At 44.1% G+C, this 44233-nt stretch carries 41 protein-coding genes; 12 read left to right on the top strand and 29 right to left on the bottom strand.

Annotation, left to right across the window (positions count from 1 at the left end):
• Window positions 1-383 precede the first annotated feature (383 nt).
• The 9 genes from ASU00_RS02585 to ASU00_RS02545 form a co-directional block, all read right to left on the bottom strand.
• Window positions 384-1991 carry a CTP synthase gene (locus ASU00_RS02585; RefSeq protein ID WP_057911888.1) on the bottom strand — a complete coding sequence of 536 codons (1608 nt, stop codon included), beginning with the start codon at window positions 1989-1991 and terminating at the stop codon, window positions 384-386.
• A gap of 392 nt (window positions 1992-2383) precedes the next feature.
• Window positions 2384-2977, bottom strand: a complete 594-nt coding sequence (rpoE, locus tag ASU00_RS02580; protein ID WP_330219508.1) for a DNA-directed RNA polymerase subunit delta — start codon at window positions 2975-2977, stop codon at window positions 2384-2386.
• Window positions 2978-3429: 452 nt separating this feature from the next.
• Window positions 3430-6696, bottom strand: a complete 3267-nt coding sequence (icmF, locus tag ASU00_RS02575) for a fused isobutyryl-CoA mutase/GTPase IcmF (protein WP_057911886.1) — start codon at window positions 6694-6696, stop codon at window positions 3430-3432.
• A gap of 11 nt (window positions 6697-6707) precedes the next feature.
• Complete coding sequence (locus ASU00_RS02570; RefSeq protein WP_057911885.1) at window positions 6708-7358, bottom strand: TetR/AcrR family transcriptional regulator; 651 nt, start codon at window positions 7356-7358, stop codon at window positions 6708-6710.
• A 112-nt stretch (window positions 7359-7470) separates the two neighbouring features.
• Window positions 7471-8610 (bottom strand): acyl-CoA dehydrogenase, encoded by a 1140-nt coding sequence (locus ASU00_RS02565; protein ID WP_057911884.1) that lies wholly within the window; start codon window positions 8608-8610, stop codon window positions 7471-7473.
• Window positions 8611-8639: 29 nt separating this feature from the next.
• Window positions 8640-9770, bottom strand: coding sequence for an acyl-CoA dehydrogenase (locus tag ASU00_RS02560; RefSeq protein ID WP_057911883.1), 1131 nt, complete (start codon window positions 9768-9770; stop codon window positions 8640-8642).
• Window positions 9771-9807: 37 nt separating this feature from the next.
• Entirely contained in the window at window positions 9808-10659 is an 852-nt protein-coding gene (locus ASU00_RS02555) for a 3-hydroxybutyryl-CoA dehydrogenase (RefSeq protein ID WP_057911882.1), read from the bottom strand.
• Between the two features lie 30 nt (window positions 10660-10689).
• Window positions 10690-11880, bottom strand: coding sequence for an acetyl-CoA C-acetyltransferase (locus ASU00_RS02550; RefSeq protein WP_057911881.1), 1191 nt, complete (start codon window positions 11878-11880; stop codon window positions 10690-10692).
• A 176-nt stretch (window positions 11881-12056) separates the two neighbouring features.
• Complete coding sequence (locus ASU00_RS02545) at window positions 12057-14186, bottom strand: (Fe-S)-binding protein (protein WP_057912238.1); 2130 nt, start codon at window positions 14184-14186, stop codon at window positions 12057-12059.
• A 299-nt stretch (window positions 14187-14485) separates the two neighbouring features.
• Between ASU00_RS02545 and cls the strand changes: the two genes are divergently transcribed.
• Complete coding sequence (cls, locus tag ASU00_RS02540) at window positions 14486-15688, top strand: cardiolipin synthase (protein WP_236712571.1); 1203 nt, start codon at window positions 14486-14488, stop codon at window positions 15686-15688.
• A 23-nt stretch (window positions 15689-15711) separates the two neighbouring features.
• Window positions 15712-16665: a UV DNA damage repair endonuclease UvsE gene (gene uvsE, locus ASU00_RS02535; RefSeq protein WP_057911879.1), complete on the top strand. Its 954-nt coding sequence runs from the start codon at window positions 15712-15714 to the stop codon at window positions 16663-16665.
• Between the two features lie 51 nt (window positions 16666-16716).
• Here the strand turns inward: uvsE and argS are convergent, their stop codons facing one another.
• The 4 genes from argS to speE all read right to left on the bottom strand — a co-directional run bounded on the left by argS (window position 16717) and on the right by speE (window position 21557).
• Window positions 16717-18387, bottom strand: a complete 1671-nt coding sequence (gene argS / locus ASU00_RS02530; RefSeq protein WP_057911878.1) for an arginine--tRNA ligase — start codon at window positions 18385-18387, stop codon at window positions 16717-16719.
• Window positions 18388-18390: 3 nt separating this feature from the next.
• Window positions 18391-18831: a YwiB family protein gene (locus tag ASU00_RS02525; RefSeq protein WP_057911877.1), complete on the bottom strand. Its 441-nt coding sequence runs from the start codon at window positions 18829-18831 to the stop codon at window positions 18391-18393.
• 1006 nt (window positions 18832-19837) lie between these two features.
• Complete coding sequence (gene speB, locus ASU00_RS02515) at window positions 19838-20716, bottom strand: agmatinase (protein WP_057911875.1); 879 nt, start codon at window positions 20714-20716, stop codon at window positions 19838-19840.
• A gap of 13 nt (window positions 20717-20729) precedes the next feature.
• Entirely contained in the window at window positions 20730-21557 is an 828-nt protein-coding gene (speE, locus tag ASU00_RS02510) for a spermidine synthase (protein ID WP_057911874.1), read from the bottom strand.
• Window positions 21558-21764: 207 nt separating this feature from the next.
• Between speE and ASU00_RS02505 the strand changes: the two genes are divergently transcribed.
• Window positions 21765-23834 (top strand): transglycosylase domain-containing protein, encoded by a 2070-nt coding sequence (locus ASU00_RS02505; RefSeq protein WP_057911873.1) that lies wholly within the window; start codon window positions 21765-21767, stop codon window positions 23832-23834.
• A gap of 137 nt (window positions 23835-23971) precedes the next feature.
• On the opposite strand, the gene ASU00_RS02500 is transcribed toward ASU00_RS02505, so the two are convergent.
• Window positions 23972-24481 (bottom strand): YwhD family protein, encoded by a 510-nt coding sequence (locus ASU00_RS02500; RefSeq protein ID WP_057911872.1) that lies wholly within the window; start codon window positions 24479-24481, stop codon window positions 23972-23974.
• 38 nt (window positions 24482-24519) lie between these two features.
• Window positions 24520-25185 carry a site-2 protease family protein gene (locus ASU00_RS02495; RefSeq protein ID WP_057911871.1) on the bottom strand — a complete coding sequence of 222 codons (666 nt, stop codon included), beginning with the start codon at window positions 25183-25185 and terminating at the stop codon, window positions 24520-24522.
• A gap of 136 nt (window positions 25186-25321) precedes the next feature.
• Between ASU00_RS02495 and ASU00_RS02490 the strand changes: the two genes are divergently transcribed.
• Window positions 25322-25507 carry a 2-hydroxymuconate tautomerase gene (locus ASU00_RS02490; protein WP_057911870.1) on the top strand — a complete coding sequence of 62 codons (186 nt, stop codon included), beginning with the start codon at window positions 25322-25324 and terminating at the stop codon, window positions 25505-25507.
• A gap of 812 nt (window positions 25508-26319) precedes the next feature.
• Here ASU00_RS02490 and ASU00_RS02485 read toward each other — a convergent pair.
• The 3 genes from ASU00_RS02485 to ASU00_RS02475 form a co-directional block, all read right to left on the bottom strand.
• On the bottom strand, window positions 26320-26838 hold the full coding sequence (locus ASU00_RS02485) for a YwgA family protein (protein ID WP_057911869.1): 519 nt from the start codon (window positions 26836-26838) through the stop codon (window positions 26320-26322).
• Window positions 26839-26871: 33 nt separating this feature from the next.
• Window positions 26872-28179 carry an HD domain-containing protein gene (locus ASU00_RS02480; RefSeq protein WP_057911868.1) on the bottom strand — a complete coding sequence of 436 codons (1308 nt, stop codon included), beginning with the start codon at window positions 28177-28179 and terminating at the stop codon, window positions 26872-26874.
• Window positions 28180-28401: 222 nt separating this feature from the next.
• Window positions 28402-28623 (bottom strand): YuzB family protein, encoded by a 222-nt coding sequence (locus ASU00_RS02475; protein ID WP_048683566.1) that lies wholly within the window; start codon window positions 28621-28623, stop codon window positions 28402-28404.
• Between the two features lie 290 nt (window positions 28624-28913).
• On the opposite strand from ASU00_RS02475, the gene ASU00_RS02470 reads away from it, so the two are divergent.
• Entirely contained in the window at window positions 28914-29660 is a 747-nt protein-coding gene (locus ASU00_RS02470) for an RsfA family transcriptional regulator (protein WP_057911867.1), read from the top strand.
• Window positions 29661-29826: 166 nt separating this feature from the next.
• Here the strand turns inward: ASU00_RS02470 and ASU00_RS02465 are convergent, their stop codons facing one another.
• Both ASU00_RS02465 and pta read right to left on the bottom strand, forming a co-directional pair.
• Window positions 29827-30675: a lipoate--protein ligase family protein gene (locus ASU00_RS02465; RefSeq protein ID WP_057911866.1), complete on the bottom strand. Its 849-nt coding sequence runs from the start codon at window positions 30673-30675 to the stop codon at window positions 29827-29829.
• 34 nt (window positions 30676-30709) lie between these two features.
• A complete protein-coding gene (gene pta, locus ASU00_RS02460) occupies window positions 30710-31696 on the bottom strand; it encodes a phosphate acetyltransferase (RefSeq protein ID WP_057912237.1) in 987 nt (328 codons plus the stop codon).
• 232 nt (window positions 31697-31928) lie between these two features.
• Between pta and hemQ the strand changes: the two genes are divergently transcribed.
• Both hemQ and gerQ read left to right on the top strand, forming a co-directional pair.
• The gene (gene hemQ / locus ASU00_RS02455) at window positions 31929-32678 is read left to right on the top strand and encodes a hydrogen peroxide-dependent heme synthase (RefSeq protein ID WP_057911865.1); all 750 of its coding nucleotides are present in this window, start codon (window positions 31929-31931) and stop codon (window positions 32676-32678) included.
• A 366-nt stretch (window positions 32679-33044) separates the two neighbouring features.
• The gene (gerQ, locus tag ASU00_RS25975) at window positions 33045-33581 is read left to right on the top strand and encodes a spore coat protein GerQ (RefSeq protein ID WP_057911864.1); all 537 of its coding nucleotides are present in this window, start codon (window positions 33045-33047) and stop codon (window positions 33579-33581) included.
• Between the two features lie 82 nt (window positions 33582-33663).
• On the opposite strand, the gene ASU00_RS02445 is transcribed toward gerQ, so the two are convergent.
• The 3 genes from ASU00_RS02445 to ASU00_RS02430 all read right to left on the bottom strand — a co-directional run bounded on the left by ASU00_RS02445 (window position 33664) and on the right by ASU00_RS02430 (window position 35263).
• Window positions 33664-34032 carry a DUF423 domain-containing protein gene (locus tag ASU00_RS02445; RefSeq protein ID WP_057911863.1) on the bottom strand — a complete coding sequence of 123 codons (369 nt, stop codon included), beginning with the start codon at window positions 34030-34032 and terminating at the stop codon, window positions 33664-33666.
• A 26-nt stretch (window positions 34033-34058) separates the two neighbouring features.
• Window positions 34059-34316, bottom strand: a complete 258-nt coding sequence (locus ASU00_RS02440; protein WP_152983671.1) for a YwdI family protein — start codon at window positions 34314-34316, stop codon at window positions 34059-34061.
• 260 nt (window positions 34317-34576) lie between these two features.
• Window positions 34577-35263: a uracil-DNA glycosylase gene (locus ASU00_RS02430; protein WP_057911861.1), complete on the bottom strand. Its 687-nt coding sequence runs from the start codon at window positions 35261-35263 to the stop codon at window positions 34577-34579.
• Between the two features lie 148 nt (window positions 35264-35411).
• On the opposite strand from ASU00_RS02430, the gene ASU00_RS02425 reads away from it, so the two are divergent.
• Both ASU00_RS02425 and ASU00_RS02420 read left to right on the top strand, forming a co-directional pair.
• Window positions 35412-36845, top strand: a complete 1434-nt coding sequence (locus ASU00_RS02425; protein WP_057911860.1) for a phospholipase D family protein — start codon at window positions 35412-35414, stop codon at window positions 36843-36845.
• Between the two features lie 136 nt (window positions 36846-36981).
• Window positions 36982-37302: a YflT domain-containing protein gene (locus tag ASU00_RS02420; protein ID WP_057911859.1), complete on the top strand. Its 321-nt coding sequence runs from the start codon at window positions 36982-36984 to the stop codon at window positions 37300-37302.
• Between the two features lie 56 nt (window positions 37303-37358).
• Here ASU00_RS02420 and ASU00_RS02415 read toward each other — a convergent pair whose 3' ends face one another.
• From ASU00_RS02415 to mobA, 4 genes are read right to left on the bottom strand one after another with little or no spacing between them, the layout of a single operon-like run.
• Window positions 37359-38378 (bottom strand): MoeB/ThiF family adenylyltransferase, encoded by a 1020-nt coding sequence (locus ASU00_RS02415; protein WP_057911858.1) that lies wholly within the window; start codon window positions 38376-38378, stop codon window positions 37359-37361.
• Between the two features lie 23 nt (window positions 38379-38401).
• A complete protein-coding gene (gene moaD / locus ASU00_RS02410) occupies window positions 38402-38635 on the bottom strand; it encodes a molybdopterin converting factor subunit 1 (protein WP_057911857.1) in 234 nt (77 codons plus the stop codon).
• Window positions 38628-39092: a molybdenum cofactor biosynthesis protein MoaE gene (locus ASU00_RS02405; protein ID WP_057911856.1), complete on the bottom strand. Its 465-nt coding sequence runs from the start codon at window positions 39090-39092 to the stop codon at window positions 38628-38630. Before ASU00_RS02405 ends, moaD begins: the two co-directional genes overlap by 8 nt.
• Window positions 39082-39717, bottom strand: a complete 636-nt coding sequence (gene mobA / locus ASU00_RS02400; protein WP_057911855.1) for a molybdenum cofactor guanylyltransferase — start codon at window positions 39715-39717, stop codon at window positions 39082-39084. The genes ASU00_RS02405 and mobA overlap by 11 nt, the downstream gene beginning before the upstream one ends.
• Before the next feature lie 331 nt (window positions 39718-40048).
• Here mobA and pdxK point away from each other — a divergent pair, with 331 nt between their 5' ends.
• The 3 genes from pdxK to bshB2 all read left to right on the top strand — a co-directional run bounded on the left by pdxK (window position 40049) and on the right by bshB2 (window position 42089).
• Complete coding sequence (gene pdxK / locus ASU00_RS02395; protein WP_201786263.1) at window positions 40049-40876, top strand: pyridoxine/pyridoxal/pyridoxamine kinase; 828 nt, start codon at window positions 40049-40051, stop codon at window positions 40874-40876.
• Window positions 40877-41000: 124 nt separating this feature from the next.
• A complete protein-coding gene (locus ASU00_RS02390) occupies window positions 41001-41348 on the top strand; it encodes a YojF family protein (protein WP_057911854.1) in 348 nt (115 codons plus the stop codon).
• A gap of 75 nt (window positions 41349-41423) precedes the next feature.
• Window positions 41424-42089: a bacillithiol biosynthesis deacetylase BshB2 gene (gene bshB2, locus ASU00_RS02385; protein ID WP_057911853.1), complete on the top strand. Its 666-nt coding sequence runs from the start codon at window positions 41424-41426 to the stop codon at window positions 42087-42089.
• Window positions 42090-42237: 148 nt separating this feature from the next.
• Here bshB2 and ASU00_RS02380 read toward each other — a convergent pair whose 3' ends face one another.
• Together ASU00_RS02380 and ASU00_RS02375 are read right to left on the bottom strand one after the other, a co-directional pair.
• The gene (locus tag ASU00_RS02380; RefSeq protein ID WP_057911852.1) at window positions 42238-43443 is read right to left on the bottom strand and encodes an MFS transporter; all 1206 of its coding nucleotides are present in this window, start codon (window positions 43441-43443) and stop codon (window positions 42238-42240) included.
• A 16-nt stretch (window positions 43444-43459) separates the two neighbouring features.
• Complete coding sequence (locus ASU00_RS02375; protein WP_057911851.1) at window positions 43460-43882, bottom strand: MarR family winged helix-turn-helix transcriptional regulator; 423 nt, start codon at window positions 43880-43882, stop codon at window positions 43460-43462.
• Window positions 43883-44233 lie beyond the last annotated feature (351 nt).

Below are 44233 nucleotides of genomic sequence, written 5' to 3'. Positions count from 1 at the left end.
GAATTTCGTGCTTTTATTCGTGAATTTGGAGCATTTATTCGTGAGTTTTGTGCTTTTATTCGTGAATTTCTTGCTTTTATTCGTGAATTTGGCGCATTTACTCGCCAATTTAGGCTTGCTACCAATTTGAGGAGGTTGCTCATGTTTTTGTACCGTTTCTGACAATCTGAATTGTTTTCCATGTTCGTTTTCACACAGAGTGGAGTGGAACGGAGGGGGCAAGACTACTGCTTAGAAATGCGTGTCTACATGAGGGACCGCGTGCAGTGAAAAGGAACAATCACTGCAAGATCATCAAAACCTAAAAAAACTGCAGTCAAACTCCATTATTCATCGAGTTTGACTACAGTCTGACACAGCCTTAGAGCTGTTTTTTTTGTTTATTAAAGTTTTTTGCTGCGCTTTAAAGACATCCCAACAAAGTCACGGAATAGTGGCTGTGGACGGTTAGGGCGTGATGTGAACTCCGGATGGAATTGAGAAGCCACAAACCAAGGATGATCCTTCAATTCAACGATCTCCACTAGACGGCCATCAGGGCTTGTTCCAGAGAAGATGAATCCAGCCTCTTCCATCGCTTGGCGGTAATGATTATTGAATTCATAACGGTGGCGGTGACGTTCATACACAACCTCATCATTATATGCTTCGAATGCTTTAGTTCCTTCGATAAGCTTACAAGGATAAAGGCCAAGACGCAGTGTTCCACCCAAATCTTCTACATCCTTTTGCTCAGGAAGAAGATCGATGATTGGATCTGGAGTATCCGCTTGAATTTCAGCAGAATGGGCTTCAGGTAATCCCAATACGTTACGTGCATATTCAATGGATGCCAACTGCATGCCTAGACAGATTCCGAAGAATGGTGTCTTTGTCGTACGGGCAAATTCAGTCGCTATGATTTTCCCTTCAATACCACGATCTCCAAAACCACCAGGAACAAGGATTCCGTCTGCACCTTGAAGAAGTTCGGCAACATTTTCTTTCGTTACGTCTTCCGAATTGACCCAGTCGATTTCAACATCGGCGTCAAATGCATAACCTGCGTGCTTGAGTGCTTCCACTACAGAAAGGTAAGCATCCTGCAGTTCCACATATTTTCCGACAAGAGCAATTTTCGTTTTCTTCGATAAAGAAGTAACCTTTTTGACAAGTTCCTTCCAATCTTCCATATCCGCTTCGCCACAGTCAAGTTTCAAGTGATCACAAACGATTTGGTCCATATTTTGTGCTTGAAGCGCAAGAGGGATAGAGTATAGTGTATCCGCATCAAGACATTCGATGACTGAATTTTTATCGATATCACAGAATAAGGCAATTTTATCCTTCATATCTTGTGAGATCGGGCTTTCTGTACGAGCAACGATGATATTCGGCTGAATGCCAAGACTGCGTAATTCCTTCACGCTATGCTGAGTCGGTTTCGTTTTCATTTCACCAGCCGCTTTAATATAAGGAACAAGTGTACAGTGGATATACATAACATTATTAATTCCGATATCACTTTTAATTTGGCGAATCGCTTCAAGGAACGGAAGGGATTCTATGTCCCCTACAGTACCGCCAATTTCCGTAATGACGATATCGGCATTGGTTTCATTGCCTGAACGGAAAACCCGCTCCTTAATTTCATTCGTGATGTGGGGGATAACTTGAACCGTTCCACCCAAATAGTCGCCGCGGCGTTCTTTTCTAAGGACGGTCGAATAGATTTTACCTGTAGTCACATTGCTGTGTTTACCAAGGTTAATATCAATGAACCGCTCATAGTGCCCAAGATCCAAATCCGTCTCGGCGCCATCATCCGTTACAAACACTTCACCATGTTGATATGGACTCATCGTACCTGGATCCAAGTTGATATACGGGTCAAACTTTTGGATCGTAACATTCAATCCCCTATTTTTCAAAAGCCTACCTAAAGAAGCGGCCGTTATCCCTTTTCCTAAGGAAGAAACTACTCCACCTGTCACAAAAATATATTTTGTCATCTCATATCCTCCTAATAGAATGTTTTCTTCCAATCCTGTTACTTGATATACAGGTAAACAAGATCTTGCATCAATACGCCGCCATACACGCGGTAAATAAGTCCAAAGACGTAAAGGTCTTTAGTGAGAGTCATGCTCTTTAAGCATGAACAAGGTTAAACTTCCGCAAATGACAGTAAAACATAAATAGGTTCTCTTTAGTTTTTACAATTCTAAGAGAAATCATTTTTAAAAATAAAAAAATGATGTCATTTACTCATTCCATCATTAAAAACAAAAACGCTCCTCTTACATTGAAAGTAAGGGAGCGATATAATTTAATCATTGTGTCCTTTTTTAAGGAGCCCAAAAATGATTCTACAAATTTCGCCTCAAAAAGTCAAGGGCGATTATTATTTTTCTTTCTCTTCATCTTCATCCAGTTCTTCTTCTTCATCTTCGTCTTCATCATCTTCAAGGACAAATGCTTCGTCTTCAATAATTTCTTCTTCCAAATCGTCATCCTCTTCCACGTCATCGTCCAGAAGCACTTCATCGATAACCGGAGAACCTAGGATATCATCATCATCGTCATCCTCATCTTCATCAAGATCATCGACATCTTCATCGAAATCAAGATCTTCATCATCAAGCTCATCGAAATCATCGATAACGACAGCAGCCTTTTTCGCTTTCTTTTTCTTTTTCGGTTTAACGACATGGACGACTTCTTCTTCAATTTGGTCAACCGGGTACCATGTTTTCAATCCCCAACGGTTGTCCCCTAGTGAAGTGAAACGGCCATCAACATTTAAGTCCGTATAGAATTGGGCGATTTTTTTTGCCACTTCCGCTTTGGATAAATGATGCAATGAAGCTAATTCACTGACTAGGTCTTTGAATGGAATCGGTTCATTTCTTTCCACTAACAAATCATATGCCATCTCTATTAAGGACATTTCCAATAATTGCTCTTTTGAGTATTGTTTTAAACTCAAATTCCGCACTTCCCTTCTCTATTCAAACACTGGATTCCGTGTTTTTTCACATAAAAAAATAATCTAAAACAGTATTTCGATAAAATAACGACAATTCCTGCTAGACATATACTCCATTATAAACAATCTAAATGGGTTTATGCTAGTTCTATCTGATACTTTCACAGATTTACCTTAACGCCTATGTTTCGGAGAGTGCTTGACCATTTACTTTCTTTCTTCGATTTTTGACGATAAAAAGCCGTAAAAAAAGCAATGGGATGGCACCCCATTGATGCTAATATAGCTAAAATAAAAGAATGATGGCAAAAAAGGAAGCAAGTATGGATCCGAGCATTCAACTCAAATGGTGCTGATTCATCATTTTTGCCCCTTTTCCAAATAATTATAAGGGGAAATTCACATTTTTCCAATATTTTAACAAAAGGGACCCCTTCAATTCGGAGTCCCTTTTGCCTTCCCTACATATTTCTGCGATATTGCCCGCCTACATCATATAGCGCCCGGGTAATCTGGCCAAGGCTAGCCACTCTCACACAATTCATGAGCTCGGAGAAGATATTGTCCCCATTCATGGCCGCTGCTTTCAACCTCGTTAGCGCTTCGTCGGCGAACTCCTTATTTGTTTCCTGAAATGCTTGCAGGTTTTTGATCTGTCCTTCCTTTTCTTCCTTTGTTGCACGGGCAATTTCCATGCTGTTCACGGCATCCTCGGAAGGTGGATTAGGGTTCAAATACGTATTGACCCCAATGATCGGCAATTCCCCTGTATGCTTCTTCATTTCATAATGCATCGATTCATCCTGGATTTTGCCGCGCTGATACTGCGTCTCCATCGCGCCAAGAACGCCGCCTCGATCATTGATGCGATCGAACTCCTGAAGGACGGCCTCCTCAACCATATCCGTCAATTCCTCGACAATGAAGGCACCTTGCATTGGGTTTTCATTTTTTGAAAGCCCATGCTCTTTCGTGATGATCATTTGAATCGCCATTGCACGTCGTACCGATTCTTCGGTAGGCGTCGTGATGGCTTCATCGTAAGCATTCGTATGCAAGGAGTTACAGTTGTCCTGTAAGGCCATCAATGCCTGAAGTGTCGTCCTGATATCATTAAAATCAATTTCTTGCGCATGAAGCGAGCGACCTGAAGTCTGAATATGATATTTTAGCTTCTGGCTGCGATCATTCGCTCCATATTTATCGCGCATGACTGTCGCCCAAATCCTTCTTGCCACCCTGCCAATAACCGTATATTCCGGGTCAAGTCCATTTGAGAAGAAGAACGATAAATTCGGGGCAAAATCATCAATATTCATTCCGCGACTCAAGTAATATTCGATGTAAGTAAATCCATTCGCCAAAGTGAATGCCAGTTGTGAAATCGGATTCGCTCCCGCTTCGGCAATGTGATAACCGGATATGGATACAGAATAATAATTCCTGACTTTATGATCGATGAAATAGGCTTGGATATCGCCCATTAACCTTAAAGCAAACTCCGTAGAAAAGATGCATGTATTCTGACCTTGGTCCTCTTTCAGGATGTCCGCTTGAACTGTGCCGCGTACCGTTTGCAAAGTGAACGCCTGCACTTCTTGCGCTTCCATATCGTTAAGGGGGCGGCCAAGCTCTTCCACTTTTCGCTGAATCTGCTGATCGATTGCCGTGTTCATGAACATGGCCAAAATGATTGGTGCCGGTCCATTGATGGTCATCGATACAGATGTCGATGGGTGGCAAAGATCAAAACCTGCATATAATTTTTTCATGTCATCGAGCGTACAAATGCTAACGCCGCTTTCCCCTACCTTGCCATAAATATCCGGTCGATGATCAGGATCCTCGCCATATAATGTCACGGAATCGAAAGCCGTACTTAGCCGTTTAGCATGATCATCCTTAGATAAATAATGAAAACGGCGGTTGGTCCGGTCTGGTGAGCCCTCACCGGCAAATTGCCGTTTTGGATCTTCCCCTTCACGTTTAAACGGAAAGACTCCAGCTGTATACGGGAAAAAGCCCGGCACATTTTCACGGGATATCCATCCTAAAATCTCGCCATAATCGACATATTTAGGCAAAGAGACTCTCGGAATCATTAAACCTGATAAGCTTTTCGTTTTAAGCTTCGTAACAATTTCTTTATCCCTGATCGATGTGACAAACTGCTCCCCCTCATATTTTTCTTTTAAATCTCCCCATCCTGAGAGCGATTTTTTAGATTCGGGGGATAACTTGGAATCCGTTTCCTTTTTCAAAGCTTCTAAAGGCGCCAAGATTTCTTTGTTGTTATCCGTTTCCTTTACCGCCTCAATGGCACCTTCAAGCTGGAAAAGCCTGCGGGCGATGCGCACTTGCTCCGCCGAGCGTTTATGATACGTCCTGACCGTATCACTTATTTCCCGCAAATAATAACGGCGGTCATTTGGAATGATGACATTTTGCTTGTAAACATCCGCTTCCTTCGAAAAGGATGTGCTCCATTCCGTCCCTGCTTTTTCATGAAGTTTTTCAATCAGGGCAGCGAATACTGCATTCGTGCCCGGGTCATTGAATTGGGAGGCGATCGTGCCATAAACCGGCATTTCCGATGGATCTTGTTCAAAAAGCATCCGGCTTCTCTGATATTGTTTTTGAACTTGGTTCTTTGCATCCTCAGAGCCTTTGCGCTCATATTTGTTAATGACGATCAAGTCTGCGTAATCGATCATATCGATTTTTTCAAGCTGGGAGGGTGCACCGAATTCACTTGTCATCACATACATGGAAACATCACAAATCTCGGCAACCTCTGCATCACCCTGGCCAATCCCGCTCGTTTCAACGATGATTAAATCGAAGCCGGCTGCCTTCACGACTGATATGGCATCTTTGATCGCCAAGGACAACTCACTTTTTGAATGGCGCGTGGCCAGGCTCCGCATATATACACGCTCTGAAAAAATCGCGTTCATCCTGATCCTGTCGCCCAGCAAGGCACCACCTGTCTTTTGTTTTGTCGGATCGACGGATAGTATGGCCACTTTCTTATCCTTGATTTCGTTAAGGAAACGCCGGATCAATTCATCGGTCAGTGAACTTTTACCCGCGCCGCCCGTCCCTGTGATCCCAAGAACAGGAACCTTCCTTTCAGATGTCTTGATTTGCTCAAAAAGGCTTTCAACCGCTGCGGCCGATTCATCTGAAGCTTCCAGCCTTCCTTCAGCAAAAGTGATATATTGGGCAATCGCATTCGTCCCGCCTGCAATCAATTCATCGAAGCGTTCCTGCAAAGACGGTTTGACTGTGGAGAAGTCACATTCTTCCATCAATACATTTATCATCCCTTGGAGACCATATTCCCGCCCTTCATCAGGGGAGAAGATGCGGGCAATCCCATAATCATGCAGCTCCTTGATTTCCCTCGGAATGATGACACCCCCACCTCCGGCAAAAATCCGAATATGCTCGGCCCCCCTTTCCTTCAACAGGTCAAACATATATTTAAAATATTCTACATGTCCTCCTTGGTATGATGACATGGCAATGCCTTGAACATCTTCCTGGATGGCTGCATTCACGATCTCCTCAACAGAGCGATTATGTCCTAAATGAATGACCTCCGCCCCGCTCGACTGCAGAATCCTCCTCATGATGTTGATCGATGCATCATGACCATCGAATAAACTCGAAGCAGTCACGAATCTGATATGGTTTTTCGGTTTATATACAACAACTGTATCCATATAGCTCCTCCTTATTGAAACGACCTGATATCGGCACTTTTATGAAATGAGATGCTTTGGATCAATAATTGCGTCTGAACATCGATGTACTCTTGAAGCGTATACTCTTTATGCAAAGCCCACCTTCTGAAGCTCCACATCTGTCCCTGGACGAAAATGTTATGCGAAACGAGGCTGATTTGTTTTTCCGTCAGCAACAGTTCCCCGTTCTCAACACATTTCTTTATAACCTTTTCGAACATGCCCACCATTCGAATTTCTTTGTTCAGCACGTAAGGCAGGGCATCTTTCGTCAATGCCTTCACCTCTTGATACATCACCAGCACCTCGTCCTGCATGTCATCCATCACTCTATAAAAATAGGCAATCGTCATCTTCAAACTTTCAAGTGTTCCCTCACTCTGATCGATTTCTTTTTGAAGCTTTTCCTGAACTTCATCGTATATAAAGTCACAAACGAGATATAATATATCTTCCTTGGTTCGGATATACTCGTATAACGTACCAATGCTAAAGCCCGCCGCTTTGGCAATTTCCCTGGTGGTCGTCCGATGAAATCCCTTTTCCTTAAAAAGATTCACCGCCCCCTTAATCATTTGGGTTCGCCTTTTTTCAACCAGCCGCTCATCCTTTACCGACGCAACAACTTCTCTTTTTTCCATTTTCAAACCCCTTTTAGAAAGCGCATCATTTACTCAATAAAGACATTTCCCAAAAGTTGAAAAGGGCATTCCGCCAAGACGGTGCCTCAAGCGGAAAACCTCATTTTCAACCTTATTTCGTAACCATCCTTGAAATGACCAGCTTTTGAATTTCCTGTGTACCTTCGTAAATCTGGGTTATTTTCGCATCGCGCATATACCGTTCTACAGGATAATCCTTTGTATATCCATAACCCCCAAAAACCTGTACGGCTTCCGTCGTTACTTTCATTGCTGTATCACCAGCGAAAAGCTTCGACATGGCCGACTCTTTTCCATACGGAAGACCAACCGATTCCAGCCAGGCCGCCTGATAGGTTAGTAGTCTTGACGCTTCAACCCCGGTCGCCATATCCGCCAGTTTAAAACCGATTCCTTGCTGTGCAGAAATGGGCTTGCCGAACTGGACGCGCTCTTTTGCATAATTGACCGCGGCATCCAATGCACCCTGGGCAATGCCTACAGCTTGGGCCGCTATTCCGTTACGGCCGCCATCCAGCGTCATCATCGCGATTTTAAAGCCCTCCCCTTCCTTGCCAAGCAGGTTTGCCTTTGGCACCCGGCATTCATCAAAGATGATTTCCGTTGTCGGGGATGAACGGATTCCGAGCTTCTTCTCTTTTTTACCAACACTGAAGCCCGGGAAGTCACTTTCAATGATGAAGGCACTCGTTCCTTTTTGCTTCGATTCGGGATCTGTCAAAGCAAAGACCACGTAGGTATCCGCAATCCCGCCGTTCGTTATGAAAATTTTCGACCCGCTAATGATATATTCATCACCAACAAGCTTGGCAGTCGTTCTCATACCGCCTGCATCGGAGCCCGAGCTAGGCTCAGTCAGGCCATATGCGCCGATTTTTTCACCCTGTGCCATCGGTCGAAGGTATTTTTGCTTTTGCTCCTCAGATCCGAATTTATAGATTGGCCAGCCTGCAAGAGATGTATGGGCTGATAGCGTAACCCCAGTAGACGCACAAACACGGGAAAGTTCTTCGATCGCAATGCAATACGCCAAGTAATCGCTTCCAATTCCACCGTATTCCTCTGGCCACGGAATTCCCGTCAAACCGAGTTCGGCCATTTTATCGAAAATCTCGCGGTCGAATCGTTCTTCTTCATCCCGCTCGGCAGCTGTCGGTGCCACTTCATTCTGGGCAAAATCGCGAACCATTTTTCTGATCATTTCATGTTCTTCCGTTAATTTAAACTGCATGTGATCTTCTCCTGTCTTTTTCGATGTATTTAGAGATTCTTATTGATGACCATCCTTTGTATTTCACTGGTGCCTTCATAAATTTCCGTTACCTTTGCGTCCCTGAAATAGCGTTCGACCGGATATTCCGTCGTGTATCCATAGCCTCCGAATACTTGGACTGCTTCTATCGCCACCTCGACAGCCGTCCTCGAAGCGAATAGCTTAGCCATCGCTGCCTCCTTACCGCATTTCAATCCCTCTGAGCGTAAAAACGCCGCCTGATAGACAAGTAACCTTGAAGCTTCTATGCCTGTTGCCATGTCCGCCAGCTTGAAGCCAATTCCCTGCTGCGAGGATATCGGTTTGTTAAACTGCACTCTGTCCTTTGCATATTGGACGGCATGTTCCATGGCACCTTCAGCAATTCCGAGCGCTTGGGACGCGATTCCTATCCTCCCGGCATCCAGGTTGGCCATCGCGATCTTGAAGCCTTCACCTTCTTTGCCTAGCAGATTGCACTCAGGCACTTTCAGATTTTCGAAGGTTACCTGTACGGTGCTCGAGCCATGAAGTCCCATTTTACGTTCTTCTTTACCGATGATTAATCCCGGGGTCCCCTTTTCTACAATGAAAGCAGAGATTCCCTTGCTGCCCGCCTGTGGGTCCGTGGAGGCAAATACAATAAACACATCCGCTTCCCCGCCATTTGTAATGAATACTTTAGAGCCATTCAATCGATATAGATTGCCTTCCTTTACAGCCTTGGATTTCAAGCTCGCAGCATCGGATCCGGAGCTTTGCTCGGTTAAGCAAAAGGCGCCTAAATATCGTCCTGCGGCTAACTTAGGCACATACTTTCGCTTCTGCTCCTCGTTTCCAAAATAAACGATTGGATTTGTTCCAACAGAAGTATGAACAGATAGTATGACACCGAGGGTGGGACTTACTTTGGAAATCTCGTTGATGGCGATGATATACGACATGAAGTCCATTCCAGCACCACCGTATTGTTCCGGGATGGGAATCCCCATCAAGCCAAGCTCTCCCATTTTATGCAGGATCGCTCTTGGAAACATGCCTTTTTCCATCGCTTCGATATGAGGGGCAATTTCATTCTCCGCAAAATCACGTACCATCTTCCGCATCATTTCCTGTTCTTCTGTAAACTTGAAATCCATTCCTTCATTCCTCCCTAGCTGCAGATGCTTTCAATGTTTAGGTATATTCGTAAAAGCCACGTCCTGATTTCTTGCCTAGCCACCCGGCTTTTACATATTTTCTTAACAGCGGACACGGACGGTATTTATCGTCGCCCATCCCTTGGTGAAGGGTTTCCATAATGTATAAGCATGTGTCGAGTCCAATGAAATCAGCGAGCGTAAGCGGCCCCATCGGATGGTTCATCCCAAGCTTCATCACATCATCGATCGCTTCTTTAGTCGCAACGCCCTCATATAGCGTATAAATCGCCTCATTGATCATCGGCATCAGAATCCGGTTCGCTACAAATCCAGGAAAATCATTCACTTCCACCGGTATCTTGTTCAAGGTTTCGGCCATCTTTTCGACTTCTTTGTAAACTTCATCCGCTGTGGCAAGGCCACGGATGATCTCGACCAGCTTCATGACGGGAACCGGATTCATGAAGTGCATGCCAATTACCATTTCCGGCCTTTTCGTGCTTGCGGCTATTTCGGTAATCGGAAGCGAAGATGTATTGGTTGCAAGGATGGCATGGTGTGGCGCGATTTGGTCCAACTCGGCAAATAGCTTCGTTTTTATTTCCATATTCTCCACCGCTGCTTCAATAACCAAATCCACCTCGGCTGCATTGTGCAAATCAGTCGACGACGTTAACCGGGAAAGGGCTGCATCTTTATCCTCAGACTTCATTTTCCCTTTCTCAACCTGCCGCGAAAGATTCTTGGAAATTGTCCGTAAGCCTTTTTCTACATATTCGTCTTTTAAATCGTGTAAAAGAACTTCATAACCGCTCATTGCACAGACCTGGGCAATGCCAGATCCCATCTGTCCCGCACCGATGACCATCACTTTTTGAATGCCCATGAAAATCCCCCTCATTTATCTATGAATCTATTATCCTTGCTTTGGCACTTCAATTAAAATGGCATCTCCCTGGCCGCCGCCACTACAGATCGCTGCGATGCCCAATCCACCTCCGCGGCGTTTCAGTTCATGCATGAGCGTGATGATGATGCGGGCTCCGCTTGCCCCGATCGGGTGTCCCAAGGCAACTGCACCGCCATTGACATTCACTTTTTCCGGCTTGATGTTGGCAATCTTGCCGCTGGCCAATGCCACCGCTGCAAATGCTTCATTCACTTCGAATAAATCAATCTCTTCTACCGATTTGCCTGACTTCTTCAGGATTTCATTTATGACCAAACCGGGCGTTTTCGGGAAGTCCTTCGCTTCCACGGCAACTTCAGCATGAGCTAAAATATAGGCAAGCGGTGTTTTCCCTTCTTTCTCGGCACGTTCCTCACTCATCAATACGAGAGCACCGGCCCCATCATTGACTCCTGGTGCATTTCCTGCCGTTATCGTTCCCTCGTTATTAAAAGCCGGGCCTAATTTGGCCAGCTTCGCCGCAGATGTATCTTTTCTTGGTCCTTCATCATGCTGAATTGTAATCGGGTCCCCTTTTCTGACCGGAACCTGTACGGCAACGATTTCTTCCGCAAGTATGCCTGCATCGATTGCTTTAAGCGCTTTTTGATGGCTTTCGTAAGCCCAGCTATCTTGTTCCTCGCGAGTAAGTTCAAGATCCTCGGCCGTACTGTTCCCGTAAGTGCCCATATGTACCCCTGTGAAACTGCAGCTAAGTCCATCGGATATCATCGTATCCTTCATCTGGGCATCGCCCATCCTTAGGCCCCACCGTGCCTTCGGAAGAATATAAGGTGCATTGCTCATCGACTCCATTCCGCCAGCAACAATGATTTCCTCCTCACCTAAACGAATGATCTGATCGGCCAATGTAACGCTGCGAAGTCCTGATGCGCACACTTTATTGATCGTTTCCGTTTTCACTTCCCAAGGAATTCCGGCATGTCGGGCTGCCTGACGTGAAGGGATTTGCCCTTGGCCTGCCTGAAGCACATTCCCCATGATGACCTCATCCACCTGGCCGCCCTCGATTCCCGCCCGTTCAAGAGCTTCCTTGATAGCCATTCCACCAAGCTGTGATGCCGTAAAACTGCTAAGACCGCCGCCAAATTTCCCAAAAGGTGTTCTCACACCACTGATTATCACTGTTTTTCCCATCATCATTTCCTCCTTTAAGGTATATTGATTGAACGCTCGCTCAATATGGGGCCGAACGTTTTGTAAGCGCTTAATATTATCTTACATAATTTTGACAATAATTAAAATATTTAAATATAAAAATTGCCTGCTTCCCTTAAGCTCAGCGTATAAGAAGCAGGCAATTTCATTATAAATTAAGATGCCATCGTTTTATTTTCACCAATGACCGCTTTTTCGAGAAGTTCAGCTACATCGTACGTTTTAACGTTTTCCTCGACTTCTTTTGCTTTCGTCCCATCAGATAGCATCGTCAGGCAATAAGGACATCCCGAACTAATGACTGTTGGGCTGACGGCAAGTGCTTGTTCGGTACGCGCCACGTTAATGCGGTTTCCTGTTTCCTCTTCCATCCACATCAAACCGCCTCCGGCACCACAGCACATGCCCTTTTCACGGTTGCGCTCCATCTCAACCAGTTTCACGCCAGCAATCGATTGCAAGATTTCACGCGGCGGGCTATATACCTCATTGTACCTTCCCAAGTAGCAGGAATCATGGAATGTAATCGTTTCATTAACCGGATACTGAGGCACCAGCCGGCCTTCGCTAACAAGCTTTGCCAGAAGTTCAGTATGGTGGTAAACTTCAGCTTCCAAGCCAAAATCAGGATATTCATTTTTAAAGATATTATATGCATGCGGATCGATCGTTACGATTTTCTTGATTTCATTCTTCTGGAACTCTTCGATGTTTTTCATTGCAAGCTCCTGAAAAACAAACTCATTCCCCAATCGACGAGGAGTATCTCCTGAGTTTTTCTCTTTATTTCCCAGAATTGCGAATTTGACGCCGGCTTCATTCATTAACTTGGCAAAGGAAAGGGCGATCTTCTGGCTTCTGTTATCGTAAGATCCCATTGATCCTACCCAGAATAAATATTCGAATTCTTCGTCTGCCTTTTGTAATTCCTTCACGGTAGGAACGCTGACATCCTCCCTCACGTTTCTCCAATCTTCCCTCTCTTTACGGTTCAGCCCCCAAGGGTTACCTTGTCGCTCGATATTGGTCATTGCCCGTTGAGCATCAGCATCAAGCCTGCCTTCAGTCAACACTAGGTAGCGTCGCATATCAATGATCTTGTCGACATGTTCATTCATTACCGGGCATTGATCTTCACAATTACGGCAAGTGGTGCATGCCCATAGTTCTTCTTCCGTAATGACCTCGCCAATCAGGCTCGGGCTGTAGCTTTCAGTTGCTGCAGCCGATTCCTGTCCTCCCTGCCCACCACTGGCCAGAGCGATCTTATTTCCATTCGTATTGCCGAACACAAAGGAGGGTACCCATGGCTGCTTCGTTGTAACGGCAGCTCCCGTATTGGTTAAGTGGTCACGCATCTTGATGATGATATCCATCGGTGACAGCATTTTACCGGTCCCGGTTGCCGGACACATATTCGTACAGCGCCCGCATTCCACACAGGCATAAAGGTCGACCATTTGGTACTGCGTCAAGTCCTCGATATACTTGGCACCATAATATTGGTTCCCTTCTTTGTCCAGGATCTCTTCTTCCAAATCAACGGGCTTCAATTTACCCGGATTGTCCAGGCGATGCAAGAATACATTGATCGGACCGGCAATCAAGTGAGCATGCTTCGATTGCGGGATGTAAACAAGGAACGATAAGATAATCAAAAGGTGCATCCACCAAGCTACATAAAACACGGCGGTCGCCGCGGCTGTTCCCATCCAGCCGAAGAGGAAGGCTATGCTTGATGCGACTGGCTCTGACCAGGTTGCAGCATGTTCATGCCAAATCATCCCCATTCCATTCCCAAGCAGCACGGTAATCATGATGCCGGTAATGAAAATAACAACCAATCCCGCTTTGAAATCCCTTTTCAAGCGGACAAGCTTTTCGACATAACGGCGGTAACCAGCCCAAAGGATTGCTACAAGAACAGTCAGCGTCACGATTTCCTGGAAAAAGGTAAAGGCAGGATAAAGAGGTCCTAACGGCAAATGCCATCCTGGCTTTAAACCTTTTATAAAAAAGTCGAGTGCACCAAATTGCACTAAGATGAAACCATAAAATAACATCGCATGGATGATTCCGCTCTTTTTATCTTTAAAGAGCTTCTTCTGTCCAAACACATAAACCCCTATATTCACTAGACGATCTTTCACACGGTTGTCGAATTCCACTTTTTTGCCAAGTTTTATATATGCTAAACGAGTTTTTATCAAATAGATAAATAAACCGGCGGCGTAAGCGGTTACAAGTAGAAACGCAATCAAGTTGATCCACAGTAAGCCATTCATTTCCATGCAGTCCTTCCCCCTCTTAAGTAAAATTGTAAAATGCCAGGTAGCTCTTTTAATAAAATAGAAAATTTGGCATTTTTCTGAAATTTGATTATCTCCATTATATAATGAATGAGCATTCAGTCAACTTTTTTCTTTATAAAAATATGTGATTTCCAACACCTTTTTAAATAGTTCGACAATTCTTCATGTTTTACCTTCTATATCGTAAAAATACTGTCCCCTTCTCTCCATTCTATGGTTACTTACAGGTAATTTGAGTCAAACTAAACTGAAATCATATAGGGGGGATTTTTTTGAAGATAATCACGACGCTTGCTTCCATTTTTTTATTGATCTTCACTTGGTGCTTAATTGATTTTAAGCTGGGGCATAAGCGTTATATGAAGCAGGCAACCAACGTGAAATATCCGCCTCGAAACAGCGACATGACCGTGTTCACCTCAGGTAAAATCCTGTTTGACGATTTAATGGAAGAAATCAATCAAGCACAGGATTCTGTCCATATCCTTTTTTATATTGTAAAAAACGATCAATTCAGCAGGGACTTTTTGAAGCTGCTGCAAACGAAAGCGGAAACGGGTGTGGAGGTACGCCTTTTAGTCGATTGGGTTGGAGGAAAAAAAATATCCCGAACAGCCATTGGGCAGCTAAAGGAAAGCGGCGTTCATTTTTCTTTCAGCTATAAACCGAAACTCCCCTTCCTTTTCTATACGATCCAAAAAAGGAATCATCGAAAAATCACGGTGATTGATGGGAAAATTGGCTATCTTGGCGGCTTTAATATCGGCAAGGAATATATAAATCAAGGAGACAAATTGAATCCTTGGCGAGATTACCATTTGAAGATGACCGGTGAAGGAGTAAAGGACCTGCAGGAAGTCTTCCTCTTGGACTGGCAGCACGATACAGACGAGGATCTTAGGGGGACGCCTGCATATTTTCCTACCCTGACGCCAGGGACTCAGATGCATCAGGTTGTTCTCACGAATGGAAGTGATCTTGAACAGACATTGGTAGGCATGATTCAGCAAGCTAAAGAAAAAATCATCATCGGGACGCCATACTTCATTCCAAGCAATCCCCTGTTCCGCGAGTTAAGGGAAGCTCTTTCCAGGAATGTTTCCGTAACGGTGATCGTTCCCGAAAATTCGGATCATCCACTTGTGAAAGAGGCTTCATTTCCCTATTTCCGGGTATTGATAAAAGAAGGAGCTGCCATCATGCAATTTCAGAAAGGGTTCTACCATTCTAAAGTGATACTGATTGATGATACAATTTGTGATATCGGTACGGCAAACTTCGATAAACGCAGTTGTTTTTTAAATGGGGAAATCAATTGTTTGATTTATGATCGGGCATTTATTGAGGATGCAGAAAAGGAATTAGCGGTGGACGTTGCTGAATCGAAGCTGCTGAACGGGGATAAGCTTTCTTCCATGAACGCTGTTCGTACAGCGAAAGAATCGCTGGCTTCCATCCTTTCTCCTTTTCTATAACATCGATTAAGGAGAAAATACAAATGAAAATAAGATTCGGCTTTGTATCCAACGCGACCTGTTTATGGGAGGCCTCCCCAGCGAAGACACTTACTTACAAGCGATATAGCGAATTGGGACAGGAAGTGGGGATGGATCGGCTTTTGACTGTGACGAGGCAGAACATTGAAAATACCTTAAGGGTGCTTCAATACAACACGGCCCACCAAATAGAAATCTATCGGATGTCCAGTTCCATCGTTCCTTTATCTACGCATCCAGACGTGGAATGGGATTTCGTCACTCCATTCAAAAAGGAATGGAAGCAGCTTGGCGAATGGGTTACCGCACATAAAATGCGGGTGAGCTTTCATCCCAACCAGTTTACGCTGTTTACCAGCCCCAAACCTGGGATTACACAAAATGCCGTAAAAGATATGGAGTTCCACTATAACATGTTTGATGCAATGGGGATTGCGGACTCTTCTTTCATCAATATCCATGTCGGCGGGGCCTATGGTGATAAAGAGTCAGCTTTAGTAAGGGTCCATGACAACCTAAAGCTACTCCCGGAGCACGTCAAGGCAAGAATGACTTTTGAGAATGACGATAAAACCTATACAACATCAGAAACCCTCCGTGTATGTAAACGGGAAGGCATTCCACTTGTCTTCGATTACCACCACCATCTTGCCAACCTCTCAGATGAGCCTCTTAACGAGCTGCTCACCGAGGTCATCACTACATGGAGCCATGCAGGAGCGGTTCCAAAGATCCATATTTCTTCCCCCAAATCACCCGGTGCATTTCGCTCGCATGCTGATTATATCGATTTGGAATTCATCATGCCCCTATTCAAAGCACTTAGGGACATTGGACAGGACGTCGATTTCATGATTGAAGCCAAGATGAAGGATCGGGCGATGCTGCAGCTGATTGAAGATATATCCAAGGTCCGTGGAGTAAAAAGGGTGAGCGGTGGTTCCATTCAATGCTGATAGGCTGAAAAAAAAAGCGACTGTTTCTTTAGAAACAGTCGCTTTAGCCGATTACATTTTTTCCGGGGCAGAAACGCCGATTATTTCCAAAGCGTTCCTTAAAGTGATTTGGACGGATTTAACCAGTCCAAGGCGTGCCTGACTTCTTTCCATCTTCTCCACATCCAGAACCTTATCTGCATTGTAGAAGCTATGGAATGTAGAAGCTAGGTCGTAAATATAGTTCGTCATGCGGTGAGGCATCCGTTTTTCGGCTGCTTCGGCAATCGCCTGCGGGAACTCGCCTAATTTCTTCAACAGCTCGACTTCTTTTTCAGTGGAAAGGGCAGAGAAATCAGTGATTCCTTCAAAGCTGACCCCTTGCTCCACACCTTGGCGCAAAATACTCGATATCCTGGCATGTGCATACTGTGCATAGTAAACCGGGTTATCATTGGATTGCGATACGGCAAGGTCCAAATCGAAGTCCATGTGCGTATCCGCGCTTCTCATCGCAAAGAAATAACGAGTCGCATCAAGGCCCACTTCATCAATAAGATCACGCATCGTGACCGCTTTGCCCGTCCGCTTGCTCATTTTCATCTTCTCGCCATCTTTGAACAGATGTACCAGCTGGATGATTTCCACCTCAAGCTGCTCGCGTTTGTAACCTAATGCTTCGATTGCCGCTTTCATACGAGGGATATAACCGTGGTGGTCAGCACCCCAGATGTTGATCAATGTTTCGAAGCCGCGCTCCAATTTATTGCGATGGTACGCAATATCCGGTGTCAAATAGGTGTATGAACCGTCTTGTTTAATGAGTACGCGGTCTTTATCATCACCCAATTCGGTTGAACGGAACCAAGTTGCCCCATCTTGCTCGTAGATATGTCCCCGTTCCCTTAAAACGTTCAGAGCTTCATCGATTTTGCCATCTTGATAAAGGGAAGTTTCGGAGTACCATACATCGAATCCGACACGGAATTTGCCCAAGTCCGTTTTCAGTTTTTCCATTTCACATTTCAAGCCGTATTCACGGAAGAAATCAAAACGCTCTTTTTCATCAGCATTTACATATTTATCGCCATATTCTTCGGCAAGCTTTTTACCAAAGCCTTTAATATCTTCACCGTGATAACCGCCCTCCGGCATTTCCTTTTCAAGACCTAGCGCTTGGAAATAGCGTGCTTCGATGGAAATGGCCAAATTATTGATTTGGTTACCAGCATCATTGATATAATATTCACGTGAAACATCATAGCCTGCTTTGGATAGGACATTGCATAACGTATCCCCTACCGCTGCACCGCGGGCATGACCAAGGTGAAGGTCGCCTGTCGGGTTTGCGGAAACGAATTCCACTTGGATTTTTTCACCTTTTCCAAAATCGCTTTCCCCATATGTTTCGTCGGCTTTCAAAATGGTAGGAATCAATTCCGTCAAATAGGAATTATTCATGTAGAAATTTATGAAGCCTGGTCCTGCAATTTCAATTTTTTCGATCGATGCTTTTGAGTTATCAAAGTTTTCGATAATTGCTTCAGCAATCATTTTTGGCGCTTTCTTTGCAATCTTCGTTAATTGCATCGCCATATTCGTCGAGTAATCTCCGTGCGTCTTATCTCTTGGCAGTTCCAAAACAACATTTGGAATCTGCTCCTCCGTTGCTAAGCCGGCCTTGATGACCGCAGCCTTAATCTCTTCTTTCAGTTTTTCCTGTACCTCATTAACTATGTTCATGTGTTATGCTTCCTCCTTGTAGGCGATCGTCATTTCATATTGACCGGGTTCGCTTCCCTGCATATGTAACGTATAATTAAGGACAAGTTTACCTTGTTTGGCCTGCTCATCCCATTGATGATCGATTTTTCTCGTGGTTGTCCGTAATCCTAACCTGCCATATATACTTTCATAATGTCCATTTGTCGCTTCCTGTAAGCGAAAGAGCTGCCTCATTTTAACGGCACCATTTCTGAGCAGGATCGTTTCATCCATTTTATGCTTAATCGTCGTTTGCGTTTGACCCACTTCATTTTCCTCTTTATATTGCAAATACAAATCGGAACCCTTGTACATTTTTGTACCAAATGTGACCACTTCATACGTTTCCGTTTCAGGGCCATGCTTGATTTTTGTCTGCAACGTCACTTTAATGGCTTGCTTATCTATATCATGAAGAGTCAACTCTACACTTCCTTCATCACGTCGTCCTTAACTTCATAAGTATAAATATTCTTCAAGCAAGTTTCAACTTGCATCGGAAAATAAAGTGCAAATCCAGAAAGGGATAGAAGGAAATAGCCTAGAAAGTGTTTTTCGGTGAAAGTTTTCTTTTGGGTTTGGAAATGCACCCTATGGAATAGACACTTTTTTTAAAACTAGGGAGAAAATTAGTAAGAATTTGACCGACAGTTCCTTTCTGCTTCATCCGAACAAACTATCTCTAATTTCCAACAGTTTTGGTATTTTCAAATTCAATCGCTTCATTGCACTGCGGGCACTCGCATTTCCCGCAGGAGTCTCGCACGGTCCGTTACATTACACTTTGGGTGAATACGAAGACGGCATCCTTATTGCCCTCAGTTTTGGAGGAATTGTACTTTGGACGTTTAGTTGCACGCCACTCTGCGTAGCAAAGCCCAAACTCGCGAGTAAATGCGCTAATTTCACGAATAAAAGCACGAAATTCACGAATAAAACTGCCAAACTCACGAATAAAGTGGCTAAATTCGCGAGTAAAGCTCCGAAATGGTGAAAGAAAGCAGTGATTATACGGGGAACCCGGGCCAAAAACGTGAGTAACGCAAGAAATACACCAGAAACGGGCCCCAAATGCGTGTGAAAAGGGTAAATTATACGGAACCCCGCTTTAAATTCAATGCAAAGCACAAACTGACGAGTAACTGTACCTTAGACCGTTTCAATTCACTGCAGGCGATCGCGCTTATCCAGAGGGCGGTCCGGGAGTCTACTCGGCTTTTGCCTGCGGGGTCGCATTTCCCCGCAGAAGTCTCGCACCCTCCGTTCCACTCTGAAAGAATACGAAAAAATTGAAGCCCTATTGCCTCAGTTTTGGAATACCTCCAACACTTTGGACAATTGGCAATCTATTTATAAACAAAAGCACCCTACAGAATAGACTTATTTCAACGTGTCCATTCTATAGGGTACTTTTATTAAAGTTCGATTCTTAGCCTTTTTGAACCCAACCTAAAATCATTTCGCGTATCAGCTTGCTCGCCGTGTTCGCTGTTTGCTCTGATGGATCATAGATTGGTGCTACTTCCACTAAATCACAGCCGACGACATTTATCTCAGACCGTGCTATCTCATGAATCGAAGCTAAAAGCTCTTTGGAAGTGATGCCTCCACAATCTACAGTGCCTGTTCCCGGCGCATGTGCAGGGTCAAGGACATCGATGTCGATCGTTACATAAACAGGACGCCCTGCCAGCTGTGGCAGTACTTCTTTCAGTGGCTCCAGAACTTCGAATTTAGAGATGTGCATACCATTTTCCTTTGCCCATTGAAACTCTTCCTTCAAACCGGAGCGAATGCCGAATGAGTATACATTCTTCGGACCGATAAGCTCTGCGGATTTACGAATGATCGATGCATGGGAAAGCGGTTCTCCCTCATAATCCTCCCGTAAATCAGTGTGGGCATCCATATGAATGATGGCCATGTCGGGATACTTTTTGTACATGGCTTTTATGACAGGCCATGTGACGAGGTGCTCCCCGCCCATACCTAATGGGAATTTACCGGCATCCAACACACCGTCGACAAATTCTTCTATCATATCGATGCTTCGCTGCGGGTTGCCGAATGGCAAGGGAATATCGCCAGCATCATAAAATTTCACTTCTTCCAATTCACGATCCAAGTACGGGCTGTACTCCTCCAGACCGATCGAAACTTCACGGATCCTGGTCGGCCCAAAGCGGGAACCCGGACGGAAGCTTACCGTCCAGTCCATTGGCATGCCGTAAAGCACGGCTTCCGACTCCTCGAAATCGGGATGGCTTTTAATGAATACATTGCCTGAATAGGCTTCATCGAATCTCATGTTCCACGCCTCCTTATTTCACTAGATCTTGAACGAATTTAGGCAGAACGAACGCTGCTTGATGAAGTTCTTTCGTATAATATTTCGTGTCGATCTCATGGAAGCGTTCTTCCGCTACTTCCAATGGATTATATTTTTTCGATCCGATCGTAAACGCCCAAAGGCCGCTCGGATACGTTGGGATGTTCGCTAAATAAAGGCTAGTGATCGGGAATATTTCTTTCACATCACGTTGTACATCACGAATTAAGTCCGCTTTAAACCAAGGATTGTCTGATTGTGCCACAAAGATCCCATCTTCTTTCAAAGCTTTGGAAATCCCGGCATAAAAACCTTTTGTGAATAAATTGACAGCAGGTCCGACAGGTTCAGTTGAGTCAACCATGATCACGTCATATTCATTTTCACTTTTGGCGATGTGCATGAAGCCATCCCCAACTTGTACGTCTACACGCGGATCTTCAAGCATGCCTGCAATCTCCGGCAAAAACTTCTTGGAGTATTCGATAACTTTTCCATCGATATCCACCAATGTAGCTTTTTTTACGCTTGGGTGCTTAAGGATTTCACGGATAACTCCTCCGTCCCCTCCGCCTACAACCAAAACGTTTTCTGGATTAGGATGAGTGAATAAAGGAACATGGGCTACCATTTCATGGTAAACGAATTCATCGCGCTGTGAAGTCATGACCATGTCATCCAACAATAGCATATTGCCCCACTCTTCCGTTTCAATCATATCAAGCTTTTGAAACTCAGTTTGCTCCGTATGTAAAGTACGATTCACTTTCATCGTAATACCAAAGTTCTCTGTTTGTTTTTCAGTAAACCAAATGCTCATTTATTAACGCTCCTTTTCCATTTCATATTGTCAGTCACCTAATAGGTTCCCCAAATTCGGTATAGTCATTAGCTAGAAAAATTATAGACGAATCTAGCAGAATTGCAAGATAAATTTCCAAAATGACTTTCTTATGTTTAAAAATCTCTTTTTTTTCCATAATAGTAATAGATACTAGATTCTTTTCTGATAAGAGAGGTGAATGCAATGGAATTGATTCCAAGCGAACGATTTAAAAGGACGACTAAATATGTACGGGCCATCATTATCCTTGCCACAATCGGGCTCATCATACTCTTTGTATTGCTTCTCTCTTTGCTGATTTATGCAAAAATATTAGGGCCGCCGCCATTGGCCGTACCACAGTCCACGCTCTATTATAGCGATGATGGAAATGTGATCGGTGAAACGGATAATGGCCAGAAGCGGTATTGGGCCGGGATGGATGCGATTTCACCTCAGCTCATTAAAGCAACCGTGGCTGTTGAGGACCGCCAATTTTACACTCACAATGGATTTGATATAAAGCGGATTGGCGGGGCCATTCTTGCAGATATCCAGGCCATGTCCAAGGTCCAGGGCGCAAGCACGATAACCCAGCAGTATGCACGGAACCTGTTTCTCGGTCATGACAAAACATGGTCGCGGAAGCTCAATGAGGCCTTTTATACAATACGCTTAGAAATGAACTACTCCAAAAAAGAAATTCTGGAAGGTTATTTAAATACGATTTACTATGGCCATGGCGCATACGGCGCCCAGGCTGCAAGCCAGTATTACTTTGGCAAGAATGCCTTGGATCTTACACTCGCTGAGGCTAGCATGCTGGCCGGGATACCTAAAGGGCCATCCAACTATTCTCCATTGGATAACCTTGAAAAGGCAAAATCGAGACAGAGGGTTGTCCTGCAGGCCATGAAAAATAAAAGCTACATTTCAGGAAAAAATGTCACCGAAGCTTCGCAAGTCCCGCTTACATTAAAAGGAGAGCATGGAACGGTCACCAAGAAAACCGCTCCCTATTTCCAGGATGCGGTCAAGCAGGCATTGAAATCACAGCTTCACTTAGATGACAGGACGATTGAGCTCGGCGGCCTAAAGGTATATACCACACTCGACGAATCACAGCAGGACGCAGCCGAAGAGGTTGTTTCCACTACCATTCCGGAGTCTTCAGCTATTCAAGCCTCGATCGTGGCAATGGATCCGGATACAGGCGAAGTCCGGGCATTGGTCGGTGGTCGCGATTATGAGGAGTCGCCATTCAACAGGGCTACACAGGCCGTCCGTCAGCCAGGCTCGACCATGAAGCCATTGCTCTATTATGCAGCGCTGGAAAATGGTTTCACACCGTCGACCACTTTAAAAAGCGAGACGACCACATTTTCTTTCGATGATGGCCACTCCTCCTATACACCGCATAATTACAATCATCAATATGCGGAAGGTGAAATCACGATGGCCCAGGCCATTGCTCTTTCAGATAATATCTTCGCCGTAAAAACACATTTATTCCTTGGGGAACAGTCTTTGGTCGATACGGCGCACCGCTTTGGCATAACGGCGAAAATGGCTGTCGTGCCATCGCTCGCACTCGGTACCTCAGGCGTACGTGCAATTGAAATGGTCAATGCATACGGCATTCTGGCTAACGGCGGCAAGAAGGTTGAACCCGTGTTTATCAAAAAGGTGGAAAATCAAAAAGGTGAAGTGATTTTTGATGAAAAGGAGAAACCGGAACAGATTCTGGATAAGGACAAGGCGTTCGTCATGACCGATATGCTTACCGGGGTTTTCGATGAAACCTTAAATGGCTATACGAAGGTTACCGGAAGCACCATCAGCTCACAGCTGACCCGCCCATATGCCGGCAAATCAGGTTCCACCCCGACGGATAGCTGGATGATCGGTTACACACCGGAGCTTGTAGCAGGAGTCTGGATTGGCTATGACCAAGGTAAAAAAATCGAGAATCCGGCAGAAAAAAGCTATGCAAAGAAAATCTGGGCGTCTTATATGGAAAAGGGCCTGCAGGGAACAAAGGCCAAACCGTTTAAGGAAACAAAAAACGTAATCGCTGTCAACGTGAATCCCGCCAGCGGTAAATTGGCAACAAAGGATTGCCCTGTCTCAAGATTGACTTATTATGTGAAAGGCACAGAACCCATCGAATACTGCGCCGAGCACTTTAAAGGCGATAAACCTACACAAGTCCCGGATGAAGCAGAGCAAAAAAAGACCCCATGGTACAAAAAGGTCCTGAAGCCGTGGAGATAACGAAAAAACCCGAAACCGCAAGCGGCTTCGGGTTTTTTCTGTCCTAGTTCCACAGTGTCTAAACTGCTGTCTATAAGTTTACTGATTTTATCGCTTTACGACAAGTGCATTTTTCACTAAACTTCATAATTCAACATTTAAACCGTCAATGACTCCTTAAGCTTCGCTGAAGAACGATCCCACATTCCCGCATCATGGTTTTTCAGGAAGTCTGCAAGGATACGTTTTGATTTAACATCCATATCCTCGACGATGATATAACGTTTAAGCGATTTATCCATCCGGTTAACGTGCTCCGGAAGGGATTTGTAGCCACGTCTGATTGAACGGTCAACCATCATTTCGCAAGCAGTCACACCTGCATATTGAGGACCGTTTTGAGTGGCCTCAATCGTCACCCAAACAAGCCAGTAAGGCTTTGCATTCGGGACCTCTTCTTTCGTCTTTAAAAATTTGATCCCTTTTTCCACGACACTTCGCGCATGCATCGCACCGATATCCACCTCGGCTTCACCTGCATCGACATCAATGATGACCGGTGAAATATTATCGAGTGTCAAAACCCCGGCCCCATATCCGCCATGACCCTCAGTAGGATCATTTTTGATGATATTGAAGCCTACCTTCTTCTTTGGTTGTTCTTCCATGTTTATATCCCCCTTCATGTTTTGTCATTTCTTTTTTGTTAAAAAAATAATAGTGAAAAAAATTGACTCAAGCTGCTTCCTACAAATTTAATACCCGTATCCAATATCGGTCTAATTGTATAGTTGCTGAGCGGCGTGATGATCAAAATCAAAAAAATCAGCGACCCATACTGCTCATACTGGGTCATTTTTGCCCGCAAATCTGCTGAAACAAGATCCTGTATGATCCGAAAACCATCGAGCGGCGGCAGCGGGATGAGATTGAATACAAACAAAAGGACATTCAAATTTATGAGCACATTCAAGAAGGGCTGGACGAAAAAAGGTAAATCTGGTCCAACTCCTGCTGCAAGCAGCCCGTAAAAAATCAAATAACCCAAAATGGCAACGATCAGGTTACTGAACGGACCCGCAAAAGAGACGAGCACTCCCGCCAACTTTGGATTTTTAAAATGAAAACGATTGACCGGGACAGGTCTTGCCCAACCGAATCCGGCGATCAATATCAACAAAGTCCCGATCGGATCCAAGTGGGAAACCGGATTCAACGTTACTCTTCCTTCATTCTTTGCCGTCGGGTCACCGAACTTATAGGCCACATAAGCATGTGAAAATTCATGTACCGTAAATGCGATCAACAATGACACAATGACATATGGAAGTTCTTCCAAATCATAAGCCAAAAACCGTTCTAATTGATCCAATAGCTTCTCCCCCAATATATATTACCGTTAGTATACATCAAAAGACCAAGAAGTGAAAAAAACTCTGACTTCCTCGTCTTGCAATTCTTTTTCCGTTGTGAAACACTACAAGATAAGAACGAAAGGGGGGATCATGATGCCATTTGTAACAGTCAAAATGCTTGAAGGCCGTACAGACGAACAAAAAAAAGCTTTAGTCGAAAAGGTGACCGCAGCGGTAACAGAAACAACCGGAGCGCCAGCAGAGGCCGTGACGATTTTCATTGAAGAAATGTCGAAAAACCACTTTGCAGTAGCAGGTGTCCGTAAAAGCGACCTATGAGATTTACATAACGGGGAAATATAAGCCACCATCTAAAATGTACCCTACAGGATAGGCGCTTTGAAAAAAGTCGATCCTGTAGGGCACTTTTGTTTAAAATAGAAAAAAAGCACGTCGATTGAACTAGGAGAAGCTGTACATTGACCATTCCTTTTCGCTGCAGGCGATCCCTTATCCAGAGGCGGTCCGTGACTCCTCGGCTTTTAACCTGCGGGGTCTCACGTAGACACGCATTTCCCGCAGGAGTCTCGCCGCCTTTCGTTTCATTCCCCTATGCGTGAAAAATCAGGTAGAACTCCTATCGCTCACAGTTTTAATTGTTTCAAATTTGATATTTTCATTTCATTGCGGACACTCTTTTATCCAATTGGGCCTACCGTCGGTTCTAGCGCCTGCTGTCTCCCTTGGACTCGCTTTCCGGCAGGAGTCTCTCACCCTCCGTTCCACTCCACTCTGCGTGAAAATGAAGATGGAGTCTCCATTACCTTCAGTTTTGCTGATTAAATCCACTCAGTTTTAACATTTACATAGAAATTCCATTTCCCAAAATGTTGAACAGAGGATAAATTTTAGCTTATGAAGAATTCAATAAAATTATCTTAATAGGCTACATCCACAAAAACGCTTTCATTTATTTTATGAGAGAGGATCAAAGGTTCTACTATACCAACCCGTATCCAAGTCTGCGGAATAAATGATCATGAGGACAATCCATTTCACTCTTTATTCATGCATTGGAACCTAAAAAAGATGCCGCCTGTAAAATACAGACAGCCTCTCGTTCATATTGCCTAGCTTTTTTTTCCTGCCCTTTAAAAGCATCCATTCGGCTTAGCTTTTGTTTTTAGCTGGTCAATATATTTATATGCTTCTTCAATTTCTTCCGGTGTATATTTTTGCTTGCTTTTCAGTGTGAAAATCTTCTCGGTGACTTCCTCTTTTTCAAGCGTGTCGAAATATAATACCGTTGAAACAAGCTCCAAAAATCGGGCATTCTGTTCATTCATATCGAGTAAGCATGCCTCAAGAGCAGGCATCTCCACTTCCTGTATCGATAGGAAGTCCTGGCCCGCATCCGTTATTGAATAGCAATATTGATAATAGCCTGCCTTTTTTTCCTTTACCTCATTCAAGTAACCCATTTCGCAAAGTTCTTCAATGCGTAAGGTCAGCTCCTCCGAATACGGCCCATAAAAATGAAATTGAAACTTCTCGTGGAAAGGAAACGAAAGCTTCTTGGCGATATACACGATTTTTTGTAATTTTTTCCGACCCGAGATCTCACCGGCAGTAGATATTGCATTAATAATGTTTGCATGATCCTTAAACAAGGTTCGTCACTCCTCAATAAAAAATGTACCACTTCAATCCGATAGCTCCAAAAGCGTACGAATCTGTTTTTTTATATTTTTCTTCGTCGATTCATCTCGCAATATATCTGCTGGATAATACAGCTTATGATCGGTTCTTCTTTTGCCTGAAATGGCGTCGACAATTTCGGATTCACGCGACAATTCACGAATTTCGCCATTATTTTTCAGCAAGTGAATCGGCAGTCTCTCCTCTTCCTCACCCGGCCGGTAAAAATCATACGGCAGATCTGATGAAGAATCGACGACGAGATAATAATCCGGATCGATTCCTGCCTTCTTGAATAACGTCCTTAATTCCATCAATTTATTCATCTGACTGTTCGATGGGTGGAATTCCGCATATTTAAATAATTTCCGATTCATGAAGCGTGTGCATAAATCTTTTAAAATGGCATCGTTTTCTTCTTCCCATGCCTCGAAATAATAGAGCATCACCGCTTCATCCATTTTCAAATAGTCAGCTAAGGTCACTTCCCCCTTGAACAATGAATAAAAATGGTGCGGTTGCTGAGCAAACTCATAACCGGCTTCGTATAAATGCTTCGCTCGATGTAATATCTTAGTGAGAATGACTTCCGCACTTCTCGTGACTGGATGGAAATAAACCTGCCAATACATTTGGTAGCGACTCATGATATAATCTTCCACTGCATGCATCCCGCTTTGTTTGATTACGGCATGCTCTTCCCTCGGCCTCATGACCCGCAGAAGCCTTTCCATATCGAAGTGTCCATAGCTCACACCGGTAAAGTATGCATCCCGCTGTAAATAGTCCATTCTATCAGCATCGATCTGACTGGAAATCAGGCTGACTACTAATTTGCCTTTATAGGTTTTTGCGATGACCTCTGCCACTTTTTTGGGGAAATCACGGCCTACCCTAAGGAGGATCTTATTCACTTCCGTGTCGCCGACGATTATCTGTTGGGTGAAATGCTCATGGTCGAGGTCAAACACCTTTTCAAAAGAATGAGAGAAAGGGCCATGACCCAAATCATGCAGTAGGGCCGCGCACAAGGATAGTAAACGTTCCTCAGGCTTCCATTCCGGCCTTCCCTCGAAAACATCATCGACGATCCTGCGGACAATCTCATAAACTCCAAGCGAATGGCTAAGTCGGCTATGCTCCGCGCCGTGAAAGGTTAAATACGTCGTTCCCAGCTGTTTGATCCTTCTAAGGCGCTGGAATTCCTTCGTCCCGATCAAATCCCATATAACCCGGTCACGAACATGTATATATCGGTGTACCGGGTCCTTGAAAACTTTTTCTTCTTGTAATTTTTCGGCGGAATATTCCATGAACTACCCTCTTTTTTCATAGTCTCGATGCATCCATTATAGCGTGTTTCTACAAAAAAACCTAACTGGCCCCTTGCTAGGAAGCGGGGGTATTTTGTAAGAAAACGGAAGGTTCCAACAGGTTTTGGCCCGTAAATAAGAAAATAAAAAATCACCGCAGTGTGTTTCATTCTGGGTGATATCCGCCTGTTCCATTTATAAAAAAGCAATCCTTCAAGGATCCTACTTTAGTTTTTTATTAATTTTATCTAGTAACTCGTCTTCTGTCGGTGCAGCAACTGGACGGTTATTGACAAAGGCAAATGACTTCTTTCTGCCTGGACCGCAATAGGATTGGCAGCCCACTTCAATTTTCGCGTCGGGATCAAGCTTTTCAAGACGGGGAATCAACGTCTTTATATTCACCGCCAAGCAGTCATCGCACACTCTGAATTCATTGGACATCCTCCGGTCACCATCCTTCCCATGAAAATCTATTTTTTAATCCAATTATATGGCTAAAAGGTATTTTACCGCTTCTACCTATGAATATCAAGAGGGCTTGTTGATGCGAAAAGGAAAGGAAATCAATTAGAAATACGGTATTCAATCAAAAAACTAGTATCCTTTCAACCTTTTTGTATAAAAAATCCAGAATTTGTCCAAAATGCTAGTAGAACACAGCTTAATCATGGCCACACGATATTTTATATAGTTATTCATTTTAAAAGTTACCAGAAAGGGAGTATGTAGAAATGAAGGTTCGTCAAGATGCCTGGACAGAAGAAGATGATTTGCTTTTGGCAGAAACGGTATTACGCCATGTGCGGGAAGGAAGCACTCAGCTGAATGCTTTTGAAGAGGTAGGAGATAAGTTGAATCGCACCTCTGCCGCCTGTGGTTTCCGCTGGAATGCGGTTGTTCGCCATAATTATGATAAGGCGCTTTCCCTTGCCAAGAAACAGCGAAAGCAGCGGCAAAGGATTCTTGGAAAGGATCAAGCAGCGAAAAAACGGCTTCTGTATACACCGCCGTCCCCTACCATTTCCGACATAATGGTTCCTCATGTACAAGAGGAGGAGCTAGCGTTGGAAGCGGAAGTCGATGCTACCAGTTATGAAGCTGCTGAAGAATTCGTAGTGGCTGAAGCTTTTGCTCCTAAGGTCAACAACACGCCAGCACCGACGGAAAGAGGTCTCAACCTTGATACCGTCATCGCCTATTTGGAATCTATGAATGGGCGTACGCTTCAAACTGAGGTATTAAAAACAGAAAATGAAAGATTGAAGCTTGAAATCAAGGGTCTGAAAAAACGTAATGAAGATCTGGAGAATAAAATCAGCCATCTCGAACAAAATAGCGGTTTGATGCAGGAAGATTATGAGACTTTAATGAATATCATGAATCGTGCAAGAAAGCTCGTTTTGTTAGAGGAAGAGGAGCGCCCGGCAACGAAGTTCAAGATGGATCGTAATGGAAACTTGGAAAAAATGGCCGAGTAGTGAAATATGCAGGTTTGCTCGACCACTTCAAGATAAGCCTATAAGATCTAAGGAAGGAGTCTGGATAAGACTCTTTTTTTCATGGTCCATCACAGTTTCAGTGAATGCTAACATCGTATGAAGTGAACAAAGCCGTTCCTGTACTTACAGGAACGGCTTTGTTCATCTATACCTTTAATGCAGCAAATACTTTATCATTTCGTTCTACCACTCTTGTTAAGTAAGCCTCATACAGCGGCCACTCCTCCGAGGAAAGCGTGTCCGAAAATATCCTTCCGCTATGCTCCTTCAGCACCTGAAGGAACCTGAGCATCACGTCCTGGACGGTCAATTGTACATCCAGCAATTGTGAAAGAGATGCCATTACGGAAGGGACAATATCAGGATATACGAATTTCGTTTCCGCATTCGCTTTAGCTGCTTCATAAAAACCTTTTACAAGATTTGCACGTTCAGCCCCGCTTCCATTGACACACAAATAGATTTGCACCGCTACCCCATTGCGGATCCTGCGTTGGGATATGCCAGCAAACTTCTTTCCATTTATACTTAAATCATAACTTCCCGGACAATAGGAGCCGACGATCTCCCTCGCCTCCATCTTGACCGGGAAATCGGCGAACATCAATTGAACGAGTTCCCACATCGCATCATAGCCACGATTGATTTCAATTTTTTGCTCGTTTTCAGGGAAAATGAGCGAGAGATTAAGGACCCCCTCGTCCAACACGACGGCAAGCCCTCCGGAATTGCGGACAATCGCCTGAAAATCGTGTTCCTCCAAATGATCCAAGCCTTTTTTAAGGAAAGGCAATTTCGTATCCTGAATGCCAAGGACGACGGTTCGATGGTGCACCCACGCCCTTGCAACGGCCACTGATTTGCCTGATCCGACGGATGCACATAATGTATCATCCATTGCGAAGGATTCTAGAGCGGGGAATTGGGGGCCAATGGAAGATTGATCAATCACCCGCCACTCTTGCTGCAATAATAATGAATCTGTTTCACTCATAGAAATCTCCCTTTACATGTTATCTAAGGTACCGCTATTGGTACTGGGCTACAAACCCCTGCGCCGCTGTAATGACGGCGAGCTTATATACGTCCTCTTCATTGCATCCCCTTGAAAGATCGTTCACAGGCCGGTTCAGACCTTGAAGGATCGGACCGACCGCTTCGAATCCACCCAAACGCTGGACCATCTTATAGCTGATGTTCCCTGCTTCGAGGCTTGGGAAGATGAAAACATTCGCATCTCCTTGAATAAGGGAATCAGGTGCTTTTTTTCTTGCCACCGAAGGTACGAACGCTGCATCGAACTGGAATTCACCGTCCAGGATGATTTCGGAATCGATTTCTTTTGCAAATTCGACAGCATCGACGACTTTCTGTGTCTCTGGCGAAACGGCAGATCCCTTCGTCGAAAAGCTAAGCAGCGCCACACGCGGTTCGATATCGAACATTTGTGCAGTCTTTGCACTTTCAATGGCAATTTCCGCAAGGTCCTGCGATGAGGGGTTTATATTAATCGCGCAATCGGCAAACACATATCTTTCTTCGTCACGAACCATGATGAAGACTCCGGATGTTTTTTTGACGCCCGGCTTAGTTTTTATGATCTGCAGTGCGGGACGAACCGTATCTGCCGTGGAATGTGTCGCACCGCTCACCATCCCATGTGCTTGCTTCATGTGGACGAGCATCGTTCCGAAATAATTCTCATCCTTTAAAATTTCACGTGCTTGTTCGACTGTCGCTTTGCCGGCACGGACCTTTACAAACGCTTCCACCATTTCATCCATCATGATATAATTCTTCGGATCATATATTTCAAAGGCATCAAGGGCGATTTTCAATTCCTTTGCCTTTTCGGAAATCATTTCGATATCTCCGATCAGTACGGGTGTGATCAGTTTTGCTTTTGCAAGCCTGCCTGCGGCTCCCAATATCCGCTCATCCAATCCTTCCGGAAAAACGATTTTCAAATTATGCCCCATGACCTTCGATTCCAACATTTCAAATAAATTGCTCACTGGCACTTCCTCCTTTATAACATATATAAGATACGTATCCCCTAATCGCTCTGAATTTAACCATTTCGCCATGCTTTCCTATCCTACCTTTTTTAGAATACTTCAGCAGCCGGGTAAATTCCAGCCACATCTCGACACTCGAGACGGCGATGTTGTTTGCGGGTTGATCTAAATTTCCTTATACTGAAACTATGTTATATTAAAGCTATAATAAGACTTAGGAGTGATCGTAATGAGTGAAGCAGCACAAACACTGGATGGCTGGTATTGTTTACATGATTTCCGCCTGATCGATTGGGCTTCCTGGAAAACGTTATCAAGTGACGAACGCCAACTGGCCATCTCGGAGTTCCAAGGTTTACTCGATAAGTGGAATATGACACAAAGCGACAACGAAGGCAGCCATGCCCTTTATTCCGTCGTTGGCCAAAAAGCAGATTTCATGCTTATGTTTGCCCGCCCGACAATGGAGGAATTGAATGCAATCGAAAACGAATTCAATAAAACGAAGCTTGCCGAATATTCAATTCCCGCTTATTCATACGTTTCAGTTGTGGAGTTAAGCAATTACCTGGCAGGCGGAGATGGTGAAGATCCTTACCAGAACCCTCATGTACGTTCCAGACTGTATCCGATCCTGCCAAAAGCGAAACATGTTTGCTTCTATCCAATGGACAAGCGTCGTGATGGCGAGGATAACTGGTATATGCTTTCCATGGAAGAACGTAAAGGCTTAATGCGTTCCCACGGCTTGATTGGCCGCAGTTATGCCGGCAAGGTCAAACAAATCATTTCCGGTTCAGTCGGTTTTGACGATTATGAATGGGGCGTTACACTTTTTGCAGACGATGTCCTCCAATTCAAAAAATTAATTTACGAAATGCGTTTTGATGAAGTGAGCGCCCGTTACGCTGCGTTCGGCTCTTTCTTTGTAGGCAATATCCTGCCTGAAGAAAACATTGCACCTTTCCTCTACGTATAAGACGCTTTAGCTTCCGGCTTCCGGAAGCTTTATTTATTTTACCCCCTCCTTTTTATTTTCCCCAGCTATGGAATAAACCGAGCACCATCCCCATACATTTTCAATAGTGATGAATTTAATTATTACCGCCTCATTCCACATCAGGAAAATAAGCCAGCGAGGTGAAGGCACGTTACTTCTATTTATTATCAGCCGTCAAGAAGATAGGACTTTACCCGCGTAAACGTTACGTATCGCTTAAAATTCATTGTGTATTTTTAAGCCACCGGGGATTGCCCAGACCGGTCGCTATAAATCGCACTGTTGCTTCAAGTAATCGGATTTTAGCCACCAATTCAAAAGCGTTGAATCTTAGGAGGGAATGCAATGTCACAGAATAACCCTTATGGTAACGGTAACTACCCGTATGGAGGAAGCCCCTATTATCCATATGAAAACAATGAGTCGGACCAGCGGCAGCAGCAACAGCAGCAGAAGCCTTATCAGCAGCAGCAGGCTTACCCGCAGCAAAACTATCAACAACCAGCATACCAGCCACAGCAGCCAACTATAGCGGGCACTCCGCAGCAAATCCCAATGCCGATGAACCAATCGACACCAGGACCACAGGTTCCAGGCATGCTTCCGGTCGAAGCATCATACATCGAAAACATCTTGCGGTTGAACAAAGGTAAATTGGCGACTGTTTATACAACGTTTGAAAACAATACGGAGTGGAATGCAAAGATCTTCAAAGGAATCATTGAGGCTGCCGGGCGTGATCATTTGATCATAAGCGACCCCCAAACAGGCAAACGGTATTTAATCCCGATGGTATACTTGGATTATATAACCTTTGATGAAGAAATCGAATACGACTATCCATTTGGAGGCGCTGGGCTTGCCACCTATTCGCCAAGATAAATGAACTGATAACAAAAAAAGGGCCTCAGAATCTGATTGATTTTGAGGCCCTTCTTCATGGTGATGTGACAAGCTCCTGCCCTTACAAATGCTTATAGGCAGCAATCACCATTAATACCCAAGCCGCCAAGAACGACACTCCACCAAGTGGTGTGATGGCCCCCAGCACCTTGATTTGCGTAACGCTTAGGACGAAAAGGCTTCCGGAAAACAGGATGATCCCTATTAACATAAGCCAGCCAGACCAGTTGATTAGCGGGCTTGTCATTCTTCCAGCCAATAAACCGAGCACTAATAAACCGACCGCATGGAACATTTGATATTGAACACCCGTTTGCCATGTTGCCAAGTATTTATCGGGTATCTTCCCTTCGAGTCCATGTGCACCGAATGCGCCAAGTGCGACAGCGATAAACCCATTGATTGCACCTAAAATGATGAACAGTTTCATTATTATTTCGCTTCCCTTCGCTAATTTTAAAAGTCGAATAAAGACTCCCCATTGGCTTCATCCATTTTAACCGGCTCTACATTGGGTGTAACCGGCATAACGGATTGGGACAAGGGAGTTGGCTTCGATATGCCGACGCTCCCTGCTTTTTCATCAACCATTACTTCGCATAAGGCTTTAATGGCAATCACATATCCCTGTACCTTATCCTCTGAATTTGCCTGCTTCGCCTTCGAAGCAAGCTCTTCAATTTTATCTAGCATTTTTCTTGACGAAATATCCAAATTTACCACCTCATCCATATACAGGTCAATACTTTCATCACTAGCATAGCAAAAATCAAGCAAGAAAACATCCTTGCCCTACTTCAAATTTTTCTTGGCTGAAAATTCCAGGCACGGCTGTCCCGAGGAACGAAAAACATCAAGAGAAGGAAGGTTTGATGTTTTAAATTGGAAGGCACGGCACCCTTTTGGAAAATTAGAATCCCAAGTGACATAAAAGTGACGGCACTCCATGCAATTCACCCGCTTCACAATCTTTTTCAAGTCGTCGCTCCTGTGATTTTCCAATCAATTGGTGCCTCCCCCATTTCCAACAGCAATTGATTGGTTTTGGAAAACGGCCTGCTGCCAAAGAACCCACGCGATGCCGAGAGCGGGCTCGGATGGACGGAGGTAAGTATTTTATGGCGGCTTTCATCAATCAATGGGATTTTCGTTTGAGCCGGTTTTCCCCATAAGATAAAAACAACCGGTTTCTGCCGGTCATTAAGTAGGCGAATGACTTGATTCGTAAAGCTTTCCCACCCTTTTCCCCGGTGGGAGTGCGCTTCTCCCTCACGGACAGTCAAGACGGTATTCAAAAGTAGCACCCCTTGTTTTGCCCAATCAACAAGGTAGCCATGATCAGGTACCTCATAGCCTAAATCAGCCTGCAGCTCCTTATAGATGTTTCTTAATGAAGGCGGAATGCGGACCTCAGGCTTAACGGAAAAGCTAAGACCATGCGCTTGATCCGGTCCATGGTAAGGATCCTGGCCAAGAATGACAACCTTTACGCTTCCATAGGGTGTATAATGAAGCGCATTGAAGATTTCCTCCTGATCCGGATGAATGACTTGCTCTTTGTACTCTTGCTTTATGAACTCCATTAGCTCCTGGTAATACGTTTTATTACATTCCTCTTTCAATAGAGGCCACCAATCATTGGTTACTACCGGTTTTACCATATGTACAGCCCCTTTCTTCTTTTAACCTATATTATAACAAACGAAACGGCTTGCCCTTTTTGAAGAATCACGAATTATGTTTCTTTATTCCCGATAAGTGGGAAAATAGATAAATAGCAAGCAATTTAACTTTGTTGGAGGATTCCCTATGAAAAAATGGTACAAAAGAAAACGATTTTACCTGCTTGTTGGCATTTTGCTCGTCGTGACGGCAGTGATCGTCTATAACAGCTACAAGCCCCTACCTAAAGGAATTTCCTATGAAGGGAAGGTTCATCATGTCGAAGATGTTGATTTCATCTATGACCTTTCTTATCACGATGAACAAGGGAATCTTAAACACGAGCAGCGAATTTTCGAAACGATCAATAAAGCCATCGAAGAAGCCGATTCTTATATCGTCATCGATATGTTTTTGTTTAATGATTTTTATGATGAAAAGATAAACTACCCAAAGTTAACCAAGACACTGACGGATAAACTAGTTGAACAGAAGAAAAAGAAACCAAAACTCCAGGTCATATTCATTACTGATGAAGTGAATACTTCCTATAATGCATACCAGCTGGATGCGCTCGAAACCATGAAGGAAAATGGCATTGATGTCGTCGTGACCAATTTAGACCGGCTTCGCGACCCTAACCCGCTTTATTCAGGCGTATATCGCACCTTTTTCCAATGGTTTGGCGAACAGGGAAAAGGATGGATCGTGAATCCAATGGCTAAGACTGCACCAAAGGTTACCTTTCGTTCTTATCTTAGATTGATGAATATTAAAGCCAATCACAGAAAAGTGGTCGCCACCGAAAAAACGGCCATCATCTCATCTGCCAATCCTCATGATGCGAGCGGATTCCATTCCAATATCGCATTTCAGATGAAAGGGAATATCATCGGTGATTTCGTTAAAGCTGAAGAAGCCGCTTCGAATTTCTCCGGTGGTCCAAAGACATTCCCGGAATTCAGCAACTCATCTGCCGATAAAGGACCGGTATCGGTGCAATTGCTTACGGAAGGAAAAATCAATAAGCATGTGCTTAAGTCGATAAACGATACAAGGAAAGGAGACAAAATCCACCTTGCCATGTTCTACATTGCCGATCGTGAAGTGGTCGAAGCATTAACGGACGCAGCTAAACGAGGAGTGAAGATTCGAATGATCCTGGACCCGAATCAAAACGCGTTCGGAAGTGAAAAAATCGGTCTCCCCAATCTTCCCGTAGCCGCCGAGTTTGAAAAACTGGGGGATGAAAACATCTCGATCCGCTGGTACAAAACCGATAAAGAACAGTTCCATACAAAGTTGATGATGATAAAAAAGCCAAAAGAAACAATCGTTCTTGGCGGGTCGGCCAATTACACCTCCCGTAATCTCGATGACTTCAACCTTGAAGCGAATATAGAAATCCATGCACCGAATGACGCGGACATTTCTTATGATGTCGCCGACTATTTTCAAAGACTTTGGACAAATCGCAATGGAACGTACACTGCCGATTATAGTGAATATCAGAAGGATCTTCCCGTTTTTAAATATTTAACGTACCGCATACAGAAGGTGTTTCGCTTCACCACTTATTAACTTATTTCGATACAAGATGTTTAGGTTCACCTAAATAAGGTTATATACTACTATAGCTAATTAACAATCATCATAATCAAGATTCCATTTACCTATATTCCAGGGATCTTACACTAAAATTCAAGGAGGAGTTTATATGTATCAAGTACATGTAGTAGAAAACGGTTTACAAGCAAAGGAAAAAATCGATGAATTGGTTGTATCAGGATATACGAAAGACGATGTATACTTGTTTACACATGATAAAACGCGTTCGAAGCACCTTACCGAGAATACGAATACGGAAGATGTCGGCATGAAGGAACAAGGCTTCCTTGATACAGTTGGAAACCTCTTTAAATCACGTGGAGATGAACTTCGTAATCGAATGAGCAATCTTGGACTTAGTGATATGGAAGCAGAACGCTACGAGGAAGTGCTTGACGAAGGGAAAGTCGTCATCGTCGCTTCCAAATAATTTCATAACCATATAAAAAGCGGGGCTCGTTAACGAGCCCCGCTTTTTCCTATTCATTATCCCAGAATACTATTGTAAGCTACCTTTGCTTGAATCATATCCTTCGTACCGTGAATCAATGCCCTGCCATCCTCGAAAATGACAATGCGCTCCCCATTTTTTTCGCAGGTGAGGAGGAAAGGATTGAATGTCACTGAATAGCCGCTTTCGATCAGATTTTTTGCCAACTTCTCGAGCTGCAGCTTAACTGGTGTGGGTGGCCTTACCTGTACAGTGTCCCTTCCGCAAAGGACCGCTGTTTTCGTTGCGTTTTCCCTAGCTAAAAAAGGATAAGACCTTTGCTCCCCGCAAGAGAGGCAATCTTTCTTTTTTGCTTTTGTTAATTTCACAGATTGATATTGATTCCGCCAAAGATCGAAAGTAACGAGCGCTGGCCGAACCGCTCCCCAATCCTCTGTAAGGATTTTCAAGGCCTCGGCCGTTTGGTGTGCCGCCACCATCGTTACCGCCGGTGAGATGATTCCGCCTGTGTCACAGGTCATGCCTTGAATGGGAATCGTTTTAAGCAAGCAGTGCAAGCAAGGGGTTTGCCCGGGAAGGATCGTCAAGCTCATGCCGACGCTGCCGACGCATGCCCCATAAATCCATGGAATATGAAGCTTTTGGGACAGGTCATTAATGATCATCCGTGTTTCAAAATTATCGGTTGCATCCAATATCAAATCAACATCACCAAGCTGCTGCTCCAAGTTTTGCGCAGTTGCATCCATGATGACAGCATTCACTTCAATTTCATGATTGATCTCGCGTAAATGACGCTTTGCGGCTTCGGCCTTTGGCAGCCTCTCTTCGACATCCCGTTCCGTGTACATTTGCTGGCGCTGTAAATTACTAAGCTCCACATAATCTCGATCAACGATGGTAAGCTTCCCTACTCCCGCACGAGTAAGAGCCTCGGCGTTTGCAGCCCCCAATGCCCCTGCCCCTAGAAGTAGGACATGCTTCTTCTCGATCTTCAATTGGCCCCTTTCACCGATCGGGGCAAATAACGTTTGCCTGGAATATCGTTCCTTCACATCGCCCCCCCTATCCAATTCACTCAACCCCCGCTTACAGGTGGAATGAAAGCGACTGTATCTCCGTCGGATAAAATCGTGTCATCATCGGCAAATTCTTCATTGACGGCCGTCATCACAGTTTCGAGGCCCCCCAACTGATATTCCGCCTTCATTTTGCCTTTTAGCTCGGCCACACTCCATCCATTTGCTTCAATAGAAATCGTCTCTTTTCCTAATTCATCTCTCAATTGGGCAAATAAAAGTACTTTAATCACGAATATCCCCCTCCTTCGGTTTTCCTGTTGGATACGGAACGGTTTCCAACTGATTCCCGACCCAAGTCTCCCCATCTTCCCAATGTTCTTTTTTCCAAATCGGGACAATTTCCTTTATTCTTTCAATGGCATACCGATTTGCTTCATATGCATCATTTCGATGCGGCGTACTAACGGCAATGACGACCGCTACATCCGTAATGTCCAGTTTACCTACACGATGGGTGATCGCCGTTTCCGCATCAGGCCAACGTTCCTTGATTTCCGCTCCGATTTGCTCTAATTTTTTGATCGCCATCGGTTCATACGCTTCGTAAACCAAGAATAGCGTTTTTTTCCCCTTTGTCATTTCCCGCACCGTTCCAATAAAGGTCGTGACGGCACCGGCATTTCGCTTAATAACTTTATCGATCACATCCTGGATGACGATCGGCTCTTTTGAAAGATTAAAATTCATGTCTACCACCCTTTATATCCCATTCCTTTTGCTTAATATGGACTGCTTCTTGATAGTCTTCCCTTGTATTCATATTGAAGAATAGATGTTGAAACGATGCAGGGTTTTCGTGATATAACGAAAAACCCGTTTCCTTGATGAATTTCACCGAAATCTTTTCCAGAAAACGACTCATTTTTAATTCATTTTTCACTAAACAATCCGTCAGTATAGGAAGACAGCTTTTATGATAAACCGCAAAGAGAGGCTGAATCCTCCCATTTATCTCTGGAATGACTGCATCGAATGCAGGTTCATAGTTGGAAATCATTTCATTGATGGCAGTTGCACGCACAAAAGGCATGTCACAGGCTGTAAGGAATTGCAGCTGCGTATTAGAGGCGGTCAGCCCTGCATGCAACCCACCAAGGGGGCCTTGATCTTTATGTAAATCAGCAATTAACGGAAGCTGCAGAAAGCGATAATCTTCAAATGAATTCGTAATGACCAACACGTTTTGGGACACCTTTTTCAGCTCGGATGCGACTGTTGAAATGTTCACATCTCCATCTATTGTCAATAAAGCCTTATTCTCGCCCATTCGGCTTGATTTTCCACCAGCTAGAAGCAACATCGTCGTTTCCATCCGATTACTCCTTCCCTTTTTCGGTTTAATCTAGCAGGTATCGGTCATGCTATACCTACCATACATACCAAAAAAGCATCACTTGTATGTAAATAGTTTAAAGCAACTTCGAGAATAATGACACCATAGATTAAAGGGATGATATCACGTAATCGAGCGTTCCGATCAATATCATCTGAATTGGACGGCTTAATAATAGTGCCCATCAGCCCACACGTATAGATGAAACAACTAAGTTTTACATAAAATAAATTTTGGTATATTCTAAAAATAGGATATTACCTGGTATGATGATAATATCGATAACTAATTCTCCTGAGGAGGTCACATAATGACTATGAAAAGAGCTATGACAGTTGCTGGATCCGACTCCAGCGGCGGCGCAGGTCTTCAAGCTGATTTAAAGACATTTCAAGAATTCGGCATTTACGGTATGTCCGCTTTAACGACAATCGTGTCGATGGACCCTAAGAATGGCTGGTCGCATAATGTATTCCCTACACCTGTAGATGTTTTAGAGGCCCAAATCGAAACGATCTTATCAATCGGAATCGATGCCATGAAAACAGGAATGCTTGGATCGGTGGAAATCATTGAACTCGTTGCCCGTAAAATTGACGAATTGAAATTGGACAAAGTCGTAATCGACCCTGTTATGGTATGTAAAGGTGAAGATGAAGTATTGCATCCTGAAACAGCTGTAGCTCTGCGTGATTTGCTCGTTCCACGTGCAACCGTAGTTACGCCTAACCTTTTCGAGGCTGCCCAGTTAGCAGGTACAGCGCCTATCAAAACGATCGATGATATGAAGGCTGCCGCTGAAAAGATCCATGCACTTGGTGCAAAATATGTTCTAATCAAAGGTGGAAATAAGCTTGATCTTGATAAAGCCATCGATCTTCTATACGATGGACAAGAATTTGAAATCCTTGAATCCGAGAAAATCGAAACAACCAATACGCATGGTGCAGGCTGTTCATCATCTGCAGCCATTACAGCTCAGCTAGCTGAAGGGAAAAGCCCGCGCGAGGCCATTCACATCGCCAAAGACTTCATTACGGAAGCGGTTCGCCATTCCTGGAAGATGAATGACTATGTTGGACCTGTCAATCACGGAGCTTACCATAAATATGGAATTGCACAAAACTCTCAAAAATAAAACATCAAGTTTATTGGCCGCTCCAATTCTTCGAGCGGCCTTTTTCGCTTTTTTCGTTTTTATTTAGTAAAATGGGAATAAGGAAAAGCTTATCTAGCCGCCCAGTTAAGGAGGAAATTATAGAATGAAACCTATAGAACGTACAGAGGTGCAGAATGCCATTGATTCTTTCGCCGGACAAGACGTATATCTTCACCTGGAAACGACAAATGGCGCCTATGCCACTCATGTAGATGAAGCTTTCTTTTCGGCAGGTGCTTATATTCGTAACGCGTATATACAATATGAACATGGCAAAATCATTGGCGATGGCCCCTATCGAATCGGCTTAAAGCTCAATATCGGCTGGGTATATGCAGAAGGCGTAAACCACTTCGAATTGGATGAACAAGGAAGATTGCTATTGGCAGGTCTTGATTTTTCCGGGAAGCTCGCCGTCTCCATGCAGCTTAGTCCCACTCCCTTTGAATGATCCTGACATACCGATAATCACAATGAAACCTCCCATTACCAAACTCTTGCAAGTAGACGGAAGGAGAAATATACCTTGGAAAAAGAACGTCATGTTTTAGTCATTTTCCCACATCCCGATGATGAAGCCTTCTCGGTTTCCGGTACGCTTGCCATCCATAGAGAAGCGGGCACACCTGTTACCTATTTATGCTTAACACTAGGAGAAATGGGACGTAATTTAGGAAACCCACCATTTGCAACAAGGGAATCGCTCCCGAAAATCCGCAAAAAGGAATTGATCGATGCAGCAAATGCGATTGGTATTGAAGATTTGCGCATGCTCGGCCTGCGTGATAAAACGATAGAATTCGAAGATGATGAAAAGCTGACGTCCATGTTTACCGATGCCATCAATGAATTGAATCCTTCATTGATCATAACGTTTTATCCGGGATACAGCGTCCATCCAGATCATGAAGCGACAGCAAGGGCCGTAGTTCGTGCCGTGGAGAGAATTGAGGAAAAGATACGTCCTAAGCTTCAATGTGTCGCATTCTCAAACAACTGCATCGATGAGTTAGGGCAACCTGACATCATTCATGATATTACTGGGATTGAAGATAAAAAAGTCGCTGCGATTACGGCGCACCGCTCCCAAACGGAGGCAATGGTGCTCGATTGGAAGGAAAAATTCGAAAACCAGGATGCCGATTTCCTCGAGTGGATCCGCAAAGAACGCTTATGGACCTATAAATTCTAAAGAAACCGCCACTTAGGCGGTTTCTTTTGTTTATGGCATAAAAAAAACGCCTGTTTTATACAGGCGGAGAAAAGGGGGATACTCTGGAAAATCGATCATATAACAAGCATTCCCCAAATTCTTCATTTTATACTGGCAATTACAAAATTCAAGCGGACATGCGCTCTTCCGTTTGCATTTTTTTTCTTAACGAGGCTTTTTTACCATGTACCAAGAAATAAAGGCCGATAAGAATGAAAGCAAAGATCGCCATTCCAATGAATAACCCTTTAAACCCGGTAAATGGGATAAGGAATCCCAATAAAAACGGCCCAGACCCGATCCCGAAATCATACATCGTAAAAAACGTGGAAGTGGCCAAACCCATCCGCCCTGAAGGAGCTTCCTTGATGGATATCGCTTGGCAGCTCGATTGGAACGTACCATATCCGACACCGATAAAGGCAGCGGCTATCAGGAGAGTGATTCCATGATGCGATTGACTGAGCATGACCATACCGATCGCATAAAAAATCAATGCCGGATAAATCACTGCATTTTCCCCCAGCACATCAAACATCCTTCCGGTAAACGGACGGGATGCCAAAAGGAATACAGCAAATACGACAAAGAAAAAGCTCGTCGCATCCATTAAATTCATTTCCTTTGCAAAAGAGGTTAAATAGGACAAGATGCTCGAATAGGTAAATCCGGCAAAGCCGATAAAAATGGAAATCGGCAGTGCGCTTTTTTCAAAGTAATCACTGATCTTGAATCCTTTTTGTCTTGTAGCTTTGGCCACTTTACCTTCTGGCACATTCATGAATAGCGATGCGACTAGAGCTAATGCGGCAAATAAGGAGGCTGCATAAAATATGATGGAATAACTGAAATGCTGGGTAATCACCAAACCGATAAACGGGCCGAATGCCATTGCCAGGTTTGTACTCATGGCGAAGTACCCTGTCCCCTCTCCGCGCCTTTGATTCGGAATGATATCGGCAGCAATCGTTCCCGTTGCAGTCGTCGCAAGACCGAAAGCGAAACCATGAACGAGCCTGTCGATCATTAAAGCTAATAATCCATTGACCATGAAATAGCCAATCGATGCAAGCAAAAATAAAACCAGTGATCCAAGGAGCATTTTCCGGCGGCCGATCTGGTCAATTTTCTTCCCGGCAAGCGGTCTTACAAGAACAGCCCCAAGAACAAAGATACTGGAAGCGAGTCCCGCCTGCGCTTGAGACGCATGAAAATGATCGATCGTATAAATGGTCAAGGTTACCATCAACACATAAAAAGTTAAAAAGAGAAAAAAGTTCGCTGACGAGACAATCAGAAAATCCTTCGTCCACAACTTCGGTTTGTGATTCATTTATAATCCTTCTTCCTTACGATTGTTTTAATTTTTCCTTCAAGAAATTCAAGGTTCGTTGCGTCACCTCAAGTTCCTCTTCTGCCAATCCACTCATTAATTGGTGCTCAAATTCCTCCACCACTTTTTTGGCCTCTTGAAAAGTCTTTACACCAGACTCCGTTAACTGTATTCTCCGCTCCCGCTTATCTTTCCCGGGGATTTGTTCGATTAAATCACGTTCCTCCAAACGGTTCACCGTCCGTGTCACCGTCGGCTTCTCCACATCGAGATAGTTGCTTATCTCCACAAGCGTGGAGCAACCAAACTGATTCAAATAATAAACAATCAACCATTGAGAATGAAAAAGATCAACCTTAGCCAACTGCTCATTCAACTTTTTGGTAAATGACCTGGAAAATTGTAAATTATGATGAAAAAAACCATTATGAAACGACATGGGTATTCCTCCCGCAAAGTAGTTACCTAGGTAACTATACAATATATCATCACTAAAGTCCAGACCTCATAAGAAGAATCCGAGCCTTGAACACAACCTCGCAGCAGGTTTTGTGGTTAATTATTGGCTATTGTTGGTAACTCGGTAGATTGACGACTTTTATTGTGAGTTCGAGGCGAGTTTTCATGAATTGGCTCGGGTTAATGCTTTCTTTTCATGAATTCGGAGCGTTACTCATGAGTTTGATGACTATACTCGTGAGTTTGGCGCATTTATTCGTGAATTTTGTGCTTTTATTCGTGAATTGGGGTTTTATTCGTGAATTTCGTGCTTTTATTCGTGAGTTTTGTG

The sequence above is a fragment of the Peribacillus muralis genome (genome assembly GCF_001439925.1).
Lineage (GTDB): Bacteria > Bacillota > Bacilli > Bacillales > DSM-1321 > Peribacillus > Peribacillus muralis.
Note: the sequence above shows the minus strand (reverse complement) of the source record. Positions and strands in the feature narration are given on the sequence as shown.

What these genes read in the sequence shown, in the direction of transcription:
- ASU00_RS02585 (WP_057911888.1), bottom strand. Translation starts at nt 1,991, where the DNA reads ATGACAAAATATATTTTTGTGACAGGTGGAGTAGTTTCTTCCTTAGGA.
- icmF (WP_057911886.1), bottom strand. Translation starts at nt 6,696, where the DNA reads ATGGATACAGTTGTTGTATATAAACCGAAAAACCATATCAGATTCGTG.
- ASU00_RS02570 (WP_057911885.1), bottom strand. Translation starts at nt 7,358, where the DNA reads ATGGAAAAAAGAGAAGTTGTTGCGTCGGTAAAGGATGAGCGGCTGGTT.
- ASU00_RS02565 (WP_057911884.1), bottom strand. Translation starts at nt 8,610, where the DNA reads ATGCAGTTTAAATTAACGGAAGAACATGAAATGATCAGAAAAATGGTT.
- ASU00_RS02560 (WP_057911883.1), bottom strand. Translation starts at nt 9,770, where the DNA reads ATGGATTTCAAGTTTACAGAAGAACAGGAAATGATGCGGAAGATGGTA.
- ASU00_RS02555 (WP_057911882.1), bottom strand. Translation starts at nt 10,659, where the DNA reads ATGGGCATTCAAAAAGTGATGGTCATCGGTGCGGGACAGATGGGATCT.
- ASU00_RS02550 (WP_057911881.1), bottom strand. Translation starts at nt 11,880, where the DNA reads ATGGGAAAAACAGTGATAATCAGTGGTGTGAGAACACCTTTTGGGAAA.
- ASU00_RS02545 (WP_057912238.1), bottom strand. Translation starts at nt 14,186, where the DNA reads ATGAATGGCTTACTGTGGATCAACTTGATTGCGTTTCTACTTGTAACC.
- uvsE (WP_057911879.1), top strand. Translation starts at nt 15,712, where the DNA reads ATGAAAATAAGATTCGGCTTTGTATCCAACGCGACCTGTTTATGGGAG.
- argS (WP_057911878.1), bottom strand. Translation starts at nt 18,387, where the DNA reads ATGAACATAGTTAATGAGGTACAGGAAAAACTGAAAGAAGAGATTAAG.
- speB (WP_057911875.1), bottom strand. Translation starts at nt 20,716, where the DNA reads ATGAGATTCGATGAAGCCTATTCAGGCAATGTATTCATTAAAAGCCAT.
- speE (WP_057911874.1), bottom strand. Translation starts at nt 21,557, where the DNA reads ATGAGCATTTGGTTTACTGAAAAACAAACAGAGAACTTTGGTATTACG.
- ASU00_RS02505 (WP_057911873.1), top strand. Translation starts at nt 21,765, where the DNA reads ATGGAATTGATTCCAAGCGAACGATTTAAAAGGACGACTAAATATGTA.
- ASU00_RS02500 (WP_057911872.1), bottom strand. Translation starts at nt 24,481, where the DNA reads ATGGAAGAACAACCAAAGAAGAAGGTAGGCTTCAATATCATCAAAAAT.
- ASU00_RS02490 (WP_057911870.1), top strand. Translation starts at nt 25,322, where the DNA reads ATGCCATTTGTAACAGTCAAAATGCTTGAAGGCCGTACAGACGAACAA.
- ASU00_RS02480 (WP_057911868.1), bottom strand. Translation starts at nt 28,179, where the DNA reads ATGGAATATTCCGCCGAAAAATTACAAGAAGAAAAAGTTTTCAAGGAC.
- ASU00_RS02475 (WP_048683566.1), bottom strand. Translation starts at nt 28,623, where the DNA reads ATGTCCAATGAATTCAGAGTGTGCGATGACTGCTTGGCGGTGAATATA.
- ASU00_RS02470 (WP_057911867.1), top strand. Translation starts at nt 28,914, where the DNA reads ATGAAGGTTCGTCAAGATGCCTGGACAGAAGAAGATGATTTGCTTTTG.
- ASU00_RS02465 (WP_057911866.1), bottom strand. Translation starts at nt 30,675, where the DNA reads ATGAGTGAAACAGATTCATTATTATTGCAGCAAGAGTGGCGGGTGATT.
- hemQ (WP_057911865.1), top strand. Translation starts at nt 31,929, where the DNA reads ATGAGTGAAGCAGCACAAACACTGGATGGCTGGTATTGTTTACATGAT.
- gerQ (WP_057911864.1), top strand. Translation starts at nt 33,045, where the DNA reads ATGTCACAGAATAACCCTTATGGTAACGGTAACTACCCGTATGGAGGA.
- ASU00_RS02445 (WP_057911863.1), bottom strand. Translation starts at nt 34,032, where the DNA reads ATGAAACTGTTCATCATTTTAGGTGCAATCAATGGGTTTATCGCTGTC.
- ASU00_RS02430 (WP_057911861.1), bottom strand. Translation starts at nt 35,263, where the DNA reads ATGGTAAAACCGGTAGTAACCAATGATTGGTGGCCTCTATTGAAAGAG.
- ASU00_RS02425 (WP_057911860.1), top strand. Translation starts at nt 35,412, where the DNA reads ATGAAAAAATGGTACAAAAGAAAACGATTTTACCTGCTTGTTGGCATT.
- ASU00_RS02420 (WP_057911859.1), top strand. Translation starts at nt 36,982, where the DNA reads ATGTATCAAGTACATGTAGTAGAAAACGGTTTACAAGCAAAGGAAAAA.
- ASU00_RS02405 (WP_057911856.1), bottom strand. Translation starts at nt 39,092, where the DNA reads ATGAATTTTAATCTTTCAAAAGAGCCGATCGTCATCCAGGATGTGATC.
- mobA (WP_057911855.1), bottom strand. Translation starts at nt 39,717, where the DNA reads ATGGAAACGACGATGTTGCTTCTAGCTGGTGGAAAATCAAGCCGAATG.
- pdxK (WP_201786263.1), top strand. Translation starts at nt 40,049, where the DNA reads ATGACTATGAAAAGAGCTATGACAGTTGCTGGATCCGACTCCAGCGGC.
- ASU00_RS02390 (WP_057911854.1), top strand. Translation starts at nt 41,001, where the DNA reads ATGAAACCTATAGAACGTACAGAGGTGCAGAATGCCATTGATTCTTTC.
- ASU00_RS02380 (WP_057911852.1), bottom strand. Translation starts at nt 43,443, where the DNA reads ATGAATCACAAACCGAAGTTGTGGACGAAGGATTTTCTGATTGTCTCG.
- ASU00_RS02375 (WP_057911851.1), bottom strand. Translation starts at nt 43,882, where the DNA reads ATGTCGTTTCATAATGGTTTTTTTCATCATAATTTACAATTTTCCAGG.